The sequence below is a fragment of the Arthrobacter sp. TmT3-37 genome, assembly GCF_054510835.1.
Genome location: NZ_JBTNDU010000021.1, coordinates 1 through 57,671 on the forward strand (window position 1 = coordinate 1; position 57,671 = coordinate 57,671).

Genomic DNA, 57,671 nt, shown 5'->3' on the forward strand with positions numbered 1-57,671 from the left:
AACAAGGGAGGGGAAAAAAGAAAGCGGTGAGGGTGGAGCACCCGGGCGTGGAAAACCCACGGGTTGAAACCCTGGGGGTCCGCGCCGTCCCTGCACCGGATCCATCCCCGCCTGCGCCCCAGATTCTCCTTGCACCAGCGGGCCGCCGGTGCAAAGGATGGAGCATGGACTTCACACCGAGCAAGGCAATCGTCACCGGCTCCGATTCCGGCATCGGCCGGGCCACGGCCATCGCCCTCGCAGCGGCGGGCTGCGACGTCGGCGTCACCTGGCACTCCGATCAGGAGGGCGCCGAGGAGACCGCACGACTGGTCCGGGAGAAGGGCGTCCGCGCCGCCGTCGCGCAACTCGACACCACCGATGCACCCGCCTGCGGGGACGTGGTGGACCGGCTCGCCGGCGAACTCGGCGGCCTCGACGTCTTCGTCAACAACGCGGGCGTCAACGGCGGCACCCTGTTCCTGGAGACGGACTGGGACACCTGGCGTGGAACCCTGGGCGCGAACCTCGACGGCGCCTTCGTCTGCATCCAGCGCGCCGCGCGCCACATGGTCGATGGCGGCAGGGGTGGGCGCATCATCGGCGTCACCAGTGTCCACCAGGAGCAGCCGCGCGTGGGTTCGGCCGCCTACGACGCCTCCAAGCACGGGCTCGGCGGTCTCCTCCGGACGATCGCCCTCGAACTGGCGGACCGGGGCATCACGGCCAATGCGGTCCTGCCCGGCGAGATCAACACCCCGATGAACGACTCGGCCGAGGAGGACCCGCACACCATGGACCGCCCCGGCATCCCCCTGGGCCGGCCCGGCGCTCCCGAGGAGATCGCCGCCGTCGTCGCCTTCCTGGCCTCGGGAGCGGCCAGTTACGTCAACGGCGCCTCCTTCGTGGTGGACGGCGGGATGCTCCTCATGGGACCGCAGGCGGGATCCCATCTCCGAAGCGGGGAATGGCGCAGCCTCTGACCCCGCCGGGGCCGGCGCTCCAGCCTTCAGCGCGCGTTCACCCCGCGTTCAGGACGGCCGACTAGCGTGGGGACCCCGCCCCTCCCCGAAAGGCCCGCACCATGGATGCCTCCCCCGTCCTTCCCGATCCCGACCACCAGGACTGGTCCGGCATCACGCGCGGTGACGACGTCACCCTCCAGCACGCCACCGGGACGCAGCTCCGGGGTGTGCTGGACATGAGGACCGATGACGCATCGGTGCTGTGGATCCGGCTGCACGACGGCGGCGGGCGGCGGCTCGTGCACCGGGCAGACGGGTACCGCCTGCGTCGCGGGTGACCCGGCCCGCCCGGGATCGGCCCCTTCATCCGCTGTTCACCTTGGGTTCACCTTTTCGTCACCTGTAACGTTGCTCCGGTGAGAAAACGATCCACCGTCGCCCTGTACCTCGCCGTCCTCCTCGGCTCGAGCGCCTGCGGTTCCGACTACCCGCTGGGTCCGGAGCAGGAAGCGGCGGCGCAGCGGGGAGACACGAGCCTGCAGGGCGCCGTGACCGCATCGGGATCCTCCGCCCAGGGACCGGCGATGGACGCCTGGCGCTCGGGCTTCGCCACGATGTACCCGCGGGCCCAGGTGCAGTACTCACCCGACGGTTCCGGAGCCGGACGCGGTGCGCTGCTGGCGGGGGCGGTGGGCTTCGCCGGCTCCGACGCCTACCTCAGTGATGAGGAGCTGGCCGGGTCGACGGACGCGTGCGGTCCTGGCGGCGCCTTCAACATCCCGGCCTACGTCTCGCCCATCAGCGTTGCGTTCAACCTGCCCGGCATCTCGGAGCTGAAGCTCGACGCCGGTACCGTGGCGCAGATCTTCAGGGGTGGGATCACCACCTGGGACGATCCCGCCATCGCAGCGCAGAACGAGGGCGTCGACCTTCCCGACGTGCCCATCTCGGCGGTGAGCCGTTCGGACGACTCCGGCACCACCGAGAACTTCACCGACTACCTGCACGCGGTGGTCCCCGGGATCTGGACCGACGAGCCCGACGGGACGTGGCCCGACGGCCTCGAGAACGAGAACGCCAAGGGCAACGCCGGTGTGGTGAGCACCGTGGCCGGGACCGTCGGGGCGGTGACGTACGCGGACGACTCGGCCGTCGGCGACCCGCTCGGCCGCGTGGCACTGAAGGTCGGCGAGGACTACGTGCCGGTCGGCTCCGAAGCCGCTGCTGCCGCCGTCGACCTCGCGGGCCGCGTGCCCGGGCGGAAGGACTACGACATCGCCCTCGACCTCGACCGGACGACCACCGAGCCCGGCGTCTACCCCCTGGTCCTGGTGTCCTACCACGTGTACTGCACGCGGTACGAGAACGAGGCGACGGCCGCCGTCGTGCGCGCCTTCGGGACGTACGCCGTCAGCGCGGAGGGCCAGGCGGAGGCCGCGGAGGCCGCGAAGAGCTCGCCCATCTCGGCGGAACTGTCCCGGCAGGCCACCGACGCGATCGCGGGCATCGAAGTCGGCGACATCCCCTAGGCCATCCGCCAGGACATCCGGGAACAGCAGAGGCGGACCCCTTCCGGGATCCGCCTCCTACCGGTCACTCGTCAGCTGACGCGCGGACCGCCCGAATCGGGATCGTTCGTCGACGTGTCCGGGAACGTATTGTTCGCCGGCGTCGCCTCGCCGGATCCGCCGGTCGGCGGTGCCGCCACGTCGCCCCGCCAGGCGCCGGTCTCCCCGCCGCTCTTCTCGATGAACTCCTTGAACCTCTTGAGGTCGCCCTTCACCTGGGCGGCGTCGGCGTTCACCACGGCACCGACCTTCTCGGTGAACGTCTCGGGGTGCCAGTCGATCTGCACCATGAGCCGCGTGGTGTTCTCGTCGAGGCGGTGGAAGGTGACCACGCCGGCATGCGATTCGCCGTCTGTGCTCTTCCAGGCCACGCGCTCGTCGGGGTGCTGCTCGGTGATCTCGGCGTCGAACTCGCGCTTCACGCCGCCGATGCTCGTCACCCAGTGCGTCGAGGTGTCCGAGGTCTGCGTGATCGACTCGACGCCCCCCATGAACCGGGGGAAGCTCTCGAACTGGGTCCACTGGTTGTAGGCCGTGCTGACCGGTACTGCTACGTCGATAGATTCCTGCACTGAAGCCAAAAGGTCCTCCTTCGTAGAGACTCCGGAGCCGTCCGTCACCCCGTTCCCGGGATCCGCACGGCGAAACCGTAAGTCCCCTTAGCGTAGGCAGATCGGTTGGATTTGGCCAACGCGCGGGTCTAGGGTGAAAGCAGTCCACCCGGCGGGGGATCGGTGCGTCCGGAGCCTGCCGGGACGAGAAATTTCTCTAGCACTGGAGGATTCATGAAGGCTTCACCCACCCTCACCGACAACATGCAGGCCGTCCTGGTCGACCTCGTCGAGTTGCACCTGCAGGGCAAGCAGGCCCACTGGAACGTGGTCGGCAAGAACTTCCGCGACCTCCACCTGCAGCTGGACGAGATCATCGACGACGCCCGCGCCTTCGCCGACGAGATGGCCGAGCGCATGCGCGCCCTCCACGCCGTTCCCGACGGCCGCAGCGTCGCCGTCGCGGAGGGCACCAAGCTCGACCCGTTCCCCGCAGGCCTCGTCTCGACGAAGGACACCGTGGGCCTCGTGGTTCGCATGCTGAACGCAGCGGTCACGACGATGCGCGACGTGCACGACCAGATCGACGAGGAGGACCCCACGACGGCCGACCTCCTCCACGGGTTCATCGCCAAGCTCGAGCAGTACGCATGGATGGTGGACGCCGAGAACATGGAGCCGACCGCCGAGGTCGTCACCCCCGTCGGCACGGAGCACGCGACGGTCTGACGGTCCAGCACCCACCCGGGCGGGAGGAAGGCGCGTCCGCCTCTCCTCCCGTCCCGGCGGCCCTGCTGCGGGTACGACCTCTTGTACTATGTAGGCTGACTGACGGTCTAGCAGACGGCCGATCGCAAACTCCCCGGGTTTGTGTATCGGTCCGGGAGACCCCGGACGCCCCGCAGGGCGATGCACACGTGGCTCGGCGGCTGGACGAATCAGGATCAGTACACATGGCCGACCAGGTTGCCGGGCAGACCACCGCCGACTACCTCCAGGACCTCCTCCTCGACACCGACGACGTCGAGGAGTTCCTCACCCAGTTCGCCCGCTTCGCCGCGGCCCGCCTGTTCGAGCGGCCGGGGCGGATCCTGTGCGGGATCACCCTCCTGCGCGACAAGCGGGCCGGTACCGTCGCCAGCAGCAGCGAGGCGGCGAAGCAGCTCGACGAGCTGCAGTACCTGTTCACCGAGGGCCCGTGCCTCAGCGCCTGCGAGGAGCAGCGGACCGTCCACGTCGCGGACGTCGCCACGGACGAACGCTGGAGCAACTACCTCACCCGTGCCGCCGAGCACGGCGTGGGTTCGATCCTCGCCGTCCCGTTCTCCCTCGACACCGGCGTCCGCGCGGCCCTGAACGTCTACTCGACGGAGACCGGCGGCTTCGGCCCCGAGGACATCGCCACCGCCGAGGCCTTCGTGGCCCAGACGTCCAAGGCCCTGATGCTGGCCGTGCGGCTGGCACACCACGGCGAATCGGTGGGCAACCTGAAGTCCGCCATGAAGTCGAGGACCGCCATCGACATAGCGATCGGGATCATCATGGCGCAGAACCGCTGCACGCAGACGGAGGCCTTCACCATCCTCAAGTCGGTCTCCAGCAGCCGCAACGAGAAGGTCCGGGACATCGCCGCTTCCCTGGTGGCGTCGATCGGCCAGGCGGAACCCGAGACGCACTTCGACCCCTGACCCGCGGTGCCCGCGTCCGGTAGCAGGTGCGGCACCCCGCTGGGAACGGGGACCGACGGCGATCCTCCCGTTGCGGGCGGGCGGGGACGGGTGCCACGGTGGGAGGACCGACAGGACGGAGCGTGATGATGGAATCCATCGAGCAGTGGTGGACGCGAGTGGACATCGAGGAGAAGCAGTGGCTCCGGGAGCACCCCGGCGCCGACGACCTCCCGGAGTCCGTGCAGTCGGCGATCGCCGGGGCGGGCGGACCGTCCGGCGACGATCCCCTCAGCGACGAGGACTGGCAGTTCATCCGGCTCCAGTCCGAGACACCCGACTAGGCGCCGCGCCATGCAGCGTTTCGACGGCAAGGTCGTGATCGTGACGGGCGCCGGGTCGGGGATCGGTGAAGCGGCGGCACGGCGCTTCGTGGCCGAAGGGGCACGGGTGGTGCTCACGGATTCCGTCGGGGACAAGATCGACGCCGTCGTGGCGTCCCTCCCGGAGGGACGGGCGACGGCGGTCCGGGCCGACTCCTCCGACTTCGACCAGGTGGCCGCCATGGTGCAGCATGCCGTCGGGCAGTACGGGCGGCTCGACGTCCTGGTCAACAACGCCGGCACCATCACGCAGGGAACCGTCGAGGACACGAGCGTGGACGACTGGCACCGCGTTCTCGAGACGGACCTCTCCGGCGTGTTCTACGGTACCAAGGCGGCACTCGGGCACCTGCTGGAGAGCAGGGGGTGCATCGTCAACGTCTCGTCCGTGTCCGGGCTGGCGGGCGACTGGCGGATGAGCGCCTACAACGCCGCCAAGGGCGGGGTCAGCAACTTCACGCGCGCCGTCGCCCTGGACCACGGCAGGGACGGCGTGCGGGTCAACGCCGTCGCTCCCGGATTCGTCTGGACGGATCTGACGAGCGAGGACGGCGAGGCACACGAACTGTCCGACGAGTTCTCCCGGCGCATCCCCCTCGGACGCGGCGGACTGCCGGAGGAGGTTGCCGCGGCCATCACCTTCCTCGCCAGCGAGGACGCGCGCTTCATCACCGGGGTCGTCCTCCCCGTGGACGGCGGGACGATGGCGAGCAACGGCCAGCCCGCACAGGCCTGACCGGCCTGGAGCGATGCCGCGAGGGAGTGGCCCACCGTGCGGCCCGAGAAGATGCGGCCGCCCAGGAAGGTCCCCTCGAGGACGATCCCGCCGAAGGACCAGAACGCCTGGCCGCCGGCAGGGGAGGGAGGTCAGCGCCGTTTGCCCCGCGGGCCGGACGGGCGACCGAGCTTCCCCGACTGCTTCCCGCCCTTCTGGTCCCCGGCCTTCCGACCCCCGGCCGCGGCCTTCTTCGCGGCCGCCTTCTGCGATGCGCTCTTCTTCGGCGCCTCGCGCTGCGAGGGCTGCCGGGAACTCCGGGCCGTGCGGCCGCGGACGATGCCGATGAACTCCTCGACGTCGTCGGACTCGTCCTCCGTCCGCCAGGCGATGCCGATGGTCGTCGGGACCAGGCCGGGGACCGGGCGGTGCACGGCATCCTTCCGCGCGTACAGGCGGGCGAGGGACATCGGCAGGACGACGACACCTGCGCCGGACGCAGCGACCTCCACGGCCGATTTCGGACCGCCGCACTCGAGGACGTCGAGCAGGATCCCGCCCTCGAGTTCCTCGGCCGGGACGTCGTCGTAGAGCGACAGCTCGTTCTCCCGCGACATCACGGCGACGGGCTGCTCCTCGTACAGGGGGATCAGGTGGATCTCCGCACGGTCCACCGGAAGCCGGACGAAGACGACGTCGTCGGAGCCTTCGCGCAACGCCGCCAGGGCGTCGTCGTCGTGCTGGTGGAGTTCGAGGGGGACCTCCGGGTGCCGCTCGCGCCACCTGGCCACCCACTTTCCCGGCGTCACGCCGGGCACGAAGCCGACGGACAGGGTTCGGGGCTGGTCGGCGGGCACCTGATCACAGTAGCGCCTGCCCGCGACCGTTAAGCTTGGACCATGACTCCCGCGAAAAACCCCCAGACCCTGAAGCCCGCCACCGCGGCCAAGAAACTGGGAATCTACCTGCCCGCCGCTCCCCAGGACTTCCAGGAGACCGAGCTGACACGCGCCGAGTTCGACGAACTGCAGCAGACGCCGCCGGAGTGGCTCGCCGGATTGCGCCGCACCGGCCCCCACCCCCGCCCCGTCGTCGCGCAGAAGCTCGGGATCTCCATCGGCGGGCTGGCCCGCGGAGGCATCACGGATCCGCTGACGAGCGAGCAGATCACTGCCCTGCTGCAGGATCCGCCCGCATGGCTGGTCGCGGAGCGGTCCACGCAGGCCGCCGTCCGGGCCGAGGCCGCACGCGTCAAGGAACGCGACGCCGCCCGCAAGGCATCCGACGCCTGACCTGCCCATCCCGCCTGCCTGACCCGCACCCGGCCGGTCCGTAGCCGGCCCTCGGGCGGCACTGTCCGGCCTCCCGGCAGGGTGTCGTGGACGTGCCTGCGACCACCCTGATGAAGGCCGACCTACCACAGGCATGCCCTTTTTCAGCGGAGGCGCGCCGATTGACTTAATCGAACACGTATTCGAATATTGACGAGTGACGCCTCCACCTGCCGGCTCCGCCCTCGACCGGGATGAGCCTTCCTCCACCCCCCAGGGCACGTCACGCCCGGGGACCGGCACCCCGCACACAGCCCTCCACGGCAGCTCCACGGCGGATGTCGCCCTCGGCCTCCAGGCCCGCATCAACAGCATGCAGGCCGGGAAGCTGGACTCACGACGGATGCCCACCGTACCCGCCCTCGCCCGGATCCTGCCCGGTGGAGGCCTCCAGTCCGGGGGCTCCTACGCCGTCCGGAACTCGACGACGATCGCCATGGCCCTGCTCGCGGGCCCCTCCGCGACAGGGGCGTGGTGCAGCGTCATCGGTGTGCCGGACTTCAGCGTGGAAGCGGCGCAGGGCTTCGGGATCAACCTCGACCGCCTCATCCTGGTCCCGGATCCCGGGACCCAGTGGCTCACGGTCACGGCAGCCCTCGTGGACGTCGTCTCGATCGTCCTGACCCGGGCCCCGGAACACCTCGCGCCCACCGAAGGGGCACGGCTCAAGGCACGGCTGCGCCAGCGCGGCGCGGCACTGATCACCCTGGGCACCTGGCAGCAGAGCGACTCCACACTCGGTGTCGCCGAGAGCGCCTGGGAGGGCCTCGGCTCCGGGACCGGCCACCTGAGGGCGCGCCGCATGAAGATCACCGCGACCCAGCCCTCCGGCCGGCTCCGCCACGCCTATGTGGAACTGACGGACCTCCAGGGTGCCGCTCCGGGCGGGGCCGCGGTCCAGGACGTCCTGCAGCCGGATCCCCGGTCCGACGGCCGCCCTGACGCCGCCTTCGGCACTGCTTCCGGCGCCCTGTTCGAACCCCGGCTGATGAAGTCCTCGTGACATCCGCCCTCCCCCCGGCAGCTCCCGGCACCTCGGCCACGCGGACCATGATGCTCTGGTGCCCGGACTGGCCCATCACCGCGGCACTGCGCGACCACGCACTTCCCGCGGACACCGCGCTCGTCCTCGTCGACCACGGGGAGGTCTTCGCCTGCTCCCCGGCAGCACGGCAGGACGGCGTGAAGAGAGGCCTCCGTATCCGGGAGGCCCAGGCCCGCAGCGCGGGGCTCGTCACCCTCGCCTACGACCCCTCGCTCGACGAACGCACCTTCGAGCCCGTGACCGCGGCCGTGGAGACCATCATGCCCGGCGTCCAGGTCCTCCGCCCGGGACTGTGCGCCGTCAAGGTCAAGGGGCCCTCGCGCTACTACGGCAGCGAGGGCAGGGCCGCGGACATGGTCTTCCGGACCCTCGCAGCCATCGGTCTCACGGACGTGCGCATCGGAATCGCCGACGGCTCCTTGGCGGCCGAGCACGCAGCCAGGGCCACGGATCAGCTGGAGGACCCCGACGCGGACCAGCTGGTCGTCATCCCGCCGGGCCGCTCGGCCTGGTTCCTGAGCAGCTACCCCCTCGAAGTCCTCGAGCAGCCCAAGCTCACCGTGCTGCTCAAGCGCCTCGGCATCCGGTCCCTCGGTGATTTCGCGGCGCTCGGCGCAGCGGACGTCCGCAACCGCTTCGGCGTCGAGGGCGCCCTCGCGCACCGCCAGGCGAGCGGACTCGACCATCGGGACGTCGTCGCCCGTAAGCCGCCACCCCACCTCGACACCGTCGCCGACTTCGAGCCGCCCCTCGCCCGTATCGACCAGCTCGCATTCGCCTTCCGCACGCGGGCCGGTGAATTCGTCGACACCCTGCGCGGGGCAGGACTGGTGTGCACGGCCCTGCACGTCTCGCTGCACACGGAATCGGGCGAGGTGTCGGAGCGCCGGTGGCAGCACCCGCGCTGGTTCGACGCCGACGACGTCGTCGACCGCGTGCGCTGGCAGCTCCAGGGCACCTCTGCGTCCGACCACGGCCTGACCTCCGGCATCACCCGGGTCCAGGTGGTACCCGACATCGTCGAGGACCTCGGCGACCACGCGGACGGTCTCTGGGGGACGGGGCCGGACGAGGGCATCCACCATGGCCTGGCCCGCGTGCAGAGCATGCTGGGCCACGGCGCCGTCCTCACCGCGATCATCGCCGGCGGGCGGCTCCTGGCCGACCGCCGGGTCTTCATCCCGTGGGGGGACGCCCCGTCCTCGCCCACCAGGGTGCCGGTCAAGGACCGCAACCAGCCCTGGCCCGGCCGCCTGCCCGGCCCGGTGCCGGCCACGGTGTTCACCGATCCCGTGCCCGCCGTCGTCGTCGATTCCCGCGGCAACCCCGTCGACGTGGATCCGCGCGGCCTCCTGAGCGCCGACCCCGCCTTCTTCAGCGCCGGGCCCGACGACGGCCGGCGGCCCGTGCACTCCTGGGCCGGCCCCTGGCCGATCGACGAACGGTGGTGGGACCCGAAGGGACGCATCCTCAACCGTTTCCAGCTGGTCGACCAGTCCGGCTCTGCCTGGCTGCTGCTCCTCGAGGACCATGCCTGGTGGGTGGAAGCCGGCTACGACTGACCGCGCGGAGCGGATCCCGGGACAACCACAGACAGCACGACATCCAGGACAGGGAGGGACGCCATGGGCTGGAACAATCCACCGATTCCCTGGTCGGACTTCGAACGGAGCCTCTCCGACACCCGGCCCGGGATCCCGCCCGCCGGTGCCGACGGCGGGGACAGCCCGGCCTGGTCCCGGAAGCGCCGGCCCTATACCGCTCCGGCCGGGGCCCCGGTGCCGGAGGGTCCCGTGGTCCCCTATGCGGAACTGCACGTGCACTCCAACTTCAGCTTCCTCGACGGCGCATCGAGCCCGGAGCACCTCGCGGAGGAAGCCCAGCGGCTGGGCCTCACCGGCATGGCCCTGACCGACCACGACGGCCTGTACGGTGCGGTGCACTTCGCTGAAGCAGCCGAGAAGTACCCCGGACTCTCGACGATGTACGGCACGGAACTGTCCCTCGGACTGTCCCGGCCGCAGAACGGGGAGGCGGACCCGGAGGGGCGCCACCTGCTGGTCCTGGCCCGGGGGTCGGCCGGCTACCACCGGCTCTCCACGGCCATCACCGAAGCCCAGCTGGACGCCGACGCCGAGAAGGGGAAGCCCCGCTACGAGCTCGAGAACCTCGCCGGCCATGCCGGTGGTCAGTGGATGATCCTCACGGGCTGCAGGAAGGGCGCCGTGCGCTCGGCGCTCGTCGCCGGTGGAGAGGCAGCCGCCGAGGCGGAACTCCGGGAACTCGTCGAACTGTTCGGTCGTGACGGCGTCGCCGTCGAACTCACCAACCAGGGCAATCCCCTGGACGCCGCGCACAACGACGCCCTGGCCGCCGTCGCCGCCCGCCTGAAGCTGCCCACGGTCGCCACCAACAACGTGCACTACGCCACCCCGAAACAGCACCGGCTCGCCTCCGCCCTGGCCGCGGTCCGGGCCCGCCGGAGCCTGGACCAGATGGATGGCTGGCTTCCCGCCGCCGGATCCGCGCACCTGCGCAGCGGCGCGGAGATGGCGAGGCGGTTCCGGGACTATCCGGGGGCGGTGGAGCGCACCGTCGAGATCGCCACCGATCTCTCCTTCACCCTCCGCAGTGTCCGACCGGGCCTGCCGAACATCGAGCTGCCGGAGGGCCACACGCAGATGAGCTATCTGCGCGAACTCGTCTGGCGGGGGGCCGACAAGCTCTACGGGAACCGGACCGACGTCCGCGAGCGCATCGAACGCGAACTGGAGGTCATCGAGGACAAGAACTTCCCGGGGTACTTCCTGATCGTCCACGACCTGGTGCACTACGCGCGCCGGAACGGCATCCTGTGCCAGGGACGGGGTTCGGCCGCCAACTCGGCTGTCTGCTACCTGCTCGAGATCACCGCGGTGGACTCGATCAAGTACCAGCTCCCCTTCGAGCGGTTCCTCTCGAGCATGCGGGACGAGGAACCGGATATCGACGTCGACTTCGACTCCGACCGACGTGAGGAGGTCATCCAGTACGTCTACCGGAAGTACGGGCGCTTCAACGCCGCCCAGGTCGCCAACGTCATCACCTACCGCCCCAAGTTCGCCGTCCGGGACATGGCCAAGGCCCTCGGCCACAGCCCGGGCCAGCAGGACGCCTGGTCCCGGCAGATCGAACGGTGGGGCGGACTCGTCTCCAGCACCGACCACGACATCCCGGACGCCGTGGTCGGCCTGGCGCAGGAGGTCCTCGCGTTCCCGCGCCATCTGGGTATCCACTCGGGCGGCATGGTCCTGACGGACCGGCCCGTCGGAGAAGTATGCCCTATTGAGCATGGACGCATGGAGGGCCGGACGGTCCTGCAGTGGGACAAGGACGACTGCGCCTGGATGGGGCTGGTGAAGTTCGACCTGCTGGGCCTCGGCATCCTCGCGGCCATCCAGTACAACTTCGACCTCGTGGAACGGCACTTCGGGGAGACGTGGGAACTGCACACCATCCCGAAGGAGGAGCAGGGCGTGTACGACATGCTGTGCTTCGCCGACTCGGTGGGCGTCTTCCAGGTGGAGAGCCGCGCCCAGATGGGCATGCTCCCGCGGCTCCAACCCCGCCAGTTCTACGACCTCGTGATCGAGGTGGCCCTCGTACGACCGGGGCCCATCCAGGGTGGAGCCGTGCACCCCTACATCAAGCGGAAGATGGGCGAGGAGGAGGTCCGGTACCTCCACCCCGACCTCGAACCGGTGCTCGAGCGGACCCTCGGCGTCCCGCTCTTCCAGGAGCAGCTCATGCAGATGGCCATGGTGGTGGGGGGCTGCACCGGGGCCGACGCCGACCTCCTGCGCCGGGCCATGGGTTCCAAGCGGGGTGAGGAGCGGATCGATTCGCTCAAGGCCAAGCTGTACGCGGGCATGGAGTCCAACGGCATCACCGGCGACGTGGCCGACACGATCTACGACAAGATCCACGCCTTCGCGAACTTCGGGTTCGCGGAAAGCCACTCGATCAGCTTCGCCCTGCTGGTCTATGTCAGCGCATGGCTGAGGCTGCACTATCCCGGAGCGTTCCTCGCGTCCCTGCTACGCGCCCAGCCCATGGGGTTCTATTCACCCCAGACGCTCGTGGCGGACGCCCGCCGGCACGGCGCCGTCGTGCTGCGGCCCGACATCCTGCACTCGGGCGTGCACGCCGACCTCGAGCCGCTCGAGGGCTACGACCCGCCCGTCGATCCCCGAGACCGGACCACCGGCACGGACGGCTGCACCGAGGACGAGCAGCCCCCGGTGGGCTACTTCGACCAGGACACGCCCTTCGATTCCACGCCGCACCGCCGTGACGGCAACTACGCGGTGCGGCTCGGCCTCGCCGGCGTGGAATCGATCGGGGCCGGACTGGCAAAGAAGATCGTCGCCGAGCGGGAACGGAACGGGCCCTACGAGGACATGCCGGACCTGGCCCGGCGGACGGGCGTCAACGCCGGGCAGCTCGAGGCCCTGGCGGCGGCGGGCGCCTTCGACTCGATGGGGCTGAGCCGCCGTGAAGCACTGTGGAACGCCGGGCCCGCGTCCACCGAACGCGAGGGCCAGATCAAGGGTACGGCCGTCTACATCCAGCCTCCGCTGATGCCCGAGCTCTCGGACATCGACAAGGTCGGGTCCGACCTGTGGTCCACCGGCATCACCCCGGACGATCACCCCGTACGCCACGCCAGGAGCAGGCTGACACGCCGGGGTGCCCTGACGGCCGTGGAGCTGAAGACGGCCGAGTCCGGCCGGCGGATCGAGGTGGCGGGAATCGTGACGCACCGGCAGAGGCCGGCGACCGCGAGCGGCATCACGTTCCTGAACCTCGAGGACGAGACGGGGCTCGTGAACGTCATCTGCTCCGTGGGGGTCTGGCAGCGCTACCGCCGCGTGGCGCGGGAGGCCGGCAGTGTGATCGTGCGGGGTCTCCTCGAGCGGTCCGCCGAGGGCATCGTCAACGTCGTGGCGGACCGCATCGAGGTCCTGCAGCTGAAGGCCACCACCAGGTCGCGGGACTTCCGCTGACCGGCACCGGGCCTTCCCGAAGGACCACGGTACGACGAAGGGCCCCCGCTGAGCGGGGGCCCTTCGTGTCATACCGTGCGCGAGGGGGGATTTGAACCCCCACACCCTTTCGGATACTGGCACCTGAAGCCAGCGCGTCTGCCGTTCCGCCACTCGCGCATTTCGAGATCCAACTCCGTGCGCCAGGCGCAGGCGTTGTGAACAGCAGAAACAAGCATAGCCGAGCGCGGGCGCAATTACCTAAACAGGAACCGGCCGGGCCCCGGCGACACCGTTCCGCCCGTCCTAACGATCCATGGATCGTTAGGACAAAGTAATCCTCGGAACGATGGCTTGGAGCCCATTCCCAGAGCCTCCCAGTAGTATCGGAGGGAACATGCCCGGGTGGACGCTGCCGTCCCGACGACCGGGCCGGCCCTGCGGCGCCTTGCCGACGGGGCCCGACATTCCGATGCGAGAGGGGAAGGAGGCGGGAGATGGGCATTCTTGACAACGTGGAGCGCGGACTCGAAAAACTGGTCCGAGGCGCCTTCACGACGGGATCTCGTGCCCAGGTGCAGCCCCTCGAGATCGCGAGCGCCCTGCGCAAGGAACTCGACAACCGCTCACTCGTCCTCTCGCAGGGCCGCACCCTCGCTCCCAACGTCTTCACGGCACGCCTCTCCGACTCCGACTTCGATCTCGCCCAGCAGTGGGGATCGGCTCTGGCCGAGGAACTGTGCGACGTCGTGATCGCCCATGTCAACAGCCAGCAGTACAGCCTGCAGGGACCCGTCCGGGTCTCCTTCGAGCACGACCCCGAACTGAAGGCCGGCATCTTCGAGATCGACTCGTCGATCGAGAAGCAGGACGCCGCACGCCGTCCCTCGGGCCCCGCCGCCCCTGCAGCACCGCGGCGCCAGCCCACGCGCTACCAGCCGATCCTCGAGATCGACGGCCAGCGCTATTCGATCAACTCCGGGTCGATCGTCCTCGGCCGCTCCTCCGAGGCGGACATCCTCGTCGACGACACCGGTGTCTCCAGGCGCCACCTCGAGATCCGCGCACGCGACGGCCGCATCTACGCCGTCGATCTCGGCTCGACCAACGGCAGCTACGTCAACGGGCAGCGGGTCCACGGCCAGGCCGAACTCACGGACGGTTCCACCATCACGATGGGGCGGTCGCGCATGACGTTCCGCCTCGTTCCGACCCAGGGCGGGGGCGTCCCGCGATGAGCGAGGCCGGAGAACTGACCGTCACGCTGCTGCGCTTCGGGTTCCTGATCCTGCTGTGGGTCCTGGTCCTCAGCACGGTGGGAGCCCTGCGCCGGGACCTCGCCGTGGGCCGTCGCAACAGGGTCGGCGCCCCCACGGCACGGGAGATCCGCAGGAACCCGGACCTCGGCGAGGAACCGGCCCCCCTGCGCACCCCCGCCCGCCGGCTGGTCGTGACCGAGGGTCCCCTCACCGGGACCACGCTCGAGCTCGCAGCAAGCCCGATCCTCCTCGGCCGCGCCCAGGAGGCGACCCTGGTGCTCGAGGACGACTACGCGTCCGGCCGGCACGCCCGCCTCTTCCCGCAGGGCAGCCGGTGGTTCATCGAGGACCTCGGATCCACGAACGGCACTTACCTGGCCGGCACCCAGCTCACGCGCGCACTGCCCGTCGACCCGGGCGTCCCCATCCGGATCGGTAAGACGGTCATCGAATTGAGGCCGTAGGCGTGCCGCTTGCTCTCAGGTTCGCCGCCCGCTCCGACGTGGGCATGGTCCGCGCGAAGAACGACGACTCCGCCTACGTGGGACGGTTCCTCGCCGTCGTCGCCGACGGCATGGGTGGGCACGCCGGCGGGAATGTCGCCTCGGCCTCCACCGTCCTCGATCTCGTCCACTTGGATCACAACGGGCACGGCGGGAGCGCCGGGACGCACCTCGCCGACGAGATCCAGACCGCGAACTCGCTGCTCTCCGAACTCGTCGCGACCAACCCGCAGCTGGCAGGCATGGGGACCACCGTGACCGCGATCCTGCTCGAGGACCGGAAGCTGCAGCTCGCGCACATCGGGGACTCGCGCGCCTACCGCCTGAAGGACGGTGTGTTCGAGCAGATCACCACCGACCACACCTTCGTACAGCGCCTCATCGAGGAGGGCAGGCTCAGGCCCGAGGAAGCGGAGGTCCACCCTCACAAGAACGTCCTGATGCGCGTCCTCGGTGACGTCGACGCAAGCCCTGAACTGGATCTCCGGGAATTCGACGCCGAACCCGGCGAGCGGTGGCTGCTCTGCTCCGACGGCCTCAACGCCGTCCTGAAGGACCGCGTGGTCGAGCAGGTGATGCGTGAGTCGAAGGACATCCGGAACTGCGTCGACACACTGGTCGACCTGACCCTCGCGGGCGGCTCCCCGGACAACATCACCATCGCCGTCGTCGAGGTCATCGAGGCGGCGGACGACGACGCCGCACCGCCGGCCGTCATGCCTCCGGCCCGGCAGGCAGCGGGAGAGCGCGACAGGCCCTCGGCGGATGCGGCGTCCCACGGGATCGACGGCGACGGCCTCCCGGGTACCGCCATCCGCGCCGATGTGATCCGGCAGGACCTGCTGACGCGGCCCCACGTCCTGGTGGGATCCGCGGCACTGGCCACCGAGACGGGCCAGATCCCCATCGTGACGCAGCGGTCCACGGAGCGCCGTGCCGCCATGATGCTCACGCACAAGGCCGAGTCGGAGGGCGTGGAGGACGCCGAGGACGAGGCACCGCCCCGGAAGAGACGCTGGCTGGTCCCCGCGTTCCTCTCCCTGATGACCCTGATCCTCGTCGCCGTGCTGGGCCTCGGGTACACCTGGACGCAGACACGCTATTACGTGGCGGAGGCGGACAACCGCGTCGCGATCTACACGGGTGTCCCCCAGAGGATCGGGCCGGTGCACCTCAGTGAGCTCTACGAGACCACCGACATCCCCGTGTCGAATCTTCCCGAATACCAGCGCTCCCAGGTGAGGGGCACCCTGCCGGCCGCCAGCCTGGAGGAGGCCGAGCGCATCGTCGGCGATCTCCGGAGCGAACTGCGGGCGGTGAACTGCGATCCCGCGACGCCCGGGACCCCGTCGGCCTCACCGGCACCGTCCGCGAGCGGCACCGCCGGTCCTGCGCCGACGTCCCCGCCTTCGGCGCGGGCGACAGCATCCCCCACAGCGCAGCCGACGGCCTCGGCGACCGCGCCTCCCGGAACTCCCGGCTCCTCCGCCTCGGCCGCTCCGGCCCCGTCGACCGGTCCGTCCGGTCCGACGGGCGGGTCTCCGCGTGCCACCCCCGGCGCCGACCCCTCGGCGCCGGCCATCGACTGCGGGAGCGCCGCTGATGAGTGATGTCCTGACAGTCCCCCGATCGCGGCGGACCATCGAGTTCGTGCTGCTGCTGCTCGCCCTGGCCGTGGCGATCGGCGCGAACTACCTCGCGGGTATCGGCCGCGAGGATGCCTTCGGCGACTATTTCTGGTCCCAGGCCCTGACCCTGGGGGTGATGGGTCTCTTCATCCACCTCATCCTGCGCTTCCGGGCGAAGTATGCGGATCCTGTGATACTTCCGATCGTGGTCGCGCTCAACGGCATCGGCCTGGCCATGATCCATCGCCTCGACCTGTCGGCCGCCACGGTGAATCCGGACTTCTCACCCGTCGCCCCCCAACAGGTCCTCTGGACGGCGGTCGCCATCGGAGCGGCCGCGATCCTCCTGATCGTCCTGCGCGACCACCGCATCCTCCGCCGCTTCACCTACATCTCCCTGATCGTCAGCGCCGTGCTGCTGCTGCTGCCCCTGACACCGCTGGGACTCGAGATCAACGGGGCCCGCATCTGGATCTCCGTCGGTTTCGGCACCTTCCAGCCGGGCGAGATCGCGAAGATCACCCTCGCCATCTTCTTCGCCGGCTACCTGTCGACGAACCGGGACCTGATCCTGCTCGCGGGGAAGAAGATCGGTCCGCTGCAGCTTCCGCGCTTCCGGGACCTGGCGCCGATGGCCGCCGCCTGGCTGGTGAGCATCGGAGTGCTGATCTTCCAGCGGGACCTCGGCTCGTCCATCCTGTTCTTCGGTCTCTTCATGGTCATGATCTACGTCGCCACGAGCCGCGTCAGCTGGGTCCTGATCGGGCTCGCGATGATCGGTGTCGGGGTCTTCGTGGCCCTGGAACTGTTCAGCCATGTGGCCCTCCGGTTCGACTCCTGGATCAACGCCTTCGCGCCCGAGGTCTACGACCGGGCTCCGGGTGGCAGTGCCCAGGTAGTGCAGGGGCTGTTCGGCCTGGCCAACGGCGGCCTGATCGGGACCGGACTCGGGGAAGGGCGCCCTGACCTCGTGACCTATGCCAACAGCGACATGATCATCGCGGCGCTCGGCGAGGAGCTCGGGCTGATCGGCGTCGTCGCCATCGTGATGCTCTACGTCATCCTCGTCTCCCGCGGCATCCGGGCCGCCCTGGGAACGAAGGACGGCTTCGGCAAGCTGCTCGCCTGCGGGCTGTCCTTCACGATCGCCCTCCAGTGCTTCGTGGTGATCGGCGGGATCACGCGCCTGATCCCGCTCACCGGACTGACCACGCCGTTCATGTCCGCGGGTGGGTCCTCGCTGCTGGCAAACTGGCTCATCGTCGCGCTGATCCTGCTCATCTCGGAGACAGCGCGTCGGCCGGCCCCCTCGGGGCCGATGAAGGACTCGTTCCCCGAAGCCGTCGGAGTGAACGGGAGACCCGTGAAGAGGACCACGAAGGAGGGGACCCGATGAACCAGGCCATCCGCAGCGCATGGGCCGTGGCCATGGGCATGTTCGCCCTGGTCCTCGGATCCCTCACCTACGTGCAGTTCTTCCAGGCACAGGAACTGAACGACAGCGACTGGAACAGCCGCCAGCTGTACCAGGACTTCGGCCGGCAGCGAGGAGCCATCCTCGTGGACGGCCGAGCCATCGCCGAATCCGTGCCCTCGGACGACCAGTTCAAGTTCCAGCGCGTGTACAACGAACCCGAGCTGTACGCCCACCTCACGGGCTACTACTCGTTGTCCCTGTCCTCCACCCAGCTCGAGGCCGAGGAATCCGAGATCCTCTCCGGCACCAGCAGCTCCCTGTTCTACGACCGCGTCGTGCGGTTGTTCTCGGGCGTCGACTCCGAGGGTGCGTCGGTGGAGCTCACCATCGACCCTGAGATCCAGCAGCTGGCGTACGACCTGATCCCGGACGGCCAGCGTGGCTCGATCGTCGTGCTCGAGCCCGGCACCGGGAACATCCTCGCCATGGTCTCGAAGCCGACGTACGACCCGAACCTCCTCTCGGGACACGACACCAGCGTGATCGCCGAGAACGCCGCCGCGCTCTCCGAGCAACCCGGACTGTCGATCTACACGAACCCCGCCACGGAATCCCTCGTGTCGCCGGGTTCCGTGTTCAAGCTCGTCGACGCCGCGGCGGCCCTGGAGTCGGGCCAATACGATGCGGAGTCGCAGATCCCGAATCCGCCCGCCCTGGAGTTCCCCGGCATCGAGTACGCCCTGCCGAACTTCGTCACCGGTGGTTGCGCGAGCAGGACGACGGCGGACCTGGAGTTCGCGCTCGAACAGTCCTGCAACACCCCCTTCGCGCAGATCGCGCTGGACCTCGGGGAGGAAGCCATCCAGGAGCAGGCCGCGAAGTTCGGCTTCGGCGAGGAGCTGGCCATCCCCACGCGGGTCATCGCGAGCTCCTTCCCCTCGGACCTCACGGGGCCCGAACTCGCGCAGTCCGCCGTCGGCCAGTTCGACACCCTGGTGACCCCGCTCCAGATGGCCATGGTGGCTTCGGCGATCGCCAACGACGGGCAGCAGATGAAACCCCAGCTCATCAAGTCGATCCGCGCGGCGGACCTCGAGCTGATCGAGTCACCGCAGCCCGAAGTGCTCCGCCAGTCGGTCAGCCGGGAGACGGCCGACCAGCTCACGGACTGGATGGTCAACGTGGTGGACAACGGGACGGCCACCGCGGCCCAGGTCCCCGGGGTCCGGGTGGCAGGAAAGACAGGAACCGCGGAGGTCAGCGTGACCGGTGACAATGCGTGGTTCACCGGTTTCGCGCCCGCGGAGGACCCGCAGGTAGCCGTATCGATCGTGATGGAGAACGTGGACATCCCCACTGGTCAGCAATTGACCTCACCCAGTGCCAAGAGACTCATAGAGGCGGTGTTGAACAGATGAGGCCCACGTCAGGAATCACCCTGGGCGGCAGGTTCGAACTGACCGAGCGCATCGCCATCGGCGGCATGGGCGAGGTGTGGAAGGCCCGGGACCAGATCCTCGGCCGCGTGATCGCGATCAAGATCCTCAAGGAGGAGTACTCGGGCGACCCCGCGTTCCTCAACCGCTTCCGCGCCGAGGCGCGCCACACCGCGCTCCTCAACCACGAGGGCATCGCCAACGTGTTCGACTACGGCGAGGAGGGTGGCTCGGCCTACCTCGTGATGGAACTCGTGCCCGGTCAGCCGCTGTCCGCCGTGATCGAGAAGGAGCAGGTGCTCTCACCCGATCGCACACTCTCCATCATCGGCCAGACGGCCACCGCACTCGCCGTCGCACACCGGCAGGGCCTGGTCCACCGCGACGTCAAGCCGGGCAACATCCTCGTGATGCCCGACGGCCGGGTCAAGATCACCGACTTCGGCATCGCACGGCTCGCGGACCAGGTGCCGTTGACCGCGACGGGCCAGGTCATGGGCACTGCGCAGTACCTCGCCCCGGAGCAGGCGACGGGCCAGCCGGCCACGGGGTCCTCCGACATCTACGCACTGGGCGTGATCGGCTACGAGCTCCTCGCAGGGCGCCGCCCCTTCTCGGGCGAGTCCCAGATCGCCATCGCCCTTGCACAGGTCAACGATGCGCCGCCGCCCCTGCCCGAGTCCATCCCGCGCCCCGTGCGCGCGCTGATCGGCTCGATGCTCGCCAAGGATCCCGCAGACCGGCCGCGCGATGCGGAGAGCCTCTCCCGGGCCGTCGACGCCATCCGCTCCGGTGACATCCGCGGTGCGGAGGCAGCGGTCCCGGGCCTGCTCGCCTTCGCGGCGGGCGGGGACACCGCCACGGCCGCCGTCCCGCGCCAGGACACGCAGGCGACGACCGCGGTCCCGGCACCCACGACGTCGGCCCTGCCCACGGTTGCTGCGCCCGCCGCCGCCGGTGCTGCCGCCGGCATCGCTGCCTCCCGGGACTGGTCCCAGGAGGACATCGATGCGACCACGCCGTCGCAGCCGATCCGCCGCGAGGAGGAGAACCGCAGGAGCCCCTGGCTGATCCCGCTCATCGTCCTGCTGCTGCTGGCCCTGGCTGCCATCGCCTTTTTGATCTTCCAGCCGGTGCTGGCCGGCGACGATCCGGAGAACGTCCCGGTCGCATCGACCAGCACCTCCGCCGACGCCACCCCCTCCCGCTCACGGACCCCGAGTCCGTCGCCGTCCTCCACGCCGCCGTCGCCGAGTCCGGACCCGAGCACCACGCAGGCCGACGAAGGCACCATCATCTCGCCCGCCGAGTATCTCGGCCGGCCCGTGGAGGACGTGAGGGCAAGCCTGATCGCGCTCGATTTCGGCGTCAACGTCGTGGAGCAGGCCGCCGAGGAAGCAGCGGGAACGGTCATCGACATCAATCCCAGCGGAGCCCAGCCACCCGGCACGACCATCACGCTGACCGTGTCGACCGGCCCGGAGCAGGTCACCGTACCCGCCGGCTTGCAGGGGCAGGATGCCGCCGAGGTGGAGAGGATCCTCGTCGACCTCGGCCTGCGGCCCCTGAACGTGGGATCCGAGGAGTCGGATCAGCCCGCGGGGATCGTGCTTCGCGTCGATCCCGGACCGGGCGCCGTCCTGGCTCCGGGGACCCAGGTGAACTACGTCGTGTCCACGGGACCACCGGCCACCGAGGAACCCACGCCCCCGTCGACACCGACCTCCACGCCGACGGCGACGGCGACCGCGACCTCAGGCCCATGATGCGTCGGGTGATGCGTCGGGACCGATGCCGGAAGGGCACGGAGTGATGACCGCCGAGCGCGTCCTGAACGGGCGGTACGAGGTCAGGGAACTGATCGGCCGCGGCGGCATGGCGGACGTGCACCTCGGTCGTGACCTCCGGCTCGGCCGTTCCGTCGCGATCAAGGTGCTGCGACAGGACCTCGCCCGGGACCCGCTCTTCCAGTCGCGGTTCAGGCGCGAGGCGCAGGCCGTCGCCGGCCTCAACAATCCGACGATCGTCGCCGTCTACGACACGGGCGAGGAGGAGATCCCGGACCGGCCGCAGCACGAGGTCCGTGTCCCCTTCATCGTCATGGAATACGTCGAGGGCCGCACGCTCCGCGACCACGTCAAGGCCGGCGACCTCACGCCCGAGGACAGCGTCACCTACCTCCAGGGTGTCCTCGACGCCCTGGAATACAGTCACAAAGCAGGTATCGTCCACCGGGACATCAAACCGGCCAACGTCATGATCACCCCGGACGGCGCGGTGAAGGTCATGGACTTCGGCATCGCGCGGGCCATGGCGGACTCCCAGGCCACCATGACGCAGACCCAGGCCGTCCTCGGGACGGCCCAGTACCTCTCACCCGAACAGGCGCGTGGGGAGACCGTGGACGCGCGCAGCGACCTGTACTCGGCCGGCTGCCTGCTGTTCGAACTCCTCACCGGGCGTCCACCGTTCATCGGTGACAGTCCCGTCTCGGTCGCCTACCAACATGTACGGGAGGAACCGCCCCTCGCCAGCAGTCTCGACCCGGCGGTGACGCCCGCGCTCGATTCCGTCCTCGCCCGGGCCCTGCAGAAGGACCGTGACCACCGGTTCCAGGACGCGGCCTCCTTCCGGCGTGCCCTGCTCGACGCCCGCCGCGGTATCGTGCTGGCCGACACCCCGAGCCTGGCCACCGAGGCGATGGACGTCCTGGCGCCCCGGACACGGACGCGCGCGGAGACGATCGGGGCTGCGGCGTTCGGCGCGACGGCAGCCTCGGTGGATCCGCGGACCCGTGCCATGGACCGGGTGGCAGCCGGACCCCCTCGCCCCGGCGTGCACGGTGACGGTACCGACGACGGCCGCCTCGACGTCCTGCAGGGCGCCGACGAGCCCGCGGACCGGCAGGACCGACGGCGGAGATCCTCGCGCGCCGCCTGGATCACGGTGTTCTTCGTGGCGGTCCTGCTCGTCCTCGCCGGAGGCTATGTCTTTCTCACCAATGTCGCGGGCGACCCCCCGGCACAGGAGGTGGCGACCGTCGTCGTCCCCGACCTCGCGGGGATGACCGAGGCCGACGCCACGGACGTGATCGTGGATGCCGGTCTGGTCCCCTCCACCGACGAGGAGTACAACGCGTCGGTCGAGGCAGGGAAGGTCATCGGATCCGATCCGTCCCCGGGGGCATCGGTGGAGCGTGAGTCACGCGTGAACATGACGGTCTCCCTCGGGCCGGCCAACGTCGTGCTGCCCGACTCCCTCGCCGGGCTCACGGAATCGTCGGCGCGCGATCAGCTCGAGGTGCTCGGCCTGCGTGGCGGTCGGATCACGGAGGAACCCAGTGCCGAGGTCCCCGAAGGCAGGGTCATCACCACGAATCCCCAGGCCGGCCAGTCCGTCCCCGTGGGGAGTTCCGTGGACCTGGTGCTCTCGAACGGCAAGGTGACAGTGCCGCTGCTCACCGACCTGACCGTCGCACAGGCGGAGGCACTGCTGGCGGATCCGGCGGTCCGGTTGCCGTTCTCCGTCCGGGAAGTCGAGAACAGCGTCGTCGCGCCGGGGATCGTCACGGCGCAGTCGGCGCCTGCCCGCTCCGAGGTGGACCAAGGGACGGAGATCGTGCTCACCGTCGCGACGGCACCCGCCGAGCCGGCGCCCGAACCGACGCCGGCACCCACGCCCGAACCGTCCGAGACATCGAACGGACGACCGACCGAGGGTCCCGACGACGAGCCCTCGTCGGAACCCACCGACGAGGACGGATAGCTAGCGCGCGATGAGGGGGCTGAGCCCGGCCGCCGTGGCCGCGGCGCCCTCGAGGCCCAGCGATTCGAGCCAGTTCCCCAGCATCTGGTAGCCGCCCTCGGTCAGGACCGACTCGGGGTGGAACTGGACGCCGCACAGCGGAGCCGTCCTGTGTTCGAGTCCCATGATGATGCCGCTGGCCGTCCGCGCGGTGACGGTGAGGGCTGCCGGGACGTCGTCACTCACCGCTGCGAGCGAGTGGTAGCGCGTAGCGGTGACCGGCGACGGGAGCCCGGCGAAGACACTCGTGGAATCGTGTTCCACGAGTGACGTCTTGCCGTGCATGAGTTCGGGCGCATGCGTGACCGTCCCGCCGTAGGCTTCGGCCAGCGCCTGGTGCCCGAGGCACACTCCGAGCATCGGCTTCGCGTGGTCGCCGCACCACCGGATGAGATCGACGCAGACACCGGCCTCGGCAGGTGTGCCGGGCCCGGGGGAGATCAGCACGCCGTCGCGGGACGCGGCCATCTCCTCGGCCTCGGCGAGGGTGACGTCGTCGTTCCGGACCACGGTCGTCTCGGCACCGAGTTCCTGCAGGTACCCGACGAGCGTGTAGACGAAGCTGTCGTAGTTGTCGACGACGAGGATACGGGTGGTGTCAGCCATGAGCTCAGGGGGACCAATCGTTGAAGCTGGAGGCGGGTCGGACCGGGAGACCCAGGGGGAACGCGCAGACACTCGGTGCTGCGGCTGCGAGGACCCCCGGGAGGACGATGCGCATCCAGGGGATGCCAGGACTCACCGGCTAGGCAATGATACGCTCCCGGGCTGGGAACCGCCGATGGCAGCCCGCCGTAATGCCGTCCGGACGGCGCGGCCCGCGGGTGAGACCCTCCCTGCCGCTTCGATGCACCGGTAGCCGGCGGTTCTTGGCTAGAATCGTTCGGAGAACCGGGCCGCCGGACGTCGTCGTTCCCTCAGGGTTGCCTGCGGACCGCGACGCGCCGGAGCGGCCGGCGAGACCATCGGCGTACCTGATCCGCAGGTGCGCCCTGTCGAGGAGGATCCGTGCCCGAGTCCAAGCCCCGCAAGAGAGCCAGCTCCGCTGCGGCCACCGTGAATTCCTCGCAGCCCAAGCCGAACCCGGTCTGGTACAAGCCCGTGATGTTCGGGCTCATGATCATCGGCCTGCTGTGGATCATCACGTTCTACATCTCGATGTCCACCCTCCCGGTCGCGGCCTGGGGGTCATGGAACATCCTGGTGGGCTTCGGGATCGCCATCGTCGGCTTCCTGATGACCACGCGCTGGCGCTGACCGCTGGAGTTGTAGGACCCGTTCCACATCCAGCGCGGGTCGAGTTCACGTCCGGTCCGTAGCCCGCCGCGGTGAGCGGTGCACGGATGCCGCGGTCGACGTCGGGCAGGTACCCGATGAGGACGTCCGCTGGTCCGCCCATGGCCGGATCCCCGGTCACAGCCGGAAGGACGGTGCCATCGGCGCGCCCCGGACCCTCCCCGGGATGGTCCCGCACCAGGTGGCGCAGCGTCGCACCCTCCGGTGGCCTGTCCAGGATGCTGCCCTGCTCGCCGTCGACATCACCGACCTACCACGTCTCCCGCGACCCCCGCGTCTACCGCGTCTTCCGCGACAGGCAGGCCCGACCGGCCCCCACGGGTCCGGAGGGCATGGCCGTCGAGGACGAGCGGTTTCGTCGGTGTGGCGCGGCGGAGCGGGTGGAGCTGCCCGGAGGGCCTCTCGGCCGGCGAGACCTCTACCGAAGGGCGCGGATGCACTGCGCGCTCCAAGTACCCTGTGCCGGCGGGCAGCGCTCGATGAGGCCTCACCGGGTCCCGCCTCGGGGTCCGGTGCGGGAGCAGGGACCGCTGGTGCAGGTGCCGCAAGGGGTTCGGGATCGGGAGGGGAAGCGCGGCCGGACCTTGTCCCCACTGTGCACACGGTGTGCAGAAAGTTATCCACAGGTGTGCACATTATTGTTGATGATTCACGGAACGGCCCGGAATCTCGGGCCCCGCTTATCCACAGGTGTGGAATTACATGTGTGTAAGTTATCCCCCGTGTGGATAAGGGGTGTGGAAAACGTGGTGAAGGGCCGGTGCAGGAGCGCCGGCCCTTCATCGGTGTGATTCCTAGATCGGGAGGAGTGTCACGCCCAGGAACGTCAGTCCACCGAGGATCACGACGATGCCGCCGATCCCCAGCCACTGCAGACGCGACTGGCGGGCTCCCTTCGGCGCGTAGGCGATCACGGCTGCGCAGGCAGCACCGGCGAGGAGTCCTCCGAGGTGCGCCTGCCACGCGATGCCCGGCACCACGAACCCGATCACGGCATTGATGGCGATCAGGACGACGATCTGGCGTACGTCCCCACCGCGCTTGCGCTGGATGATGAACAGGGCCCCGAAAAGGCCGAACACGGCGCCCGAGGCGCCCACCACGTACTGCAGGGGCCCGCTCAGCAGGAGGACGCCCAGGGAACCGCCGACCGCCGAGACGAGGTACAGCGCCAGGAACCGCGCCCGGCCCATCGACGGCTCGAGGACCTTTCCCAGGATGTACAGCGCATACATGTTGAAGGCGATGTGCAGGAAGGAACCCTGCGAGTGGAGGAAGGCCGCGGTGAGCATGCGCCAGGGCTCGGCCGGTATGACACCGCCGGCGCCGGCGGTGAAGACCGGTGCGTAGGAGAACGCCCGGGTCAGTCCCGGCACCACGAGCTGGAGCAGGAACACTCCCACGCAGATGGCGATCAGCGTGGTGGTGACGACGGGGGTGCCCCCGCGCGCGACGCCGCCGAAGGCGTTCCTGCGGACCGGCGCGCCCGCCGCCTGCTCACGCACGCAGTCGACGCACTGGAAGCCGACCGCGGCGGGCCGCTGGCATTCGGCGCAGGCCGGGCGGCCGCACCGCTGGCACCTCACATAGCTGACGCGATCGAGGTGCCGCGGGCAGACGGGTGCCTCCTGGCTGCCGGCGTCGGGCGCGGGGACACCGTAGGACATTCGGTTAGAGCTGTTCCACGGTGATGCTCTCGATGACGACGTCGTCGAGAGGCTTGTCCCTCATGTCCGTTGCGATCGAGTTCAGCTTGTCGACCACCTTGCGTGATTCCTCGTCGGTGACGTCTCCGAAGATGGTGTGCTTGCCCTGGAGCCACGTCGTCGGGACGGACGTGATGAAGAACTGCGATCCGTTGGTCCCTCGTCCTCCCTGCAGCCCGGCATTGGCCATGGCGAGCTTGTACGGCTCGGTGAACGTCAGGTCGGGGTTGATCTCGTCGTCGAACTTGTAGCCGGGGCCACCGATGCCCTGCCCCAGGGGATCGCCGCCCTGGATCATGAAGTCCCTGATGATGCGGTGAAAGATGGTGCCGTTGTAGAGGGGAGCGTTGCTCTCCTCCCCGGTCTGGGGGTGCGTCCAGGCGATCTCGCCCGTCGCGAGGCCCACGAAGTTCTTCACGGTCTTCGGCGCATGGTTGCCGAAGAGGTTCACCTCGATATCGCCCTGGTTGGTGTGGATGGTCGCTTTTGCGGTTGGGATAGCAGTCATTCGGCCATTCTTTCACGCGGCCCCTGACAATAAGCTGGAGTAGTGCCATTCCGCCCACAGTGGAACAACCGGTTCGCACGGTCTTCCGCCGGGCCACGGATAGCACCCCCTGCCCATGCAACGTAGGCTGATCACAACGAGCAACCACCCCCTGGAGGTTTTTGTGAAGAACAACGTACGCGCCCCCCACGATCTCGAGGAGAGCGTCGCCATCGGAGCAGCTTTCGCTGCCGGAGTCGCAGCAGCGCGGGCCTGGGCATCACCGCACGTCGATGCCGCCTACGGCTGGGCCAAGCCCCGGCTGGAGAAGGGCATCGAGACCGCGGGCCCCGCACTGCAGGACACCGTCCGGAAGGCCACGGAAGGGGTATCCGGCGGTATCGCCGTCGTCACCCCCCTCATCCAGGACCGGATCGACAAGGTCACTCCCGCGCTGACCTCCGCCAAGGGCAAGGTCGTGGACGAGTACCTGCCGGCACTGTCCACCCGGCTCGGGGAATCGGCCGACACGGCGTCCCGCTCCCTCGCGGAGGCCACCGTGCCGCCGGTCGTCGAGAAGGCGGTCATCAAGATGACCGGCGACAAGAAGGCCGTGAAGAACGCCCAGAAGCGCCTGGTCGCCGCGACCATGCAGGCCTCCAAGGATCTGAAGAAGAGCAAGGCACGCAAGTCGGGCAAGGGATGGCTCGTCGTCGGGATCATCGCGTCCGCGATCATTGCCGGCCTCGCTGCATGGCGGGCCTCGAAGCCGGTCGAGGATCCCTGGAAGAGCCCCGCTCCGATCAAGTCCGCCCCTGCCTCCACCTCCGGCGGCACGTCGCAGGAAGCGAAGGACGTCGTCGCCTCCGTCAAGGAAGCGGCCGAACGAGCGACGAAGGAGTCGGCCGAGCCCGCCGGCGATGTGAAGACCACCGCCGCGGATGCGGCCGCCAAGGTCGCGGAGTCGACGAAGGACGCGACGGAAGCGGCGAAGCACGCCGCCAAGCCGCAGGAGCCCAAGGCCTGACGACGCCACTCCTGGAGGAGACCCCCGGCACCATGGTGCCGGGGGTTTTCTATTCCTGGAAAAGCATGCTTTTCTCGGAATGTTTACGCCCGCTGCTTCAGTCCCCACCGAGCGCGGGCGGGGGGCCGGCCGTCGCCTGCTCCAGCATCCGCCGGCGGTCCCTGCGCTGCTGGCCCCGGATGACGACAGCCAGGCCGACAAGGATCAGGATCAGGCCCCCGTAGGTCCCGGCAGGAAGCTTCTCCCCGAGGAACACGGCCGCGAGGAGTGCAGCGCCGGGGATCTCCAGCAGGATGATCATCGACACGACGAGCGGACTCATCACCGCGAGCAGGTGGTTGAACACCGAGTGGCCCATGATCTGCGCCAGCAGGGTGACCGCGAGGATCCCCGCCCACGCCGCGGGGGAAAAGCCGATGACCGGCTGCCCCGTGATCGCGCACAGGACCAGCAGGATCCCGGCGCAGGCTCCGTAGCAGAGGGTCGTGTAGGTGCCGGTGGACATCGTCCGCCGTGCCGCCGCTCCCGCCATCTGGTAGACACCCGCCAGGGCCCCACCGGCCAGCGCGAGCAGATCTCCGAGGAGCGCTTCGCCCGAGAGCGAGAGGTCGAACCCGGTGATGATGACCACACCCACGAATGCGACGGCGAGCCCCGCCACCACGGCACCGTGCGGCCGGGATCCCAGGAGCGCATTGAACAGTGCGATCCATGCCACCTGGAGACAGACCAGTGCGGTGGCCGCTGCCACGGACGTGAGCTTCAGCGCGGTGATGAAGCATGCGAAGTGCAGCGCCAGCGCCACGGCCGCCACGGCGAGCCGCCGGTAGTCCGCGCCGCGCAGGGCGGCGAACTCGGCCCGCTTGGAGACGGCGGCGGGCCCCCCCATGAGCACCGCACCCAGGAGGTTCCGCCAGAACGCTATGGCGAGGACGGGCGCCGCCGTCGCTGCCATGATCGGGCCGGATGCGGACACACCGATCACGCCCAGGATCGAGAGGAAGATAATCACCCGGCAACCCTATTGCACTCCATCGGTGCTCCCGGGACGACGCTTAACGCGAGAAGTCCCGGTCGATGACCGGGACTTCCCTTCGGTGGAGGCACGGGGACTCGAACCCCGAACCCCCTGCTTGCAAAGCAGGTGCGCTACCAATTGCGCCATGCCCCCGAAACAGAACTCGTCCAGTATAGGTGCACCGGATGATGCTCTGTGCTATGCGAGATCGTCCGTGGCGTTGCTCCAGACGTTCTTGCTCTTCTCGGAATCTTGCCACCGCTTGTACATCAGGACACTGGCTGCAGCCGCTGCCGCGATGAGCAACTTCTTCACATCAGTCTCCTTGCAACTACCTGCCGGTGGCAGATCCGTGGGCGTACCAGGACTTGAACCTGGGACCTCTTCGTTATCAGCGAAGCGCTCTAACCGCCTGAGCTATACGCCCCGATACCTCTTCGGGCCGAGATACGACTTTACAGTAGTGTCTCGGCATTTCTCAAATCGCCCGCGGGCGCCGAAGGGGCAGGGGTCCTAGTCGTCCGTCAGCGTGACGCCGATGCCGCCGACCAGGGTGGACGAGATGTTGTAGAGGACGGCCGAGAGCATGGCCAGGGCTGTCAGGAGCACCACGTTCACCACGGCGATGATCGTGGCGAACGAGAGCACCTGCGGCAATGACGCGAACTGGCGGAGGTCGAATCCACCGTTCTCGGAGCCGGCGATCTCCCGCAGGAGCTCGTTGACCCCGTCGAAGATGCCGGTCAGGTCGAGGACGGTCCAGATGACGAAGGACGCGACGACCGTGACGATCCCCAGCGCGACGGACAACAGGAACGACATCTTCAGGACCGACCACGGATCGACCTTGCTGACGAGCAGGCGGGCCTTGCGGGCCTTCGCCTTCGGTGCCGGCTTGACGAGATTGGGTCGCTGCCCCGGACGGCCGGCCTGCGCACCCGCGGATGCAGGACGCTGGGCAGGGCGGGCAGGCGCGTTCACGCGCGGAGGAGCCCCGGGCGTCCGCACTTGTCCGCTGGACGACCGCGGGTTGGTGTTGGCCGAGCTCACTCGCTACCTCCGTGTTCCGGCGACTCAGCGTCAGGCTCAGCCGTTTCCTCTGTCGACAACCGTACTTCATCGGCTGTGAACTCCGCAGGATCCTCCTGCGGAGAGACCGTATCGATCACGTCGACATCCGGGCTGCCCTCGGAGGGATCCTCGATGAGGCCCTCCTCCACGGCGACGCTACGCTCGCTGTTCCGGGCCACGGCGATGATCCGGTCGGTCTTGTCGGGCTTCGCGAAGATGACGCCCATCGTGTCGCGGCCCTTGGCAGGGACGCCGGCGACGGCGGACCGGACGACCTTGCCGCCGCCCATGACGACCAGCACCTCGTCCTCCTCCTGCACCACGAGGGCGCCCACGAGGTCCCCGCGCTCCTCGGCCAGCTTCGCGACCTTGATGCCCAGGCCGCCACGGCCCTGGACACGGTAGTCGTCGACCCTGGTCCTCTTCGCGAAACCGCCCTCGGTGACGATGAAGACGTAGGAGTCGTCGGTGACCACCTTGGCGGCCAGCAGCTCGTCGTCGTCGCGGAACTTCATGCCGGTCACACCCGACGTCGCGCGTCCCATGGGTCGCAGGGCGTCGTCGTCGGCCGTGAAGCGCAGCGACTGTCCCTTCCGCGAGACGAGCATGATGTCGTCCTCGCCGGAGACGAGCTGCGCGGAGACGAGCTCGTCGTTGTCGCGCAGGTTGATCGCGATGACACCCGCCGTCCGGTTGGTGTCGTAGTCCTCGAGGCGGGTCTTCTTGACGAGCCCCCGCTTGGTGGCCAGGACCAGGTAGGGGGACTGCTGGTAGTCGCGCAGGTCCAGCACCTGGGCGATCGTCTCGTCCGGCTGGAAGGCCAGGAGATTCGCCACGTGCTGGCCCTTTGCATCACGCGCGGCCTCGACGAGCTCGTAGGCCTTCGCCCGGTACACCCGGCCCAGGTTGGTGAAGAACAGGAGCCAGTGGTGCGTGGTGGTGACGAAGAAGTGCTCGACGACGTCGTCGCCGCGCAGCTGTGCCCCCTTGATGCCCTTGCCGCCGCGCGCCTGCTGCCGGTAGTTGTCGCTGCGCGTGCGCTTGACGTATCCCCCGCGGGTGATGGTGACGACCATCTCCTCCTCGGGGATGAGGTCCTCCATGCTCATGTCGCCGTCGTAGCCCATGAGGATGTCGGTGCGGCGGTCGTCGCCGAACTTCGCCACGATCTCCGCGAGTTCGGTGCTGACGATGCCGCGCTGGACGTCCTCCGACGCGAGGATGCGGTTGAACTCGGTGATCATCGATTCGAGTTCGGCGTGCCGGTCCTGGATCTTCTGCCGCTCGAGCGCCGCGAGCCGGCGCAGCTGCATGTTGAGGATGGCGGTGGCCTGCAGCTCGTCGATGGCGAGCAGCCCCATGAGCCCGTCACGGGCCTCCTCGGTGGTGGAGGAGGCGCGGATCAGCGCGATGACCTCGTCGAGCGCGTCGAGCGCCTTCAGGAGGCCGCGGAGGATGTGGGCCTCCTCTTCCGCCTTGCGCAGCCGGTAGCGGGTACGCCGCACGATGACTTCGAGCTGGTGGTTCACCCAGTGCCGGATGAAGGCGTCGAGGCTGAGCGTGCGGGGCACGTCGTCGACGATCGCCAGCATGTTCGCGCTGAAGTTGTCCTGGAGCTGCGTGTGCTTGTACAGGTTGTTGAGGACCACCTTGGCGACGGCGTCGCGCTTGAGCACGATCACCAGGCGCTGGCCGGTCCGTCCGGACGTCTCGTCGCGCAGATCGGCGATGCCGCTGATCTTGCCGTCCTTGACCAGTTCGGCGATCTTGATCGCGAGGTTGTCCGGGTTGGCCTGGTACGGGAGCTCCGTGACGACGAGGCAAGTCCGGTTCTGGATCTCCTCGACGTTGACGACGGCGCGCATGGTGATCGAGCCGCGCCCGGTGCGGTAGGCGTCCTCGATGCCCTTGTGCCCCAGGATCTGGGCACCGGTCGGGAAGTCGGGGCCCTTGATCCGGGCGATCAGCGCCTCGAGCAGTTCTTCCTTCGAGGCCTCCGGGTTCTCCAGGTACCACTGGACACCGTCGGCCACCTCGCGCAGGTTGTGCGGGGGGATGTTCGTGGCCATGCCGACCGCGATGCCCGAGGATCCGTTGACGAGCAGGTTCGGGAAGCGCGACGGCAGGATCGTCGGCTCCTGGTTCTTGCCGTCGTAGTTGTCCTGGAAGTCGACGGTCTCCTCGTCGATGTCGCGCACCATCTCCATGGCGAGCGGGGCCATCTTCGTCTCGGTGTATCGCGGAGCCGCGGCGCCGTCGTTACCGGGTGAGCCGAAGTTCCCCTGGCCCAGCGCCAGCGGGTAGCGCATGGTCCAGTCCTGGATCAGGCGGACCAGGGCGTCGTAGATCGCGGAATCACCGTGCGGGTGGTACTGGCCCATGACCTCGCCGACCACGCGGGCGCACTTGTTGAACGAGCGGTCGGGCCGGTAGCCGCCGTCGAACATGGCGTACAGCACGCGGCGGTGCACGGGCTTGAGGCCGTCGCGGACATCGGGCAGGGCCCGGCCGACGATGACCGCCATCGCGTAGTCCAGGTAGGACCGCTGCATCTCGGTCTGCAGGTCGACCTGCTCGACGCGGTCGGTCAGGACCTCACCCTCGATGGGCTCGTCCGGTCCGTTGCCGGTGATGTCGTCACTCATGAATCAGTTCCGTTCGTGAAAGGTTCTCGACCACAAAGGAGACGCGGTCGCCGGCCGATGCCCGACATCTTGTGTAGGCGCTTTGATATCTGCGAGGAACGAGCAGATTTCGTTGCGCCGGCAAGAATGCCGGGTGTCGGCTCAGATATCGAGGAAACGCACGTCCTTGGCGTTCTGCTGGATGAAGTTGCGGCGGGACTCGACGTCCTCGCCCATCAGCACCGAGAACACCTGGTCCGCCGCGGCGGCGTCGTCCATGGTCACCTGGAGCAGCGTGCGGTGGTCCGGATCCATGGTGGTCTCCCACAGTTCCGTGTAGTCCATCTCGCCGAGGCCCTTGTAGCGCTGGATGCCGTTGTCCTTGGGCAGCCGCTGGTTGTTGGCGAGCCCGATCCGGATGACCTCGTCACGCTCGCGGTCGCTGAACACGTAGTCGTGCTTCGCGTTGGACCACTTGATCCGGTACAGCGGCGGCTGGGCCAGGTAGACGAAGCCGTTCTCGATCAGGGGACGCATGTAGCGGAACAGCAGCGTGAGCAGCAGCGTGGTGATGTGCTGGCCGTCCACGTCCGCATCGGCCATGAGCACGATCTTGTGGTAGCGGGCCTTGTCCACGTTGAAGTCCTCGCCGATGCCCGCGCCGAACGCGGTGATCATGGCCTGGACCTCGCTGTTGCCGAGGGCGCGGTCGAGGCGGGCGCGTTCGACGTTCAGGATCTTCCCGCGGAGGGGGAGGATGGCCTGGGTCTCGGGGTTGCGTCCTCGGACGGCCGAACCGCCGGCCGAGTCGCCCTCCACGATGTAGATCTCCGACCGGGCGGGGTCCTTGGACTGGCAGTCCTTGAGCTTGCCCGGCATGCCACCGGACTCCAGCAGCCCCTTGCGCCGCGTGGACTCGCGCGCCTTGCGCGCCGCGAGGCGGGCCTGCGACGCCTGGATCGACTTGCGGATGACATCGCGGGCCGGGCCGGGGTTGCGCTCGAGCCAGTCGCCCAGCTGATCGGTGACGACACGCTGGACGAAGCCCTTGACCTCGGAGTTGCCGAGCTTCGTCTTCGTCTGGCCCTCGAACTGCGGCTCCGACAGCTTGACGGAGATGACGGCGGTCAGTCCCTCGCGGATGTCGTCACCCGTGAGGTTGTCGTCCTTCTCCTTGATGATGTTCTTCTCGCGTGCGTACTTGTTGATCAGCGTGGTCATGGCAGCACGGAAGCCCTCTTCGTGGGTGCCACCCTCGTGCGTGTTGATCGTGTTCGCGTAGGTGTGCACGCTCTCGGAGTACGCCGACGTCCACTGCAACGCGATCTCGACGGACATGGTCCGGTCGGTGTCCTCGGTCTCGAAGGCGATCACGTCGGGGTGGACGACGTCCACGCGCTTGGACGAGTTGAGGTGGCGGACGTAGTCCAGCAGCCCGTTCTCGTAGAAATACACCACGGCCCGGTGCTTCGGCTCGCCGTCGGACTCCTGCGCGTTCTCGACCTCGGTGACCTCGTCGGTCTGCACGGCGTCGACCCGTTCGTCGGTCAGTGTGATGCGCAGCCCCTTGTTGAGGAACGCCATCTGCTGGAAGCGCGCGCGGAGTGTCTCGAAGTCGAACTCGGTGCTCTCGAAGATCGCTTCGTCCGGGTAGAACGTCTGGGTGGTCCCGGTCTCCGAGGTCTCCTCACCCTTCCTCAGTTCACCGAACGGCTTGCCACCGTCCCTGAAGGACTGGCGCCAGACGTGTCCTTGCCGGCGGACCTCGGTCTCGACGCGCTTGGACAGGGCATTGACGACGGAGATACCGACACCGTGCAGGCCACCCGATACCGCGTATCCTCCGCCGCCGAACTTGCCGCCGGCATGGAGGATGGTCATCACGACCTCCACGGTGGGACGTCCCTCGGTGGGGTGCATGTCGACGGGGATGCCGCGTCCGTTGTCGACGACCTTGACACCACCGTCGGTCTGGAGCGTGATCTCGATGTGGTCGCAGTACCCGGCCAGCGCCTCGTCGACGGAGTTGTCCACGACTTCGTAGACGAGGTGGTGGAGACCGCGGGGGCCGGTGGACCCGATGTACATGCCGGGGCGCTTCCGGACCGCTTCCAGACCCTCGAGGACGGTGATCTCGCTGGCACCGTATGCGTGTTCCGTCGCCGCCTCCAGAATCGGGGACTCGCCTTCGCCGATCAACACATCACTTGCATTCAACTCGTTCTCGTGTGCCACAGGCGTAGACGGCTCCTCAGCTGGATAGGCAAAACAATCTCGCTCCATTCTACCCCGTGGAGGGCTACAATCCCGCACGAGTAGGCCCTCACTGTCCAATAAACAGCCACCAGAGCCGATCGCGGGTCCTTCCATGAGGACGTATACGCCGGGCGGACCCCCGATCGACGTACAGGCCGTCCAGCGGGTGCGCGGACCGGCTCGGTTCAGCCGTACGTGTCGCGGGGCCCCCGCCCCTTGACGGAGCGCCCGCCCTTGCGCCAGCTCGGCGCCGCCGGCCCGACGACGGCGAGGCGCGTCACCACCCCGGCACCGAGTTCGGCCTCGAAACGCTGCAGCACCTGCGGGGTGATGAGGCGCAGCTGTGTCGCCCATGCCGTGGAATCGCACCGCACGAGCACCGTGTCGGCGTCGAAGCTCTCGGGTACGCAGTGCGCCGCGATGTCGGCACCCACGATCTCGTCCCAACGGGTCAGCACCGATCCGATCGCCACCGGCGACTTCCAGCCTCGTTCGGCCAGCATCCTCGAGAAGACGTTGCCGACCCCCTCCGGATCCCTGCCGCCGTAGACGGGTTCGGGTGAGTACCGGCGGCGGGTCTTCTTGGCGGTGGGTGAGGCTGCGGCCTCCCGGGGCGTGCCCCGCGACTGGGAAGCGTTGCGCAGCCGGTTGAGCAGCGCCTGGGGAGCATCCTGCTCGGGGAACGGCCCGGGCTGCCCCGTCCCGTCCCCACCGGCAGCGCCGTCGTCCCGTCCGCCCCGGTGCCGGCTCGTCGGCATGTCGGGATCCGCCCCCTCGGTCGGGGCGTCATCCGGCGGGTGTCCGTCACTCATCGGTTTCCCCGGCTTCCACCCGTGCGGTCGCACCGGTATCGGTCGGCTGCTCGGCGGAACCGTCGGGCTCCTCGATCCCACCCGGGACGACGCGGATCTGGCGTCCCAGGAGGGCCTGCGGTATGTCGTCCCCGACGGCCGCCGTCACCAGCACCTGCTCGGCCGGCGCGACGATCGCCGCCAGGCGGGTCCGCCGTTGGGCGTCGAGTTCGGCGAAGACGTCGTCGAGGATCAGCACCGGATCGCCCCCGGGCGTATGGTCCTCCTCGAGCAGCAGGTAGTACGACGCCAGCCGCAGGGCGAGGGCCATCGACCAGGTCTCACCGTGCGAGGCATAGCCCTTGGCCGGGACCTGGCCGAGGAGCAGGTCGAGCTCGTCCCGGTGCGGTCCCACGAGTGAGATGCCCCGCTCGAGTTCCTTCCTGCGGTGCCGGAGGAGGCTCCCCACGAACAGAGCGGTCAGTTCTGGCAGTGCCAGATCCCGCAGCGCCTCCGGAGGCGCGTCACCTCCGGTGCCCGCGCCGTCGGAGTCCCCCGCGAGGTCCGACGACGACGAGACGCTGGAGACGTAGGTGATGTCGGCGCCTTTCGAACCGTCGGTCAGTTCCTTGTAGGCGCGCTGTACGTGCGGGCGCAGCTTGTCGACGAGGAGCAGCCGCGCGGACAGCAGTCTCGCCCCGGCTTCGGCGAGGTGCTGGTCCCAGACGTCGAGGGTCGACTCATGGGCCGTGGAGAACCTGCCGGCGGCACGTGCCGACTTGAGGAGGGCGTTGCGCTGCTTGAGGACACGCTCGTACTCGGCACGCAGCGCCGACTGATGGGGAAGGAGCGAGACCAGGACCTCGTCCAGGTACCGGCGCCTTCCCGAGGGATCCCCCTTCACCAGTGCCAGGTCCTCGGGAGCGAAGAGGACGGTCTTGAGGATTCCCGCGGCGTCCCTGGCCCGCACCGGATTGGACCTGTTGATCCGGGCCCGGTTCGCGGCGACGGCGTTGATCTCCACCTCGACGCCGGTGCGTTGCGTCCCGCGGACGAATCGGCCACGGATGATCGCGCGTTCCTCGCCGAAGGCGATGAGCGGTTTGTCGGTGCTCACGCGGTGCGACGAGAGTGTCGCGAGATACCCGATGGCCTCGACGATGTTCGTCTTCCCGACACCGTTCGGCCCGACGAAGACCGTGATGCCGGGCTCTATGGCGGTGTCGAGTTGCCTGTAGCTCCGGAATCCGGTGAGCGAGAGGTGCTCAACGTACACCGGGGAGCACCTACTCGGGGTTCGACTGGGCCGGCTTCACCGCATGGCCGCCGAACTGGTTGCGGAGCGCTGCGACCATCTTCATCGACGGGGAGTCGTCCTGCCGTGAGGTGAAACGGGCGAAGAGAGCTGCTGTGATGGCGGGGGCCGGGACCGAATTCGCGATGGCTTCCTCGACGGTCCAGCGGCCCTCACCGGAGTCCTCGACGTAGCCGGCGATCTTCGAAAGCCCCGGGTCCTCCTGGAGGGCCTTCACGAGCAGGTCCAGCAGCCAGGAGCGGACGACGGTGCCCTTCTGCCACGCGGCGAAGGTCCCGTGGACGTCCTTGACGATGTCCTTCGCCTCGAGGAGTTCGTACCCTTCGGCGTAGGACTGCATGAGCCCGTACTCGATGCCGTTGTGGACCATCTTGGCGTAGTGCCCCGCACCGACGTCACCCACGTGCACGAAGCTCTCGGCGCGATCGCCCTCCGGGCGGAGGGCATCGAAGACCGGCATGGCGAGTTCCACGTCGGCCTGGCTGCCACCGGCCATCAGGCCGTACCCGTTCGCCAGCCCCCACACCCCGCCGGAGACACCGCAGTCGAGGAACCGGATGCCCTTCTGCGCGAGGAGCGTGGCGTGGATCTGATCGTCGGTGAACTTCGAGTTCCCGCCGTCGATGACGAGGTCACCCTCGGACAGGACCTCGGAGAGGTCCTTGACGACACCGTCGGTGATCTGGCCTGCGGGGACCATCACCCAGACGATGCGTGGTGCTGGAAGCGCCTCGACGAGCTCGTCGAGGGTCGACACATCGGTGAGGTCGGGATTGCGGTCGAAGCCGGTGACCTCGATGCCCTTCTCGCGGAGCCGCTCCCTCATGTTGAATCCCATTTTGCCGAGTCCAATGAGGCCGATGTGCATGAGCTTCTCTTTCTGACGATGTGTCCGGCCGGCGTTCCGCCCGGCCGCTGTCCCTGCGGAGCGGTTACTGGTTGGGCAACCGCACGGGCATCAGCAGGTACCTGTAGTCTTCCCTGTCCTCACCGGAGGCGTCATCCTGCGCGGAGATCACCGCAGGCTTGGGTGGTGAGGTAAAGGAGAACCGGACGTACGGGCTGCTGAACGCGCCGAGGCCCTCGCTCAGGTAGTGCGGGTTGAACGCGACGGTGATGTCGTCGCCGTCGAGGGTGGCCTCGATGGCCTCCGAGGCCTGTGCGTCCTCGCCGGTACCGGCGTCGAGGGTCACCTGGCCTTCGGTGAAAGCGAGGCGGACGGGGGTGTTGCGCTCGGCCACGAGCGAGACGCGACGGACGGCTTCCACCAGGGTGCTGGTCTGCACGGTGGCGTGGATCGGGGTGTTCTCGGGGAACAGCGAACGGATCTTCGGGTAGTCGCCATCCACGAGCAGGGATGTCGTCCGGCGTCCGCCGGACTCGAAACCGATCAGCTCGGAGTCTTCGGAGAAGGCGATGTTCAGGTCACCGGCTCCGCCGAGGGTCTTGGCGACCTCGTTGAGGGTCTTCGCCTTCACGAGTGCACTGGTGGAGATCCCGGGAGTCGTCGGCTTCCAGGACACTTCCCGGAGGGCGAGCCGGTATCGGTCCGTCGCGAGGAGGGTGATGAGGTCGTCCTCGATCTCCATGCGGACACCTGTGAGGATCGGCAGTGTGTCGTCGCGGCTCGCGGCGATGATCACCTGGGAGACGGCCTGGGCGAAGGCCTCACCGTCGACCACTCCGCTCACGTCCGGCAGTTTGGGGAGTTCCGGGTACTCGCCCTCCGGCATGGTGGCGAGGTTGAACCGGCTGTTGCGGCATGTGAGGGTCACCTTCGACCCATCGGTGGCCACCTCGACGGGCGCCGAGGGCAGGCTGCGGCAGATGTCGGCGAGCAGCCGTCCGGACACGAGGATCGTGCCTTCCTCGAGGACGTCGGCGGCGATCTCGAGCCGTGCCGAGATCTCGTAGTCGAAGCTGGCGAGGCTCAGTGAGCCACCTTCGGCCTTGATCAGGAGTCCGGCGAGGACGGGGACCGGAGGGCGTGGCGACAGGGAACGGGCGGTCCAGGACACAGCCTCCGCAAGTACATCCCGCTCGACTCTGAATTTCACGGAGCAGTGCCGCCTTTCGCCAGATCAAAAAACAGCCACCGGTCAATCGCCGGCGGATGGTGGGTGGGTTCCGGTTCCGGAGGTGTCCGGGCACGGGGAACTACAACCCTACTGGGGAACAGCTTAGCCGCAGAGCGGCGGTGCTCAGCAGGGCCCAGGAGGGCTGGGACGGGGCGTGCGGAACGTGGAATGTTATTTGACGAACTTTTGAAGTTTAAGGTTCGTAGTGTTAATAACTGCTGTGGATTCTGTGGATAAGTCCGCCGGACCGGGCATCGGCGCGGATCTGCCCTGTGGACAAGGTGTGCGTTCAGGGGAAGGGCCGCAGCAGGGGCTTGTGGGCAGAATCCTTGTCATTTCGCGGATCCACAGGCGGTAGGGGGTTTTTCCTCAGGCTGGGTGCCGATGTTCCCCCGGTTATCCACAGGTGTGTCCACACCTGTTAATTACCGGGGTGCGCCACGGTGTTCCCTTGGCGGGCGTCAGGCCTCGCGTTGCTTGTGCTTGATCCGGTTGGTCAGTTCGGTGACCTGGTTGAAGATCGCACGGCGTTCGGCCATGAGTTCGCGGATCTTGCGGTCGGCGTGGATGACCGTCGTGTGGTCGCGCCCGCCGAGCTCCTGTCCGATCTTCGGCAGCGACATGTCCGTCAGCTCACGGCAGAGGTACATGGCGATCTGGCGAGCGGTGACGAGGGTCCTCGTGCGGGACTTGCTGCACAGCTCCTCCATGCTGATCTGGAAGTAGTCCGCCGTCTGCGCCATGATCACGGTCGACGTGATCTCCTGCGCTCCGTCGTCGGAGATCAAATCCTTCAGGACGATCTCCGCCAGGTTCACGTCGACCGTCTGGCGATTGAGGCTGGCGAAGGCAGTGACCCTGATCAGCGCTCCCTCCAGTTCCCGGATGTTGGTCGCGATCTTCGACGCGATGTACTCGAGGACGTCGTCCGGCGCGCTCAGGCTGTCGCTGATCGCCTTCTTGCGGAGGATCGCGATGCGGGTCTCCAGTTCGGGCGGCTGGATATCCGTCAGGAGGCCCCACTCGAACCGGGACCGCATGCGCTCCTCGAACCCGATCAGCTGCTTGGGTGGCATGTCGGAGGTGATGACCACCTGCTTGTTGTGGTTGTGCAGGGCATTGAAGGTGTGGAAGAACTCCTCCATGGTCCGGTCCTTGCCGGAGAGGAACTGGATGTCGTCGATCAGCAGGATGTCCACGTTGCGGTAGGTCTGCTTGAAGCTGGAGCCCTCGTCGTCGCGGATCGAGTTGATGAAGTCGTTGGTGAACTCCTCGGAATTCACGTAGCGCACCCGGATACCCGTGTAGAGGTGCCGGGCGTAGTGGCCGATGGCGTGCAGCAGGTGGGTCTTGCCGAGCCCCGAGTCCCCGTAGATGAAGAGGGGGTTGTACGCCTTCGCGGGTGCCTCGGCCACCGCGACCGCAGCGGCGTGGGCAAACCGGTTCGAGGAACCGATGACGAACGTGTCGAAGATGTACTTGGGGTTGAGCCTGCCGAACTCGTGGGAGTTGCTGGGCGGGGTCGGCGAGGGCTTGGCCTCACCCTTGGGTTCCGGTGAGACTTCCTCGGGTTCCTGCTCGGGCGCTTCCTCCGCGACCGGGGTCAGCTCGGGATCGATGACGAAAGCGCACTGGATGTCTTCCCGGAAGACGTCGCGGAGCGCCTCGTCGAGGGCGGCCTTGAGCTGGGTCTGCAGGACCTCACGGGTCAGTTCGTTCGGAACGGCGATGAGCATGGTGGTGCCGATGAGCCCCTGGGCCTGGGCGAGCACCATGAAGCCGCGCTGGCGAGGGGTGACGCGATCGTCCTGCTCGAGGGTCCGGATGACTTTACGCCAGGAACTCCCGACGTCGTTTACCTCATCTGTACCCACGAAAAACCCCTCTTGGCTGCACAACCGCTCGAAAAGGTCCGTTCTCCACAGAGTTGTGCACATGTCGTGGATAAACGGACCAGAGCCAAGACTAGAGGATGAAAAGTGCAGAAGATAGCGGACTGGAGCGTCCTGACGGGGGCTGTGAAGGCCCTCACAGGGCGCCGTCGGGATGCGTGTAGTGTGGCTCGAGCAGCGGTTGTCCACAGGTCCGTGGAAAAGTAGCCCACAGGGCGGCGACGGCTGGTTTGACGCCCGTGAGCTGCGTCCCCTAACGTTATGTAGTCCAACATGTCTGCATTTCGCATGCCATCACAGATGTTCCCGGGTACTAAGAGGCCTCGGGATGTGACAGCTCCTCCGCGAATGTCGGATATACACCTTCATCGCGTCAGTCTGTTCTTCCCCCTTGTTGCAATGGGCCGGACGCATCTCAAGATCGTTCTGGAGTAACTACAGTGAGCAAGCGGACTTTTCAGCCGAATAACCGCCGTCGTGCCAAGAAGCACGGTTTCCGTCTTCGCATGCGCACCCGTGCTGGTCGTGCCATCCTGTCGGCGCGCCGCGGCAAGGGCCGTACCGAACTCTCGGCATAAGCGGTTCCTCCTACGCCATGCAGCCTTCGGGTGATCGCGCCGGCACGGTGTTCCTCGCTTCCCCAGGAAACAGGGACCCCCAGTGCTACCGATGATCCACAGGGTGCGGACGGCCGCGGATTTTGCACGTACCGTACGTTCCGGTGCCCGGTCTGGGCGCCGGAACGTCGTGCTATACGGGTCGAGGACGTCGAGCTCCGCTCCTTCCAGGGTCGGTTTCATCGTCGGCAAGAACGTAGGGAACGCCGTCACGCGCAATCTCGTTAAACGGAGGCTGCGCCATGCTTCGGCGGAGTGGGTCGAAGCGCACCCTGCCGGGTACGACGTCGTCGTCAGGGCGCTGCCGCCGGCAGCCGGGAGTGACTGGCCGACCCTGCAGAAGGACTTCACGAGCTGCCTCGCCGCCGTCGTCCGCAGGCTCGACCGCACCGAGGTACCGGAGAAGGAAGGCAGAGTATCGTGATCAGGGTCGCTGTCCGCGTGCTGGCCTTCCTCGTCGGGATGCCGCGCCTGGCAGCGATCGGGTTCCTGATCGCGTACCGGAAGGTCGTGTCTCCGCTGTACGGCCCCGTGTGCCGGTTCTATCCCAGTTGCTCCGCCTATGCGCTGGAGGCCGTGACCGTGCACGGGTTCATGCGCGGCACATGGCTCGCCGGCCGACGGCTGATGCATTGCCACCCCTGGAACGACGGCGGGGTCGACCACGTCCCTGCAGGTTCCAGGACCTTCCCGCCAGGGAAGGTCCCCTCGATTGTTGTGTTGAACCATCCGGTGATCCCGGCCGATGACGAAAGCCGTTCCGCGGCTTGAGGAGCTAACTGATTATGGGTTTTTTTGAGACGATCCTGGCGCCGTTCAGGTGGCTCGTGTCGTGGATCATGTTCATGTTCCACGAGGGCTTCACGTTCCTCGGGATGGACCCTGCTTCCGGCTGGACCTGGGTCCTGTCGATCGTCGGCCTCGTCGTCGTCATCCGCGCCGCGCTCATCCCCGTCTTCGTCAAGCAGATCAAGGCCCAGCGCGGTATGCAGGCCCTGCAGCCGGACCTGCGGAAGCTGCAGCAGAAGTACAAGGGCAAGACGGATCAGCTCTCACGTCAGGCGATGACGCAGGAGCAGATGGCCCTGTACAAGAAGCACGGGACCAATCCGTTCGCGGCCTGCCTGCCGATCCTCATCCAGATGCCCTTCTTCTTCGCACTCTTCACGGTGCTCAACGGCATCTCCCGGGCAAGCGCCGAGGGTACGACCATCGGTGCCCTGTCACCCGAATCGGTCCGCCAGTTCGACAACGCGACGATTTTCGGTGCTCCCCTCTCCTCGACGTTCCTCGGCAGTTTCGGCGCCGACGGGAACATCAGCGTCATCATCCTGTCGCTCCTCATGATCATCGCGATGACGGCATCGCAGTTCATCACGCAGAAGCAGATCATGGCGAAGAACATGTCCGAAGAGGCCATGCAGAGCCCGTTCATGCGTCAGCAGAAGATCATGCTGTACATCCTCCCGCTGGTGTTCGGAGTCGGCGGCATCAACTTCCCGCTCGGCGTCCTCGTCTACTGGACCACGACGAACGTGTGGACCATGGCGCAGCAGTTCTACGTCATCCGCAGGATGCCGACCCCCGGATCGCCGGCGGCGAAGGCACTTGCCGACCGCCGGGCGAAGAAGGGTCTGCCCATGGTTCCCCTCCTCGGTGAGCGGAAGACCGAGGAAGTAGTCGAAGCGGTGCCAGAGGCCCGGGTGCAGCGTGTCCAGCCCCAGCGCAAGAAGAGGAAGAAGCGATGACGGTAGACAACGAAGAGCAGACACCCGAGCTGAGCGGCCCGGAGTCGGGTGATGACGTCGAGGCATCCGCCGACGACGTCGAGGCAGCGGGCGGCACGAAGGCGTCCAGGCTGGACGAAGAGGGCGACGTCGCGGCCGACTACCTCGAGGAGCTCCTCGATATCGCGGACATCGACGGCGACATCGACATCGAGGTGCGCAACGGCCGCACCTACATCTCGATCGTGTCGGAGGACAAGTCCGACGCCGGGCTGAGCAGCCTCGTCGGTCGTGACGGTGAAGTGCTCGAGGCACTGCAGGAACTCACCCGACTGAGTGTCCTCACGGCGACGGACTCGCGGTCACGGCTCGTTCTGGACGTCGACGGCTACCGGAACCAGCGCGGCGGCGAATTGGCCCGCATCGCTCAGGACGCGGTGGACAAGGTCAAGGAGACGGGCGACGACGTCGCTCTGCCTCCCATGTCGGCCTACGAGCGGAAGATCGTCCACGACGTCGTGGCCGACCTCGGTCTCGTGAGTGAATCCGAGGGTGAGGGTCAGGCCCGGCACATCGTCGTTTCGCCCAGTGATGACTGATCCTTCCCCCACTCCGGTCGCCGGGGCCCCGGATCCGTCCGTCGACGAACTCGCGGCTGCGACGATCGTGTTCGGTGCGCAACTCGGTCTCGCCCGCGGGTTCGTCAGGCACCTCTCCACCTCAGGCATCGTACGTGGCCTGCTGGGTCCCAGGGAGGTTCCCCGACTCTGGGGGCGGCACGTGCTCAACTGTGCGGTGGTCGCGGATCTGATGGATTCCGGTGCCACCGTGGTCGACGTCGGTAGCGGTGCCGGTCTTCCAGGTCTCGCGATCGCCATCGCCCGGCCCGACCTCGAGCTCCACCTGGTCGAGCCACTGGAACGCCGGGTGACCTGGTTGAACGAGGTCGTCGGGGATCTCTCCCTGCCGAACGTCACCGTCCATCGGGCTCGCGCGGAACAGGTGGTGGGCCGGCTGTCGGGGGACTATGTGACGGCACGAGCGGTCTCGGCCCTCAGCACCCTCGCGGGCTGGACCATCCCTCTGGCCAGGCCGGGAGGGGAAGTCCTCGCGATCAAGGGCCGAAGTGCCGGCGAGGAGATCGAGAAGGCCCGGAAGATCATCCGGAAGCTCGGCGGGGGTCCGGCCGAGGTACTCGTGGCAGGGGCCGAGGTACTCGCAGAGCCCACGACCGTGGTTCGTATTCCCGTCCGCATCCCCTGAAGGCCTGCCCCGGTGCTGATGTCGCGTCGGGCCGCGTGCTTCCGGCTACCCTTGTAGATAACGACGTCTGGCATGTGGAAGTGAGTTACTGAGTGACCATCAAGGACGCCCCCGCGAAGAAGTCCGAAACCCTCCTGCCGCCCGGGTTCGCACTCGCTGGTGGGCTACGTGAAATACAACCCGAAGTGTTTGCGGACCCCGCGAACACTGGTGTTGTTCCACGTGAAACCACGGCCGTGCTGTCCGATGCGACGCAAACGAAGAAGCCCGGCAAGGGTAAGAGCGTCCTCGAGTCGATGGACGATTCCTCGCCCCTGGGTCGTGAGCTGGCCAGCGAGGCGAAGCGTCGCGAGAAGCTGCTGGGCAAGACGCTCCCCAAGCCGCAGAGCACGCGCATCATGACCATCAGCAACCAGAAGGGCGGTGTGGGCAAGACGACGACGACAGTCAATATCGCGGCGGCGCTTGCTACCGCTGGTCTGCAGGTCCTCGTGATCGACATCGATCCGCAGGGCAATGCTTCGACCGCCCTCAATATCGACCATCACGCTGATGTGGACTCCATCTACGACGTCCTGATCGACGATGTCCCGCTCGCCGATGTCGTCGCGCCCTGCCCGGATGTGCCGAACCTGATCTGTGCGCCTGCCACGATCCACCTTGCCGGTGCCGAGATCGAACTCGTGTCCCTCGTGGCTCGGGAGCAGCGCCTCAGGCGTGCGATCGATGTCTACGCGAAGGAGCGCGAACGCAGGGGCGAGCCTCGCCTCGACTTCGTCTTCATCGATTGCCCTCCGAGTCTCGGTCTCCTCACGGTCAACGCCTTCGTCGCAGCGAAGGAGGTGCTGATCCCGATCCAGTGCGAGTACTACGCGCTCGAGGGTCTGAGCCAGCTGCTCAAGAACATCGAGATGATCCAGAAGCATCTCAACGCTGAACTCTCCGTCTCGACGATCCTGCTCACGATGTACGACGGGCGCACGAACCTCGCTGCGCAGGTTGCGGCCGAGGTGCGCGAACACTTCCCCCAGCAGGTCCTCAAGGCCGTGGTACCCCGTTCGGTACGGATCTCCGAGGCGCCGAGCTATCAGCAGACGGTCATGACGTATGACCCTTCATCAAGTGGTGCACTCTCCTACCAGGAAGCAGCGGCCGAGATAGCCTCTCGGTCCTAGCAGTTCGCAGTACCGGTCCGACTGGACCACGACGATGTGACGGTGAAGCAGGGCTCCATCGTCCGGAAGGAACGACATGGCGGAAAAGCGGCGTGGCCTGGGCCGAGGGCTCGGGGCGCTCATACCCAGCGGTCCGGTCGAGGATGACACCGAGCCGGCACAGCCTGAGCATGATGCTCCGGTCGAGCGGGAAGTGCCCACTGCAGCCTCCGAAGGGTCGCGCAAAGCAGCGGGCAGACCCGTGGATCTTTTCTTCGAGCGCGTGACCGAGGAGGACGTGGCGGAGCAGCCACGGTCCTACTCTTCCGCCCTCCGAAGTGGCATCAACAAGAACATGCTCGAGGCGCAATCGAAGCGCGTTGCGAAGTCACCGTCGGGGCGCAAGAGCGCGGCCGGAAGAGGCGCTGACACGGCGAAGCCGTCGCCGTCCGCGTCGACGCAGGCTGCGGTGTCTGATGAGAGCACTGCACACGTCCCGAGTCCGGTCAGCGCGGATGGACAGGAACAGGCGCCCGGTCAGTCACCAAGGCGCTCTGCGGGCGCGGCAGACGACGGTGCTGGTACTGATGTTCGCGCGGAGGATGCGCGCCCATCGGGAGAGCCCACTGCGGTGTCAGCACGGACTGACGCTTCAACCGCTGACGGCGCGGCGGGAGCCGCACAGAACATGGAGACTCCAGATCTCGAGCTGGCCTCCGCGACGAGATCAGCTGCCTCACCAGGTTCCGTTCCACGTGAAACCGGATCCAGTTCTTCCAACGTGACGATGGTGCGACCTGACCAGGGCGGTTCGGACGCGTCGCTGATTGCTGTACCCGGTGCCACCTTCGCCGAGCTCCCGCTCGACAGCATCCATCCGAACAGGAAGCAGCCCCGCGTAGAGTTCAATGAGGACGAGCTGGCCGAACTCGTGCACTCGATCCGCGAGATCGGGGTCCTCCAGCCGGTCGTCGTTCGTCCTTCGCAGGAAGGCGGCACCACCTCGTACGAGCTGGTCATGGGAGAGCGTCGTTGGCGCGCATCCCGGGAAGCCGGCATGGAGAGCATTCCGGCGATCATCCGATCCACGTTGGATGACGATCTGCTCAGGGATGCGCTGCTCGAGAATCTGCATCGTAGTGCCCTGAACCCGCTGGAGGAAGCTGCTGCATACCAGCAGTTGCTGGATGACTTCGGTTGTTCCCACGATGAACTGGCCGGGCGCCTGGGTCGGTCGCGACCGCAGATCTCCAACACCCTGCGCCTGATGAAGCTGCCACCGCTTGTACAGCGGCGAGTAGCTGCGGGGGTGCTGTCTGCCGGGCATGCTCGGGCACTCCTCGGCTTGGGAGATCCAGCCGACATGGAAAAGCTCGCCCAGCGCATCGTGGCGGAAGGCCTTTCGGTCCGGTCCACCGAGGAGATCGTCGCGCTCAGTGGGGGCCTCCGCAGGGCGACCAAACCCTCCACTCCCCGGGACGGAGCCAGGCATGAGCGTCTCGATTACCTTGCGACGTCCCTGTCCGATCGGCTGGACACGAATGTGAAGATCACGCTTGGAGCGAAGAAGGGGCGGGTCAGCATCGAGTTCGCGAGCGTCGACGATCTCAATCGGATCATCGGTGTGCTCTCGCCTCCGGCCGAGTAGGATCACAAGACGTTCGACACGACGACCCCTGTTTCACGTGAAACAGGGGTCGTCTGTCTTTCGGGGAACGTTCTAGCCGGCGACACCGCGTGTCAGTTGGCGCCAGTTCCGAGTAGCCGTTCGGTAGAGCGGTTACGGCCGATCCGGATTCGGTCCGCTGTGAGGATGGCGGATGGGGGGAGAACCGGTGCTCACGCCTGCTCGTCAGTACGCGAGTGGGAGGATTCGAGGACGCTCACCAAGAGATCGCAGGCGTGCCGGCCCAGCGTGTTTCACGTGAAACGGCGGTCACAGTGGATGTACCGGGCAGGATATGGAGTTGGCTGCCCGGTCTCCTGAGTGGTGTGCGTGCACCGGCAAGGGTTCGAGCGGCATTACCAGGCAAGCGCAGTCGTACTACGAGACGTTCAACGGTGCGTAGGCGAACGCAACGACCCAGCGTCCCGTCGCTGGTGGCGGCCCGGCTTCACCTGCCCTGCGAGTGCGAGCCAGAACACTGGTGGTCGGCTCGCTCCGTGGGTGGATTGCGATGAGGCGTTTCACGTGGAACATCGCGGATATGGATCGACTGACATTGATCCGGGCACCCCTCGCTCAGCACTTTTCTGTCCAAGGCGTCCTGTATCCCTGGTCAGGGACGGCGGAGAGCTCATTCATGGACGCCGTGATCGATGCGCCGAGGTCGACGACGACTCAAGGCCCTCCTTCATGGAGCGGCGTGACATGTCCCGGAACATCACGCGCGCCCGGGCCCTGAATCCTTAGTGGGCTGCTGTATCAGCACACGCACGCGGCTCCGAGGTGGCGTCACGAGGGCCGCGACGGTGAACGGCGAAGCGATCGGGTGGGTGCATTAGTCGGGTGTGGAAGCCGGCTCAGCAAAAAGGTAGCGCGAGGGAGGTGCGGATCTCCACCTCGAGGAGAGCTCAGGTGGTGTCACATCATCGACGCTACCGCAAGGGCGCACACGGGCGGTGAAGCTCCGCGAGGGTAGTAGCGCGGTGTGGAGCGCTTGCTGACCCCGAACGGCCTTCCACCAGTGCCGCAGCGCTTCCTGCGGGGGTACTGAGCATCCCCTGCTTGCGAGGGTTACGAGCGGGCGCGACTGCTTGGGACGATCTGGTTTCACGTGAAACGTGAGACACCGGCTCCCGTCGGCACCCCTGTCCGGTCGCGGTTGAGTTGTTCTCAGCGGATGAGTGCCCGCTGCGCACGGCACCTGAAACGATCTGTCGACGTCGCGCACCCATCCGCCGTTCTGCCGGCGCGATGGCTTTGTCATCATCCGGGAGCGCCCGTGCACCCTCCGAGGTCGGCAAGCCTGCGGCATTGACGCGTTCAGCGGCTCGACGGGACGAATGCGCCGTGCAATCTGGCCCCGCCCGCAGTCGTAACCAGGTTTTGTGGTCGGTGCGTTCATATCGATGGAGGACCCTGGGAATTCGTCGTCTCTACCTTCAAGCAGATGATCCTCGCCGCGGATCGCGGCTGCAGCGGCTACTGCAGCACCTTGATTGAAGGAGCGATGCCTACTCTCCTGTCATCGTTTCACGTGAAACAGCGCAATGCTTCTACTGCTTGTTCGCCCTCATCGGAAGTCATGTTCGACCTAACGCTGACGCGGTACAGGTCGCTCACTTGCGTAGGCAGCACGATGCTTGCGACACTGCACGGTCCACGAGGGGAAGAAGCCGTTGATCGGCATGTCCCCCAGAGACCAGCAGCAGAACAGAGGGTTCCGGTTCTTCCGGTTGGCGGTGGTTTCGCAGGCGCGACAGTACATCCCTTGCTGCGGGTGTCACTTCAATGCACACCATTGCCAGCTCCGATGCCCAGGGCTACCTCGATCTCGGAATGCTCCGGCGAGTAGACCAGTAGCTGCAGCAGCCCTCGACGGCTTACGGCAGTGGATGCTCGGACGGACGCGGGGCCATCTTCAGCGATGGTCGCCGGCCCGCTGATCTCCGTCTGGCGACGGCATCTGTGGCGTGGTGCTGGGCGCTCGTGCGGGGTGTCCTGAAAAGGGTCTGAAATCAGGGAAACGAAGAGGTATACCGCCGCTCTGACCGGAGGCAGCAATGCCGGATCTCGGCCCCGCGTCACAATCGCGGCTGAGAATGATTGCGTGAGGAGGCCTGCGATCTCTGCTGACGCGTTCGATTGCAGTTGTCGATAGGGTACCTATGGCTTCTGGATCGGCCATGAGCGCGCCAAGCAGCTTTGCGCTCCGGTTGTTCAGCGGCAGTGGGAAGAGATGGAGCAGACGCACTACATGCGGACCAGCGGTGGTGATCGAACCGCCCGCGGCCGTTTCCGTCCGTCCCCCATTCTCCTGCTGCTTCCGGCATTGTCCGGGGGGTCGTTGCCTCCCCACTGGCATCGACCAGGCGGCGCGCTGTGGAGACCGCTCGGAGCGGGATGCTGTACGAGGGATCATCCTCAACCTGGGCATGGTGGCGTGCGATACGTCGGCGGAGGACAAGTACCAGCGAACTGCCGCCGGCCTGCTGCCAGGCTGCAGCGTGGGTGTGTCGGTGTTCTGTTGCGAGGAGAACCCGCTGCAGCTCGCCCTGTCCCTGTTTCACGTGAAACGCGTTCTCGGACGGAGAGGGGCGGACGGCTCAGTATCGAGGCCGGGGAAGGACAATCAGGCCCTGCGAGACATCCAAGCCTCTGATCGAGAACCTGTTCCCCGTACCTCCCTTGTCGGACATGGACCACACGGTACGTACCAATGAAAAAGGCCCGCCGCAGATGCGGCGGGCTCTCTTCTAAAACGCGATCAGTTGATGAAGGCTGCGAATTCCTGCTCGAGTACCTGCTTCGGCTTCGCGCCGATCGACGTCGCGGCCACTTCCCCGCCTTGGAACACGTACACGGCGGGAATCGATGTGATGCCGTACTTCGCGGCGATGGCCGGGTTGTCGTCCACGTTCACCTTCACCACGTCGACCTTCTCGGCATGCTCGGCAGCGATGTCGTCGAGGATGGGCGAGAGCATGCGGCAGGGGCCGCACCATTCAGCCCAGAAATCGACGATGACCGGCTTGCTGGCCTGCAGGACGTCGGCGTCGAATGACGCGTCGGTCACATCCTTTGCGTTGCTCATTGCGATACTCCTAGTGATTGATCGATCAGAGTGAAGCTGATTCGGAGACTGCTTCTGCCGGCGGGGTGGGTACCCGGGCGGCAGTCTGCGCCATGCTGACGGTATCCGCCAGGTAGTGCTCGACGTCGAGGGCAGCAACACAGCCGCTGCCGGATGCCGTGATGGCCTGACGGTAGGTCGGGTCGATGACGTCACCCGCAGCGAAGACGCCCGGCAGCGAGGTCTTCGACGTCCGGCCCTGCACGGCGATAGTGCCCTCGCTGGTCAGTTCGAGCTGATCCTTCACGAGGTCCACCCGTGGATCGTTACCGATCGCGACGAAGATGCCGGTCACAGCGAGATCGCTCGTGGTGCCGTCGACCGTGCTGGCCACCTTGACGCCGGTCACCTTGTCGGCGCCGTGGATACCGACGACCTCGGAGTTCCAGAGGAAATCGATCTTCTCGTGCGCGAAAGCGCGGTCCTGCATGATCTTGGACGCGCGCAACGTGTCACGGCGGTGGATGACGGTGACGGAGCGGGCGAACTTCGTGAGGAAGAGAGCCTCCTCCATGGCGGAGTCGCCGCCGCCGACGACGGCGATGTCCTGGTCGCGGAAGAAGAACCCGTCGCAGGTCGCACACCAGCTGACGCCGTGCCCGGACAGGCGCTTCTCGTCGTCCAGCCCGATCTCGCGGTATTCGGAACCGGTCGAGATGATGACGGCACGCGCGAGGAATTCCTCACCCGTCGCGATGGTCAGCTTCTTGATGTCACCTGAGAGGTCTGCGGACACGACGTCCTCGAAGAGGATCTCGGTGCCGAACCGGCGTGCCTGCTTCTCGAACTGTTCCATCAGCTCCGGCCCCATGACGCCTTCCGGGAAGCCCGGGAAGTTCTCGACGTCGGTGGTGTTCATCAGCTCACCACCGGCCTTGACCGAACTCGCGATCATGACCGGCTTCAGGTTGGCGCGTGCGGTGTAGACCGCTGCGGTGTAGCCCGAAGGACCCGATCCGACGATGATGACGTCGTGGATCTTCGGCTCACTGCCTGAGCTGTCTGCGGTGGGCGTGTCCAGCTGGACATCGGTTTGCGTTGTCACGTTCTCGAAAGACCTTTCTGTCTTCTGGTTCGCTGATCCGGCCGGACCGGCCTCATCTGCGGACACTTCCCTCAACGGAACCCTCCGGACGATTATTCCACCGCGGGAGCACGGTGTGGCACCGCCGACAGCGCCCTCCGGGCATTCGGGTCCGGCCCGAGTCAGCGGACGCTGATCTCCGCGATCCGCAGGCCGAAGGGGTACTGCGCCTGGATGTTGGAGAGCCTCGGCAGCCGGGTGAAGTTGATGATCGCGTAGCTCGCCGTCCGTGGCCCGTCCGCACGGTCCGGGATCGGAAGGGTCACGGTCGGCGCGGTGAAGCTGCCCTGGGCGATCTGCTCGGCACCATCCAGCGTCGGCCGGTCGTTCACGAGGACGGAGAAACTGCCACCCGCTCCGTTGAGCTGTGCGATGGACACCTCGGAGATGGTCGATTCCTGCTCGAGCTGCACCACCAGCGCGAGGCTCGTGGCGAGGCCACCGAAGGTGTCACTCGCGTACACCTGGTTGCCCCAGAAGGTTGCAGGATTGTCGTCGATGATCAACGGCAGGGTGGCGTCGTTCGCCGCATCGAGTGCCTGGTTGTCCGGGACCACACGGGTGATGCCGGTGATGACGGGCGTGACGGCCTCCTGCGTGGGTTCGGCGGTGGCAGTCGGCGTCTCCACGGGATCGTCGGAGGCGGGGACGCTCGTCGCCTGGTCGGTCGGATCGTCCGCGAGGTCGGTCCCGCCGGAGATGGATCCGAGCTGGGTGACCGCGAGGACGACAGCGACCACCAGGGCGACCGCGAGGACCACCCCGACGAGGACGCGGGTGAACCTGCGTCCGCCCCCGTCGTTGTCGTCATCATCGGTTCCGTCGCCGTCGGTCCCCTCGGGGCCGTCGACGTCGTCGTCGTCGAAGGCGGACAACGGGAAGCGCGACGCGGCCCGCCCGGACTGCGGGGACGCCGCAGCGGCGGCCGCCCCCGCTGCACCGACCCCGATGGCACCGGCCGCAGCACCGGCTGCAGCTCCCGCCCGCTGGGGGCCGGTGTCGTCGCGATCATCGCGCGGCTCGGCCCGGACCACGGAGGGCGCTGCCGACGCACCCGTAGGACGCTGGGTGGGCGGCGGAGGGACGAGGTGGGAGGTGGCCTGCCGCTCAGGAGCAGGTTCGGTGGCGTCGGAAGGCTGGTCCGATGCGTCGTCGTACGACGCATCATCGGCGCCCTGCCGCCCGAAGCGCCGCGTCAGCCCCGAGAGGCGCGACTTCCGGTGCTGCCGGACGTCGTCGTAGTCCTCGTAGTGGTCGTCGTCGTCGGTCTCCGGCTCGCTGGACCGCGGCCCGCCGAAGATCTCCGAACCGAGCGTGTCGGTGAAGAACGGCTCGACGTAGGGTGCTTCCTGCGCGGGAGCGTCCTGCTGCACGATCAGGTCCAGCATGTCGGGCGCCGAGGCGCGGTTCGTCACCAGATAGGTACCGGACTCGGTGATACCGAGGTCGAGCACCTGGATGTTGTCGTTCCTGTCGCCGGACGCCAGCTCGCGGGCACTCGTGGCGACCTGGGACGCGTTGCCGGCCGACGCGACGAGGATGCTGACCGGTCGGTTGAGCACCTGGTCGACGCCGTCGAGCACGAGGTCCTTCTCGGCGGATGCCAGCACGTAGGCCGTCACCTTGTAGCGGCCGCCCAGCACTGAACCGACGTCGACTGCTTCTGGCACGTGTTCCTCCCGGCAAGACCCTGGCTGATTTCTCACCATGCTACCGGTCTGCCAGGCCATTCCCGGGCTGCCGCGTCAGGCGCCGCTCCGGCGGAACCGCGCCAGCAGCGGCCCCAGGATCTGGCTGAGTTCGGTGATCCGGAGCAGCCTGAGCATGGCCAGATAGACCACGGACAGGACGATCCCACCCATCGCGAGCACGACGACGGCGTTCTGTTTCGACTGCCAGACGAATCCGCCGGCGTCGTACCCGCCGAACGCCCAGGACACGGCCGTGCCCGCCAGCGCGGCGACGATCCCGGCGATCACGAGGCGCACGTGCACATCGAAGACGTGTCCGGCGCCGTACGGTCCGATCGCCCGGGTCAGGAAGACATGACTGACCACGACGGCGATCGCGTTGCCGAGCGAGTAGGCGACGGCGAGCATGGGCACGATGAGGCGGGGATTGAACATGCCCGCCGCCAGGGCGAGCACGACGCCGACGACGGACAGGATCAGCTGGATCTTGAGCGGCGTCCGAACGTCCTCGCTCGCGTAGAACACCCGGTTGAGGAAGAAGTTGGCGCTGAGGAACGGGGCCCCCACGGCGAGGAGCGCGATGATGACGCCGTTGGTGGCGGCGCTCTCCGCCGACTCGCTGAACAGCATCCCGAGGGGTCCTGCGAACGCGAGCAGTGCTGCGGCACCGAAGACGGTCGCGACGCCGATGATGCGCAGCCCCTGGGACAAGGTGGCGCGGACGGCGGCCAGGTTGTTGTCGGCATGCGCCGAGGACAGCTGGTTGAACATGACCGTCGCCAGGGACAGCGCGATGACGGAGTGCGGCAGCTGGTACACCATCGCGCCGAACTCGAGGTTGGTCAGGCCCGCGATCTGCACGGGTGGATCCTGTGCGAGGAGCCGCGGGCGTGCTTCGGAGGCGATGGTCGCGACGCGCTGGTTCACGAGGTAGAGCCCGTTCCCCACGAGCATCGTGATGATGGTGACCGACGCGAGCCTGCCCGTCCGGCCGAGACCCGTTCCGCGGATGCCGAACTTCGGGCGCAGGCCGAGCCGAAGGCGTTTCAGGGGCAGGAAGAGCACGAGGGCCTGGATGACGATGCCGAGCGTCGTCCCACCGGCGAGCAGCAGCGTCTGCGCCGAGGTCCACGTGTCGGGGCTGTGCCGTTCCGACTGCTCGCTCCCCATCAGCACGATGAAGACCGCGAGGAAGGCGATGGAGACCACATTGTTGACGACGGGCGCCCACATGTAGGGACCGAAGGACCCGTTGGCGTTGAGGATCTGCCCGGTCACCGCGTACATGCCGTAGAAGAAGATCTGCGGCAGGCACCAGTAGGCGAAGGCCGTGGTGAGGGCGAGATTGGCGCCCGTGACGCTCGTCGTCAGACCGACGATGACCGGTGCCGCGAGCGTGACGAGCACCGTGAGCACGAGCAACGCTGCCGCGGCGAGGGTGAGCAGCCGGCTGACGTAGTCCGCGCCCCGATCCGGCTGCCTGCTGGCACGGATGATCTGCGGCACCAGGACGGCATTGAACACGCCGCCGGCGAGCATCAGGTAGATGAAGTTCGGCAGGTTGTTGGCCGAGGTGAAGAGGTCCGACACCTGGCCGGACGCGCCGATCGCCGTGGCGAGGAGCGCAACGCGGACGAGGCCGAGGATCCGCGAGACGAGGGTCCCGGCAGCCATGATCGCGCTCGAGCGGGCCATGGAGCCGCTCCGGGGGGCCGAGGGGTCGTCGCGGGCGGGCTGCCCGGCGTCCTGCAGGGGGATCGAGGCTGTGTTCGTTTCAGACATCGTTCCCATCGTCTCACCGATGGGAGGACGACGGCGCGCGCCGCAGCGGAGAGCGGACGCTCAGAGGTGCTCGGGGAGTACCTCGCGGGCGAGGTCGGCGATGCGCCGCTCGTTCGGGAAGGAGAGGCGACGGCCGAGTTCCTGCAGGGGGACCCACGCGACGTCGACGGCCTCGTGGTCGGGGTCGTTCTCGATGGTCAGGTAGCCGCCCGTGGCGATCAGCAGGAAGTGGTGGACCGTCTTGTGCACGCGGTGCCCGCTGACCGTGAACCAGTAGTCGATGCTCCCGAGGGCGGAGACGATCCTGCCCTCGATGCCGGTCTCCTCCGCGATCTCCCGCACGGCGGCCTCTTCACTGTTCTCCAGGCCCTCCGGGTGGCCCTTCGGGAGGCACCACTCGAGCCGGCCTCCGCGGTTCAGCCGGGCGATGATGGCGACGTCGAGCGATTCCTTCGTGGTGTCGACGACGATCCCGCCGGCGGACACCTCCTCCACCGTCGGCAGCTGGTGCTGCACGGCAGGCATACCCGTGGTTCCCATTGACACAGTCAGCGGGGTGCGCTTGGGAGCACTTGGAACGGGTCGGTCCATGCAGACCACTCTAACGATCTTTAAGGAGCCTCGATGACGGCGCGACGCGTTGCGCGCCCGCCCGTACAGCATCGGTACGGGTCGGTGCGAGGTGTGGGAAACGGGGGCTGATCTGGCACCCTTAAGGGACTATGGCGCACCTGCTGGACACCTCGACCCTCACCGCACCCCTCCCTCCCGTGGTCCTCGAGGTCGGCGAACTCTTCGAGGCCGCGGGTCATGAACTCTCACTGGTCGGCGGCCCGGTGCGGGACCTGTTCCTCGGCAGGGCGTCGCCCGACCTCGACTTCACCACGAGCGCCGACCCCGACCAGACCCTCGCCGTGATCAAGCGGTGGGCCGACGCCTACTGGGAGATCGGCCGCGCCTTCGGCACGATCGGACTGCGCAGGGGCGGCCACCAGATCGAGATCACCACGTACCGCGCGGAGGCCTACGACCCCTCGTCCCGGAACCCGTCGGTGGCCTTCGGGACGAGCCTCGAGGACGACCTGCTGCGCCGCGACTTCACGATCAATGCCATGGCCCTGAGGCTGCCGTCCCTCGAGCTCGTCGATCCGTTCGGCGGCGTCCGGGACCTGCACGCGGGCCTGCTGCGCACTCCCGGCACGCCGTCGTCGTCGTTCTCGGACGATCCCCTGCGCATGATGCGCGCCGCGCGCTTCGTCTCCCAGCTGGGCGTCAGCGTGGCCCCCGAGGTGTCCGAGGCGATGGGGTCCATGGCCGAACGGATCTCGATCATCTCCGCCGAGCGCGTGCGCGATGAACTGGTCAAGCTCATGCAGGGCAAGACGCCGGACGCCGGGATCGACCTGATGGTGGACTCGGGGCTTGCCGACCACGTGCTGCCGGAGGTCTCCGCGCTCCGCCTCGAGACGGACGAACACCACCGCCACAAGGACGTCTACCAGCACTCGCTGACGGTGCTGCGGCAGGCCTGCGCCCTCGAGACGGGCGACGACGGGCCCGTGCCGGCACCGGACGTCGTGCTGCGCTTCGCCGCGCTCCTCCACGACATCGGGAAGCCCGCGACGCGGAAGTTCGAACCCGGAGGGGCGGTGAGTTTCCGTCATCACGACGCCGTCGGCGCGAAGCTCGCCTCCAAGAGGCTCAGAGCACTGAGGTTCGACAACGACACGATCAAGGCCGTCGCCCGCCTGGTGGAGCTGCACATGCGCTTCTACGGCTACGGGGAAGCGGGCTGGAGCGACTCCGCTGTACGGCGGTACGTGAGCGATGCCGGCCCCCTCCTCGAGCGGTTGCACCGCCTGACCCGCTCCGACGTCACCACGCGGAACCGGCGCAAGGCCGAGCGGCTCGCGTTCGCCTACGACGATCTCGAGACCAGGATCGCCGCGCTCGCCGAGCAGGAGGAACTGGCGTCGATCAGGCCGGACCTCGACGGCGAACAGATCATGGCACTCCTGGGCATCCGCCCGGGGCCCGTCGTGGGCCGCGCCTACCGGTTCCTCCTCGAGGAGCGGATGGAGCACGGACCCCACGACCCGGCAGCAGCCGAAGCCAAGCTCCGCCAGTGGTGGAGCGAGCAGCCCGAATCCCAGGAGAGCGAAGCATGAAGCCCATGACAGGCGCGGCAGCACCGGACCTGACTCCGGCGGGAACCCCCCTCCCCAGGTTGTGGCTGCTGCGGCACGGCGAGACGGAGTGGTCCAGGGACGGCCGGTACACGGGCCTGACCGACCTCCCGCTGACGCCGCACGGCGAGGAACAGGCGCTCGCCGCGCGCGAACACCTCCAGGGCATCGACTTCGATCTCGTGGTGACGTCACCCCTGCAACGGGCCGTCCGGACGGCGGAGCTGGCCGGCTTCCCGGACGCGGAAGTCCTGCCCTTCGCCCACGAGTGGGACTACGGCGACAACGAGGGGCGGAACAGTGCGGTGGTCCGCGAGGAGAACCCCGGCTACCTGATCTGGAACGACGGCGTCCCCAACGGGGAGACGCTCGACCAGGTGTCCGAGCGGGCCGACAGTGTCATCGCCAGGGTCCAGGCAGGCTGCGGGACCCCGGCGGACAGGGAGCCCGCGGCGAAGCCCGTCGAGAACGCGCTGCTCGTGGCACACGGTCACTTCCTGCGGATCGTCGCGGCCCGATGGCTGCAGTTCGGCGG

At 67.7% G+C, this 57,671-nt stretch carries 50 protein-coding genes and 3 tRNA genes (1 of these 53 running past the window's edge); 30 read left to right on the forward strand and 23 right to left on the reverse strand.

Annotation, left to right across the window (positions count from 1 at the left end; translation table 11 throughout):
* The first annotated feature begins 164 nt into the window (after positions 1-164).
* The 3 genes from ACX80U_RS17775 to pstS all read left to right on the forward strand — a co-directional run bounded on the left by ACX80U_RS17775 (position 165) and on the right by pstS (position 2,473).
* Entirely contained in the window at positions 165-962 is a 798-nt protein-coding gene (locus ACX80U_RS17775) for an SDR family oxidoreductase (protein ID WP_133080039.1), read from the forward strand.
* A gap of 101 nt (positions 963-1,063) precedes the next feature.
* The gene (locus ACX80U_RS17780; protein WP_133080038.1) at positions 1,064-1,282 is read left to right on the forward strand and encodes a hypothetical protein; all 219 of its coding nucleotides are present in this window, start codon (positions 1,064-1,066) and stop codon (positions 1,280-1,282) included.
* A 78-nt stretch (positions 1,283-1,360) separates the two neighbouring features.
* Positions 1,361-2,473, forward strand: coding sequence for a phosphate ABC transporter substrate-binding protein PstS (pstS, locus tag ACX80U_RS17785; protein ID WP_459269398.1), 1,113 nt, complete (start codon positions 1,361-1,363; stop codon positions 2,471-2,473).
* A gap of 71 nt (positions 2,474-2,544) precedes the next feature.
* Here the strand turns inward: pstS and ACX80U_RS17790 are convergent, their stop codons facing one another.
* Entirely contained in the window at positions 2,545-3,084 is a 540-nt protein-coding gene (locus ACX80U_RS17790) for an SRPBCC family protein (protein WP_459269422.1), read from the reverse strand.
* A 213-nt stretch (positions 3,085-3,297) separates the two neighbouring features.
* Here ACX80U_RS17790 and ACX80U_RS17795 point away from each other — a divergent pair, with 213 nt between their 5' ends.
* The 4 genes from ACX80U_RS17795 (at position 3,298) to budC (ending at position 5,849) form a co-directional block, all read left to right on the forward strand.
* Positions 3,298-3,792, forward strand: a complete 495-nt coding sequence (locus ACX80U_RS17795) for a Dps family protein (protein ID WP_133080035.1) — start codon at positions 3,298-3,300, stop codon at positions 3,790-3,792.
* A 224-nt stretch (positions 3,793-4,016) separates the two neighbouring features.
* Positions 4,017-4,751 carry a GAF and ANTAR domain-containing protein gene (locus ACX80U_RS17800; protein WP_459269399.1) on the forward strand — a complete coding sequence of 245 codons (735 nt, stop codon included), beginning with the start codon at positions 4,017-4,019 and terminating at the stop codon, positions 4,749-4,751.
* Positions 4,752-4,873: 122 nt separating this feature from the next.
* Complete coding sequence (locus tag ACX80U_RS17805) at positions 4,874-5,074, forward strand: hypothetical protein (RefSeq protein ID WP_459269400.1); 201 nt, start codon at positions 4,874-4,876, stop codon at positions 5,072-5,074.
* A 10-nt stretch (positions 5,075-5,084) separates the two neighbouring features.
* Positions 5,085-5,849, forward strand: a complete 765-nt coding sequence (gene budC / locus ACX80U_RS17810; RefSeq protein WP_459269401.1) for a meso-2,3-butanediol dehydrogenase — start codon at positions 5,085-5,087, stop codon at positions 5,847-5,849.
* A gap of 131 nt (positions 5,850-5,980) precedes the next feature.
* Here budC and ACX80U_RS17815 read toward each other — a convergent pair whose 3' ends face one another.
* Complete coding sequence (locus ACX80U_RS17815; protein WP_459269402.1) at positions 5,981-6,685, reverse strand: LysR substrate-binding domain-containing protein; 705 nt, start codon at positions 6,683-6,685, stop codon at positions 5,981-5,983.
* A gap of 42 nt (positions 6,686-6,727) precedes the next feature.
* On the opposite strand from ACX80U_RS17815, the gene ACX80U_RS17820 reads away from it, so the two are divergent.
* From ACX80U_RS17820 to ACX80U_RS17835, 4 genes are all read left to right on the forward strand, one after another.
* Positions 6,728-7,120, forward strand: coding sequence for a DUF5997 family protein (locus ACX80U_RS17820; RefSeq protein ID WP_133080031.1), 393 nt, complete (start codon positions 6,728-6,730; stop codon positions 7,118-7,120).
* 196 nt (positions 7,121-7,316) lie between these two features.
* Positions 7,317-8,162 (forward strand): hypothetical protein, encoded by an 846-nt coding sequence (locus ACX80U_RS17825; protein ID WP_459269403.1) that lies wholly within the window; start codon positions 7,317-7,319, stop codon positions 8,160-8,162.
* The gene (locus ACX80U_RS17830; RefSeq protein WP_459269404.1) at positions 8,159-9,766 is read left to right on the forward strand and encodes a DNA polymerase Y family protein; all 1,608 of its coding nucleotides are present in this window, start codon (positions 8,159-8,161) and stop codon (positions 9,764-9,766) included. The genes ACX80U_RS17825 and ACX80U_RS17830 overlap by 4 nt, the downstream gene beginning before the upstream one ends.
* Positions 9,767-9,829: 63 nt before the next feature.
* Positions 9,830-13,249, forward strand: a complete 3,420-nt coding sequence (locus ACX80U_RS17835; protein ID WP_459269405.1) for an error-prone DNA polymerase — start codon at positions 9,830-9,832, stop codon at positions 13,247-13,249.
* 76 nt (positions 13,250-13,325) lie between these two features.
* On the opposite strand, the gene ACX80U_RS17840 is transcribed toward ACX80U_RS17835, so the two are convergent.
* Positions 13,326-13,408, reverse strand: a tRNA-Leu gene (locus tag ACX80U_RS17840).
* Positions 13,409-13,725: 317 nt separating this feature from the next.
* Here ACX80U_RS17840 and ACX80U_RS17845 point away from each other — a divergent pair.
* Genes ACX80U_RS17845 through pknB form a run of 7 tightly spaced genes read left to right on the forward strand, consistent with a single transcriptional unit; the run spans position 13,726 to position 23,236 of the window.
* Positions 13,726-14,466, forward strand: coding sequence for an FhaA domain-containing protein (locus tag ACX80U_RS17845; protein WP_459269406.1), 741 nt, complete (start codon positions 13,726-13,728; stop codon positions 14,464-14,466).
* Complete coding sequence (locus ACX80U_RS17850) at positions 14,463-14,951, forward strand: FHA domain-containing protein FhaB/FipA (RefSeq protein ID WP_133080027.1); 489 nt, start codon at positions 14,463-14,465, stop codon at positions 14,949-14,951. The genes ACX80U_RS17845 and ACX80U_RS17850 overlap by 4 nt, the downstream gene beginning before the upstream one ends.
* Before the next feature lie 44 nt (positions 14,952-14,995).
* The gene (locus ACX80U_RS17855; RefSeq protein ID WP_459269423.1) at positions 14,996-16,600 is read left to right on the forward strand and encodes a PP2C family protein-serine/threonine phosphatase; all 1,605 of its coding nucleotides are present in this window, start codon (positions 14,996-14,998) and stop codon (positions 16,598-16,600) included.
* Positions 16,593-18,014, forward strand: a complete 1,422-nt coding sequence (locus ACX80U_RS17860) for an FtsW/RodA/SpoVE family cell cycle protein (protein ID WP_208740102.1) — start codon at positions 16,593-16,595, stop codon at positions 18,012-18,014. The genes ACX80U_RS17855 and ACX80U_RS17860 overlap by 8 nt, the downstream gene beginning before the upstream one ends.
* On the forward strand, positions 18,011-19,453 hold the full coding sequence (locus ACX80U_RS17865) for a peptidoglycan D,D-transpeptidase FtsI family protein (protein WP_459269407.1): 1,443 nt from the start codon (positions 18,011-18,013) through the stop codon (positions 19,451-19,453). Before ACX80U_RS17860 ends, ACX80U_RS17865 begins: the two co-directional genes overlap by 4 nt.
* Entirely contained in the window at positions 19,450-21,237 is a 1,788-nt protein-coding gene (locus tag ACX80U_RS17870) for a protein kinase domain-containing protein (RefSeq protein WP_459269408.1), read from the forward strand. The genes ACX80U_RS17865 and ACX80U_RS17870 overlap by 4 nt, the downstream gene beginning before the upstream one ends.
* Positions 21,238-21,283: 46 nt before the next feature.
* Positions 21,284-23,236, forward strand: a complete 1,953-nt coding sequence (pknB, locus tag ACX80U_RS17875) for a Stk1 family PASTA domain-containing Ser/Thr kinase (RefSeq protein ID WP_459269409.1) — start codon at positions 21,284-21,286, stop codon at positions 23,234-23,236.
* Here pknB and ACX80U_RS17880 read toward each other — a convergent pair whose 3' ends face one another.
* On the reverse strand, positions 23,237-23,881 hold the full coding sequence (locus ACX80U_RS17880) for an aminodeoxychorismate/anthranilate synthase component II (protein WP_133080022.1): 645 nt from the start codon (positions 23,879-23,881) through the stop codon (positions 23,237-23,239).
* 402 nt (positions 23,882-24,283) lie between these two features.
* Between ACX80U_RS17880 and ACX80U_RS17885 the strand changes: the two genes are divergently transcribed.
* The gene (locus tag ACX80U_RS17885) at positions 24,284-24,532 is read left to right on the forward strand and encodes a cell division protein CrgA (protein WP_133080021.1); all 249 of its coding nucleotides are present in this window, start codon (positions 24,284-24,286) and stop codon (positions 24,530-24,532) included.
* 833 nt (positions 24,533-25,365) lie between these two features.
* Here ACX80U_RS17885 and ACX80U_RS17890 read toward each other — a convergent pair.
* Positions 25,366-26,238, reverse strand: coding sequence for a rhomboid family intramembrane serine protease (locus tag ACX80U_RS17890; protein ID WP_459269410.1), 873 nt, complete (start codon positions 26,236-26,238; stop codon positions 25,366-25,368).
* Positions 26,239-26,242: 4 nt separating this feature from the next.
* A complete protein-coding gene (locus ACX80U_RS17895) occupies positions 26,243-26,785 on the reverse strand; it encodes a peptidylprolyl isomerase (protein ID WP_133080019.1) in 543 nt (180 codons plus the stop codon).
* Between the two features lie 163 nt (positions 26,786-26,948).
* Between ACX80U_RS17895 and ACX80U_RS17900 the strand changes: the two genes are divergently transcribed.
* A complete protein-coding gene (locus tag ACX80U_RS17900) occupies positions 26,949-27,791 on the forward strand; it encodes a hypothetical protein (RefSeq protein ID WP_459269411.1) in 843 nt (280 codons plus the stop codon).
* A 97-nt stretch (positions 27,792-27,888) separates the two neighbouring features.
* On the opposite strand, the gene ACX80U_RS17905 is transcribed toward ACX80U_RS17900, so the two are convergent.
* The 12 genes from ACX80U_RS17905 to dnaA form a co-directional block, all read right to left on the reverse strand.
* Positions 27,889-28,803, reverse strand: coding sequence for an EamA family transporter (locus ACX80U_RS17905; protein WP_133080017.1), 915 nt, complete (start codon positions 28,801-28,803; stop codon positions 27,889-27,891).
* A gap of 86 nt (positions 28,804-28,889) precedes the next feature.
* Positions 28,890-28,962 (reverse strand) — tRNA-Ala (locus tag ACX80U_RS17910).
* Positions 28,963-29,007: 45 nt separating this feature from the next.
* Positions 29,008-29,124, reverse strand: a complete 117-nt coding sequence (locus ACX80U_RS17915) for a DLW-39 family protein (protein WP_459269412.1) — start codon at positions 29,122-29,124, stop codon at positions 29,008-29,010.
* A gap of 38 nt (positions 29,125-29,162) precedes the next feature.
* Positions 29,163-29,236, reverse strand: a tRNA-Ile gene (locus ACX80U_RS17920).
* An 86-nt stretch (positions 29,237-29,322) separates the two neighbouring features.
* Complete coding sequence (locus ACX80U_RS17925) at positions 29,323-29,859, reverse strand: DUF3566 domain-containing protein (RefSeq protein WP_133080016.1); 537 nt, start codon at positions 29,857-29,859, stop codon at positions 29,323-29,325.
* A complete protein-coding gene (gene gyrA, locus ACX80U_RS17930) occupies positions 29,856-32,525 on the reverse strand; it encodes a DNA gyrase subunit A (protein WP_133080015.1) in 2,670 nt (889 codons plus the stop codon). Before gyrA ends, ACX80U_RS17925 begins: the two co-directional genes overlap by 4 nt.
* A 141-nt stretch (positions 32,526-32,666) precedes the next feature.
* Positions 32,667-34,787, reverse strand: coding sequence for a DNA topoisomerase (ATP-hydrolyzing) subunit B (gene gyrB / locus ACX80U_RS17935; protein ID WP_133080014.1), 2,121 nt, complete (start codon positions 34,785-34,787; stop codon positions 32,667-32,669).
* Between the two features lie 158 nt (positions 34,788-34,945).
* Entirely contained in the window at positions 34,946-35,572 is a 627-nt protein-coding gene (locus tag ACX80U_RS17940) for a DUF721 domain-containing protein (protein WP_459269413.1), read from the reverse strand.
* Positions 35,565-36,827, reverse strand: a complete 1,263-nt coding sequence (recF, locus tag ACX80U_RS17945; RefSeq protein WP_459269414.1) for a DNA replication/repair protein RecF — start codon at positions 36,825-36,827, stop codon at positions 35,565-35,567. Before recF ends, ACX80U_RS17940 begins: the two co-directional genes overlap by 8 nt.
* A gap of 10 nt (positions 36,828-36,837) precedes the next feature.
* A complete protein-coding gene (gnd, locus tag ACX80U_RS17950; protein WP_133080012.1) occupies positions 36,838-37,734 on the reverse strand; it encodes a phosphogluconate dehydrogenase (NAD(+)-dependent, decarboxylating) in 897 nt (298 codons plus the stop codon).
* Positions 37,735-37,798: 64 nt separating this feature from the next.
* On the reverse strand, positions 37,799-38,923 hold the full coding sequence (dnaN, locus tag ACX80U_RS17955; RefSeq protein ID WP_133080011.1) for a DNA polymerase III subunit beta: 1,125 nt from the start codon (positions 38,921-38,923) through the stop codon (positions 37,799-37,801).
* A gap of 482 nt (positions 38,924-39,405) precedes the next feature.
* The gene (dnaA, locus tag ACX80U_RS17960; RefSeq protein WP_133080010.1) at positions 39,406-40,818 is read right to left on the reverse strand and encodes a chromosomal replication initiator protein DnaA; all 1,413 of its coding nucleotides are present in this window, start codon (positions 40,816-40,818) and stop codon (positions 39,406-39,408) included.
* A 458-nt stretch (positions 40,819-41,276) separates the two neighbouring features.
* Between dnaA and rpmH the strand changes: the two genes are divergently transcribed.
* The 8 genes from rpmH to ACX80U_RS18000 all read left to right on the forward strand — a co-directional run bounded on the left by rpmH (position 41,277) and on the right by ACX80U_RS18000 (position 47,245).
* A complete protein-coding gene (rpmH, locus tag ACX80U_RS17965; RefSeq protein WP_022892375.1) occupies positions 41,277-41,414 on the forward strand; it encodes a 50S ribosomal protein L34 in 138 nt (45 codons plus the stop codon).
* Positions 41,415-41,505: 91 nt separating this feature from the next.
* Positions 41,506-41,877 (forward strand): ribonuclease P protein component, encoded by a 372-nt coding sequence (gene rnpA / locus ACX80U_RS17970; RefSeq protein WP_347876217.1) that lies wholly within the window; start codon positions 41,506-41,508, stop codon positions 41,875-41,877.
* 38 nt (positions 41,878-41,915) lie between these two features.
* Positions 41,916-42,224 (forward strand): membrane protein insertion efficiency factor YidD, encoded by a 309-nt coding sequence (gene yidD / locus ACX80U_RS17975; protein ID WP_459269424.1) that lies wholly within the window; start codon positions 41,916-41,918, stop codon positions 42,222-42,224.
* 14 nt (positions 42,225-42,238) lie between these two features.
* Positions 42,239-43,201, forward strand: a complete 963-nt coding sequence (gene yidC, locus ACX80U_RS17980; RefSeq protein ID WP_133080008.1) for a membrane protein insertase YidC — start codon at positions 42,239-42,241, stop codon at positions 43,199-43,201.
* Entirely contained in the window at positions 43,198-43,779 is a 582-nt protein-coding gene (locus ACX80U_RS17985) for a Jag family protein (protein ID WP_208740260.1), read from the forward strand. Before yidC ends, ACX80U_RS17985 begins: the two co-directional genes overlap by 4 nt.
* Complete coding sequence (gene rsmG / locus ACX80U_RS17990; protein WP_459269415.1) at positions 43,772-44,443, forward strand: 16S rRNA (guanine(527)-N(7))-methyltransferase RsmG; 672 nt, start codon at positions 43,772-43,774, stop codon at positions 44,441-44,443. The genes ACX80U_RS17985 and rsmG overlap by 8 nt, the downstream gene beginning before the upstream one ends.
* Before the next feature lie 296 nt (positions 44,444-44,739).
* Positions 44,740-45,618: a ParA family protein gene (locus ACX80U_RS17995; RefSeq protein WP_459269425.1), complete on the forward strand. Its 879-nt coding sequence runs from the start codon at positions 44,740-44,742 to the stop codon at positions 45,616-45,618.
* A 334-nt stretch (positions 45,619-45,952) separates the two neighbouring features.
* The gene (locus ACX80U_RS18000) at positions 45,953-47,245 is read left to right on the forward strand and encodes a ParB/RepB/Spo0J family partition protein (protein WP_459269426.1); all 1,293 of its coding nucleotides are present in this window, start codon (positions 45,953-45,955) and stop codon (positions 47,243-47,245) included.
* 2,782 nt (positions 47,246-50,027) lie between these two features.
* Here the strand turns inward: ACX80U_RS18000 and trxA are convergent.
* The 5 genes from trxA to ACX80U_RS18025 form a co-directional block, all read right to left on the reverse strand.
* Entirely contained in the window at positions 50,028-50,354 is a 327-nt protein-coding gene (trxA, locus tag ACX80U_RS18005; RefSeq protein WP_133080005.1) for a thioredoxin, read from the reverse strand.
* Positions 50,355-50,379: 25 nt separating this feature from the next.
* On the reverse strand, positions 50,380-51,372 hold the full coding sequence (gene trxB, locus ACX80U_RS18010) for a thioredoxin-disulfide reductase (RefSeq protein ID WP_459269427.1): 993 nt from the start codon (positions 51,370-51,372) through the stop codon (positions 50,380-50,382).
* Between the two features lie 227 nt (positions 51,373-51,599).
* Entirely contained in the window at positions 51,600-53,147 is a 1,548-nt protein-coding gene (locus ACX80U_RS18015) for an ABC transporter substrate-binding protein (RefSeq protein ID WP_459269416.1), read from the reverse strand.
* Positions 53,148-53,222: 75 nt separating this feature from the next.
* Complete coding sequence (gene murJ, locus ACX80U_RS18020; protein ID WP_459269417.1) at positions 53,223-54,950, reverse strand: murein biosynthesis integral membrane protein MurJ; 1,728 nt, start codon at positions 54,948-54,950, stop codon at positions 53,223-53,225.
* A gap of 60 nt (positions 54,951-55,010) precedes the next feature.
* Positions 55,011-55,490 (reverse strand): NUDIX hydrolase, encoded by a 480-nt coding sequence (locus tag ACX80U_RS18025; protein WP_244186091.1) that lies wholly within the window; start codon positions 55,488-55,490, stop codon positions 55,011-55,013.
* Positions 55,491-55,672: 182 nt separating this feature from the next.
* Here ACX80U_RS18025 and ACX80U_RS18030 point away from each other — a divergent pair, with 182 nt between their 5' ends.
* Together ACX80U_RS18030 and ACX80U_RS18035 are read left to right on the forward strand one after the other, a co-directional pair.
* The gene (locus tag ACX80U_RS18030) at positions 55,673-57,118 is read left to right on the forward strand and encodes a CCA tRNA nucleotidyltransferase (protein ID WP_459269418.1); all 1,446 of its coding nucleotides are present in this window, start codon (positions 55,673-55,675) and stop codon (positions 57,116-57,118) included.
* Positions 57,115-57,671, forward strand: partial view of a histidine phosphatase family protein gene (locus tag ACX80U_RS18035; protein WP_244185830.1) — the 5' portion only. The gene runs 94 nt beyond the window's last position; only the first 557 of its 651 coding nucleotides appear in the window; it begins with the start codon at positions 57,115-57,117; its stop codon lies off the right edge, out of view. The genes ACX80U_RS18030 and ACX80U_RS18035 overlap by 4 nt, the downstream gene beginning before the upstream one ends.

Excerpts from the sequence above, each read along its gene's own strand:
- ACX80U_RS17775 (WP_133080039.1), top strand. The coding sequence starts at position 165 with ATGGACTTCACACCGAGCAAGGCAATCGTCACCGGCTCCGATTCCGGC.
- ACX80U_RS17780 (WP_133080038.1), top strand. The coding sequence starts at position 1,064 with ATGGATGCCTCCCCCGTCCTTCCCGATCCCGACCACCAGGACTGGTCC.
- ACX80U_RS17795 (WP_133080035.1), top strand. The coding sequence starts at position 3,298 with ATGAAGGCTTCACCCACCCTCACCGACAACATGCAGGCCGTCCTGGTC.
- ACX80U_RS17800 (WP_459269399.1), top strand. The coding sequence starts at position 4,017 with ATGGCCGACCAGGTTGCCGGGCAGACCACCGCCGACTACCTCCAGGAC.
- budC (WP_459269401.1), top strand. The coding sequence starts at position 5,085 with ATGCAGCGTTTCGACGGCAAGGTCGTGATCGTGACGGGCGCCGGGTCG.
- ACX80U_RS17820 (WP_133080031.1), top strand. The coding sequence starts at position 6,728 with ATGACTCCCGCGAAAAACCCCCAGACCCTGAAGCCCGCCACCGCGGCC.
- ACX80U_RS17835 (WP_459269405.1), top strand. The coding sequence starts at position 9,830 with ATGGGCTGGAACAATCCACCGATTCCCTGGTCGGACTTCGAACGGAGC.
- ACX80U_RS17845 (WP_459269406.1), top strand. The coding sequence starts at position 13,726 with ATGGGCATTCTTGACAACGTGGAGCGCGGACTCGAAAAACTGGTCCGA.
- ACX80U_RS17850 (WP_133080027.1), top strand. The coding sequence starts at position 14,463 with ATGAGCGAGGCCGGAGAACTGACCGTCACGCTGCTGCGCTTCGGGTTC.
- ACX80U_RS17855 (WP_459269423.1), top strand. The coding sequence starts at position 14,996 with ATGGTCCGCGCGAAGAACGACGACTCCGCCTACGTGGGACGGTTCCTC.
- ACX80U_RS17860 (WP_208740102.1), top strand. The coding sequence starts at position 16,593 with ATGAGTGATGTCCTGACAGTCCCCCGATCGCGGCGGACCATCGAGTTC.
- ACX80U_RS17865 (WP_459269407.1), top strand. The coding sequence starts at position 18,011 with ATGAACCAGGCCATCCGCAGCGCATGGGCCGTGGCCATGGGCATGTTC.
- ACX80U_RS17870 (WP_459269408.1), top strand. The coding sequence starts at position 19,450 with ATGAGGCCCACGTCAGGAATCACCCTGGGCGGCAGGTTCGAACTGACC.
- pknB (WP_459269409.1), top strand. The coding sequence starts at position 21,284 with ATGACCGCCGAGCGCGTCCTGAACGGGCGGTACGAGGTCAGGGAACTG.
- ACX80U_RS17880 (WP_133080022.1), bottom strand. The coding sequence starts at position 23,881 with ATGGCTGACACCACCCGTATCCTCGTCGTCGACAACTACGACAGCTTC.
- ACX80U_RS17890 (WP_459269410.1), bottom strand. The coding sequence starts at position 26,238 with ATGTCCTACGGTGTCCCCGCGCCCGACGCCGGCAGCCAGGAGGCACCC.
- ACX80U_RS17895 (WP_133080019.1), bottom strand. The coding sequence starts at position 26,785 with ATGACTGCTATCCCAACCGCAAAAGCGACCATCCACACCAACCAGGGC.
- gyrA (WP_133080015.1), bottom strand. The coding sequence starts at position 32,525 with ATGAGTGACGACATCACCGGCAACGGACCGGACGAGCCCATCGAGGGT.
- gyrB (WP_133080014.1), bottom strand. The coding sequence starts at position 34,787 with ATGGAGCGAGATTGTTTTGCCTATCCAGCTGAGGAGCCGTCTACGCCT.
- ACX80U_RS17940 (WP_459269413.1), bottom strand. The coding sequence starts at position 35,572 with ATGAGTGACGGACACCCGCCGGATGACGCCCCGACCGAGGGGGCGGAT.
- gnd (WP_133080012.1), bottom strand. The coding sequence starts at position 37,734 with ATGCACATCGGCCTCATTGGACTCGGCAAAATGGGATTCAACATGAGG.
- rnpA (WP_347876217.1), top strand. The coding sequence starts at position 41,506 with ATGATCCACAGGGTGCGGACGGCCGCGGATTTTGCACGTACCGTACGT.
- yidD (WP_459269424.1), top strand. The coding sequence starts at position 41,916 with ATGCCGCGCCTGGCAGCGATCGGGTTCCTGATCGCGTACCGGAAGGTC.
- yidC (WP_133080008.1), top strand. The coding sequence starts at position 42,239 with ATGGGTTTTTTTGAGACGATCCTGGCGCCGTTCAGGTGGCTCGTGTCG.
- ACX80U_RS17985 (WP_208740260.1), top strand. The coding sequence starts at position 43,198 with ATGACGGTAGACAACGAAGAGCAGACACCCGAGCTGAGCGGCCCGGAG.
- rsmG (WP_459269415.1), top strand. The coding sequence starts at position 43,772 with ATGACTGATCCTTCCCCCACTCCGGTCGCCGGGGCCCCGGATCCGTCC.
- ACX80U_RS17995 (WP_459269425.1), top strand. The coding sequence starts at position 44,740 with ATGGACGATTCCTCGCCCCTGGGTCGTGAGCTGGCCAGCGAGGCGAAG.
- ACX80U_RS18000 (WP_459269426.1), top strand. The coding sequence starts at position 45,953 with ATGCTCGAGGCGCAATCGAAGCGCGTTGCGAAGTCACCGTCGGGGCGC.
- trxA (WP_133080005.1), bottom strand. The coding sequence starts at position 50,354 with ATGAGCAACGCAAAGGATGTGACCGACGCGTCATTCGACGCCGACGTC.
- murJ (WP_459269417.1), bottom strand. The coding sequence starts at position 54,950 with ATGTCTGAAACGAACACAGCCTCGATCCCCCTGCAGGACGCCGGGCAG.
- ACX80U_RS18025 (WP_244186091.1), bottom strand. The coding sequence starts at position 55,490 with ATGGGAACCACGGGTATGCCTGCCGTGCAGCACCAGCTGCCGACGGTG.
- ACX80U_RS18030 (WP_459269418.1), top strand. The coding sequence starts at position 55,673 with ATGGCGCACCTGCTGGACACCTCGACCCTCACCGCACCCCTCCCTCCC.